Source organism: Olleya sp. YS (assembly GCF_029760915.1).
GTDB lineage: Bacteria > Bacteroidota > Bacteroidia > Flavobacteriales > Flavobacteriaceae > Olleya.
Genome location: NZ_CP121685.1, coordinates 931,371 through 989,041 on the forward strand (window position 1 = coordinate 931,371; position 57,671 = coordinate 989,041).

Annotated in this window: 50 protein-coding genes and 1 tRNA gene (2 of these 51 cut by a window edge); 29 read left to right on the forward strand and 22 right to left on the reverse strand. The window is 31.6% G+C overall.

Translation table 11 applies throughout. The annotated features are described in order from the left end of the window. The 5 genes in view from Ollyesu_RS04345 to Ollyesu_RS04365 are tightly spaced (at most 12 nt apart) and all read left to right on the forward strand, a layout consistent with a single transcriptional unit that may run on beyond the window. On the forward strand, positions 1-610 hold the 3' portion of the coding sequence (locus Ollyesu_RS04345) for a hypothetical protein (RefSeq protein ID WP_279302576.1). The gene continues 584 nt to the left of window position 1, outside the view; 610 of the gene's 1,194 nt are visible here — the last part of the coding sequence; the start codon falls outside the window, past its left edge; its stop codon occupies positions 608-610. Further along, complete coding sequence (locus Ollyesu_RS04350; RefSeq protein ID WP_279302577.1) at positions 607-1,983, forward strand: S41 family peptidase; 1,377 nt, start codon at positions 607-609, stop codon at positions 1,981-1,983. The genes Ollyesu_RS04345 and Ollyesu_RS04350 overlap by 4 nt, the downstream gene beginning before the upstream one ends. Before the next feature lies 1 nt (position 1,984). Continuing rightward, a complete protein-coding gene (locus Ollyesu_RS04355; RefSeq protein ID WP_279302578.1) occupies positions 1,985-3,490 on the forward strand; it encodes an AAA family ATPase in 1,506 nt (501 codons plus the stop codon). Positions 3,491-3,502: 12 nt separating this feature from the next. After that, positions 3,503-3,940: a hypothetical protein gene (locus tag Ollyesu_RS04360; RefSeq protein WP_279302579.1), complete on the forward strand. Its 438-nt coding sequence runs from the start codon at positions 3,503-3,505 to the stop codon at positions 3,938-3,940. Positions 3,941-3,942: 2 nt separating this feature from the next. Next, positions 3,943-5,103: a hypothetical protein gene (locus Ollyesu_RS04365; RefSeq protein WP_279302580.1), complete on the forward strand. Its 1,161-nt coding sequence runs from the start codon at positions 3,943-3,945 to the stop codon at positions 5,101-5,103. A 96-nt stretch (positions 5,104-5,199) separates the two neighbouring features. On the opposite strand, the gene ssb is transcribed toward Ollyesu_RS04365, so the two are convergent. Continuing rightward, complete coding sequence (ssb, locus tag Ollyesu_RS04370; RefSeq protein WP_279302581.1) at positions 5,200-5,532, reverse strand: single-stranded DNA-binding protein; 333 nt, start codon at positions 5,530-5,532, stop codon at positions 5,200-5,202. 174 nt (positions 5,533-5,706) lie between these two features. Between ssb and Ollyesu_RS04375 the strand changes: the two genes are divergently transcribed. The 5 genes from Ollyesu_RS04375 to Ollyesu_RS04395 all read left to right on the forward strand — a co-directional run bounded on the left by Ollyesu_RS04375 (position 5,707) and on the right by Ollyesu_RS04395 (position 8,942). Further along, positions 5,707-6,201, forward strand: coding sequence for a DUF6265 family protein (locus tag Ollyesu_RS04375; RefSeq protein ID WP_279302582.1), 495 nt, complete (start codon positions 5,707-5,709; stop codon positions 6,199-6,201). Beyond that, positions 6,201-6,737, forward strand: a complete 537-nt coding sequence (locus Ollyesu_RS04380) for a GNAT family N-acetyltransferase (protein ID WP_279302583.1) — start codon at positions 6,201-6,203, stop codon at positions 6,735-6,737. The genes Ollyesu_RS04375 and Ollyesu_RS04380 overlap by 1 nt, the downstream gene beginning before the upstream one ends. Further along, the gene (locus Ollyesu_RS04385; RefSeq protein WP_111658652.1) at positions 6,734-7,081 is read left to right on the forward strand and encodes a hypothetical protein; all 348 of its coding nucleotides are present in this window, start codon (positions 6,734-6,736) and stop codon (positions 7,079-7,081) included. Before Ollyesu_RS04380 ends, Ollyesu_RS04385 begins: the two co-directional genes overlap by 4 nt. 4 nt (positions 7,082-7,085) lie before the next feature. Next, the gene (locus Ollyesu_RS04390) at positions 7,086-8,183 is read left to right on the forward strand and encodes a DUF2891 domain-containing protein (protein ID WP_279302584.1); all 1,098 of its coding nucleotides are present in this window, start codon (positions 7,086-7,088) and stop codon (positions 8,181-8,183) included. A gap of 66 nt (positions 8,184-8,249) precedes the next feature. Next, positions 8,250-8,942: a hypothetical protein gene (locus Ollyesu_RS04395; RefSeq protein WP_279302585.1), complete on the forward strand. Its 693-nt coding sequence runs from the start codon at positions 8,250-8,252 to the stop codon at positions 8,940-8,942. Here the strand turns inward: Ollyesu_RS04395 and Ollyesu_RS04400 are convergent, their stop codons facing one another. Beyond that, a complete protein-coding gene (locus Ollyesu_RS04400) occupies positions 8,943-9,410 on the reverse strand; it encodes a CBS domain-containing protein (RefSeq protein ID WP_279302586.1) in 468 nt (155 codons plus the stop codon). A gap of 110 nt (positions 9,411-9,520) precedes the next feature. Between Ollyesu_RS04400 and Ollyesu_RS04405 the strand changes: the two genes are divergently transcribed. Together Ollyesu_RS04405 and Ollyesu_RS04410 are read left to right on the forward strand one after the other, a co-directional pair. Continuing rightward, on the forward strand, positions 9,521-11,821 hold the full coding sequence (locus tag Ollyesu_RS04405; protein WP_279302587.1) for a M28 family peptidase: 2,301 nt from the start codon (positions 9,521-9,523) through the stop codon (positions 11,819-11,821). An 80-nt stretch (positions 11,822-11,901) separates the two neighbouring features. Then, entirely contained in the window at positions 11,902-12,600 is a 699-nt protein-coding gene (locus Ollyesu_RS04410) for a hypothetical protein (RefSeq protein WP_279302588.1), read from the forward strand. A 68-nt stretch (positions 12,601-12,668) separates the two neighbouring features. Here Ollyesu_RS04410 and Ollyesu_RS04415 read toward each other — a convergent pair whose 3' ends face one another. The 4 genes from Ollyesu_RS04415 to Ollyesu_RS04430 all read right to left on the reverse strand — a co-directional run bounded on the left by Ollyesu_RS04415 (position 12,669) and on the right by Ollyesu_RS04430 (position 19,484). Further along, positions 12,669-14,765 (reverse strand): M13 family metallopeptidase, encoded by a 2,097-nt coding sequence (locus tag Ollyesu_RS04415; RefSeq protein ID WP_279302589.1) that lies wholly within the window; start codon positions 14,763-14,765, stop codon positions 12,669-12,671. Positions 14,766-14,865: 100 nt separating this feature from the next. Next, positions 14,866-18,345 (reverse strand): T9SS type A sorting domain-containing protein, encoded by a 3,480-nt coding sequence (locus Ollyesu_RS04420; RefSeq protein WP_279302590.1) that lies wholly within the window; start codon positions 18,343-18,345, stop codon positions 14,866-14,868. Between the two features lie 100 nt (positions 18,346-18,445). Continuing rightward, on the reverse strand, positions 18,446-18,961 hold the full coding sequence (locus tag Ollyesu_RS04425) for a nuclear transport factor 2 family protein (RefSeq protein WP_279302591.1): 516 nt from the start codon (positions 18,959-18,961) through the stop codon (positions 18,446-18,448). Position 18,962: 1 nt separating this feature from the next. Further along, positions 18,963-19,484, reverse strand: coding sequence for a hypothetical protein (locus tag Ollyesu_RS04430; RefSeq protein WP_279302592.1), 522 nt, complete (start codon positions 19,482-19,484; stop codon positions 18,963-18,965). A gap of 159 nt (positions 19,485-19,643) precedes the next feature. On the opposite strand from Ollyesu_RS04430, the gene Ollyesu_RS04435 reads away from it, so the two are divergent. Beyond that, positions 19,644-20,588: an NAD-dependent epimerase/dehydratase family protein gene (locus Ollyesu_RS04435; RefSeq protein ID WP_279302593.1), complete on the forward strand. Its 945-nt coding sequence runs from the start codon at positions 19,644-19,646 to the stop codon at positions 20,586-20,588. A 6-nt stretch (positions 20,589-20,594) separates the two neighbouring features. Here the strand turns inward: Ollyesu_RS04435 and Ollyesu_RS04440 are convergent, their stop codons facing one another. The 3 genes from Ollyesu_RS04440 to rseP form a co-directional block, all read right to left on the reverse strand. After that, positions 20,595-20,933, reverse strand: coding sequence for a TfoX/Sxy family protein (locus tag Ollyesu_RS04440; RefSeq protein ID WP_279302594.1), 339 nt, complete (start codon positions 20,931-20,933; stop codon positions 20,595-20,597). A gap of 101 nt (positions 20,934-21,034) precedes the next feature. Then, positions 21,035-21,108 (reverse strand) — tRNA-Asn (locus Ollyesu_RS04445). A gap of 69 nt (positions 21,109-21,177) precedes the next feature. Next, entirely contained in the window at positions 21,178-22,518 is a 1,341-nt protein-coding gene (gene rseP, locus Ollyesu_RS04450) for an RIP metalloprotease RseP (RefSeq protein ID WP_279302595.1), read from the reverse strand. A gap of 165 nt (positions 22,519-22,683) precedes the next feature. Here rseP and Ollyesu_RS04455 point away from each other — a divergent pair, with 165 nt between their 5' ends. The 9 genes from Ollyesu_RS04455 (at position 22,684) to Ollyesu_RS04500 (ending at position 31,989) form a co-directional block, all read left to right on the forward strand. Next, complete coding sequence (locus tag Ollyesu_RS04455; RefSeq protein WP_279302596.1) at positions 22,684-23,352, forward strand: SCO family protein; 669 nt, start codon at positions 22,684-22,686, stop codon at positions 23,350-23,352. 75 nt (positions 23,353-23,427) lie between these two features. Continuing rightward, positions 23,428-23,661 carry a FeoA family protein gene (locus Ollyesu_RS04460; RefSeq protein ID WP_279302597.1) on the forward strand — a complete coding sequence of 78 codons (234 nt, stop codon included), beginning with the start codon at positions 23,428-23,430 and terminating at the stop codon, positions 23,659-23,661. After that, positions 23,658-25,760: a ferrous iron transport protein B gene (feoB, locus tag Ollyesu_RS04465; protein WP_279302598.1), complete on the forward strand. Its 2,103-nt coding sequence runs from the start codon at positions 23,658-23,660 to the stop codon at positions 25,758-25,760. The genes Ollyesu_RS04460 and feoB overlap by 4 nt, the downstream gene beginning before the upstream one ends. Positions 25,761-26,211: 451 nt before the next feature. Continuing rightward, the gene (locus Ollyesu_RS04475; protein WP_279302600.1) at positions 26,212-26,871 is read left to right on the forward strand and encodes a metal-dependent transcriptional regulator; all 660 of its coding nucleotides are present in this window, start codon (positions 26,212-26,214) and stop codon (positions 26,869-26,871) included. Next, positions 26,858-27,646 (forward strand): transporter, encoded by a 789-nt coding sequence (locus tag Ollyesu_RS04480; RefSeq protein WP_279302601.1) that lies wholly within the window; start codon positions 26,858-26,860, stop codon positions 27,644-27,646. Before Ollyesu_RS04475 ends, Ollyesu_RS04480 begins: the two co-directional genes overlap by 14 nt. Positions 27,647-27,681: 35 nt before the next feature. Beyond that, positions 27,682-28,593 carry a zinc ABC transporter substrate-binding protein gene (locus tag Ollyesu_RS04485; protein WP_279302602.1) on the forward strand — a complete coding sequence of 304 codons (912 nt, stop codon included), beginning with the start codon at positions 27,682-27,684 and terminating at the stop codon, positions 28,591-28,593. Positions 28,594-28,907: 314 nt separating this feature from the next. After that, positions 28,908-29,645 carry a metal ABC transporter ATP-binding protein gene (locus Ollyesu_RS04490; protein WP_279302603.1) on the forward strand — a complete coding sequence of 246 codons (738 nt, stop codon included), beginning with the start codon at positions 28,908-28,910 and terminating at the stop codon, positions 29,643-29,645. Positions 29,646-29,708: 63 nt separating this feature from the next. Next, the gene (locus Ollyesu_RS04495) at positions 29,709-30,836 is read left to right on the forward strand and encodes a metal ABC transporter permease (RefSeq protein ID WP_279302604.1); all 1,128 of its coding nucleotides are present in this window, start codon (positions 29,709-29,711) and stop codon (positions 30,834-30,836) included. Next, positions 30,829-31,989, forward strand: coding sequence for a metal ABC transporter permease (locus Ollyesu_RS04500; protein ID WP_279302605.1), 1,161 nt, complete (start codon positions 30,829-30,831; stop codon positions 31,987-31,989). Before Ollyesu_RS04495 ends, Ollyesu_RS04500 begins: the two co-directional genes overlap by 8 nt. 3 nt (positions 31,990-31,992) lie before the next feature. Here the strand turns inward: Ollyesu_RS04500 and Ollyesu_RS04505 are convergent, their stop codons facing one another. The 3 genes from Ollyesu_RS04505 to Ollyesu_RS04515 all read right to left on the reverse strand — a co-directional run bounded on the left by Ollyesu_RS04505 (position 31,993) and on the right by Ollyesu_RS04515 (position 35,335). Next, the gene (locus tag Ollyesu_RS04505) at positions 31,993-33,831 is read right to left on the reverse strand and encodes an energy transducer TonB (protein WP_279302606.1); all 1,839 of its coding nucleotides are present in this window, start codon (positions 33,829-33,831) and stop codon (positions 31,993-31,995) included. Positions 33,832-33,843: 12 nt separating this feature from the next. Continuing rightward, positions 33,844-34,377 carry a sigma-70 family RNA polymerase sigma factor gene (locus tag Ollyesu_RS04510; protein ID WP_279302607.1) on the reverse strand — a complete coding sequence of 178 codons (534 nt, stop codon included), beginning with the start codon at positions 34,375-34,377 and terminating at the stop codon, positions 33,844-33,846. A 151-nt stretch (positions 34,378-34,528) separates the two neighbouring features. After that, positions 34,529-35,335 carry a molecular chaperone DjiA gene (locus Ollyesu_RS04515; RefSeq protein ID WP_279302608.1) on the reverse strand — a complete coding sequence of 269 codons (807 nt, stop codon included), beginning with the start codon at positions 35,333-35,335 and terminating at the stop codon, positions 34,529-34,531. A gap of 304 nt (positions 35,336-35,639) precedes the next feature. Here Ollyesu_RS04515 and Ollyesu_RS04520 point away from each other — a divergent pair, with 304 nt between their 5' ends. The 3 genes from Ollyesu_RS04520 to Ollyesu_RS04530 all read left to right on the forward strand — a co-directional run bounded on the left by Ollyesu_RS04520 (position 35,640) and on the right by Ollyesu_RS04530 (position 37,515). Further along, on the forward strand, positions 35,640-36,050 hold the full coding sequence (locus tag Ollyesu_RS04520; protein WP_279302609.1) for a BrxA/BrxB family bacilliredoxin: 411 nt from the start codon (positions 35,640-35,642) through the stop codon (positions 36,048-36,050). Between the two features lie 78 nt (positions 36,051-36,128). Further along, a complete protein-coding gene (locus Ollyesu_RS04525) occupies positions 36,129-36,866 on the forward strand; it encodes a lysophospholipid acyltransferase family protein (RefSeq protein WP_279302610.1) in 738 nt (245 codons plus the stop codon). Then, complete coding sequence (locus tag Ollyesu_RS04530; RefSeq protein WP_279302611.1) at positions 36,847-37,515, forward strand: HD domain-containing protein; 669 nt, start codon at positions 36,847-36,849, stop codon at positions 37,513-37,515. The genes Ollyesu_RS04525 and Ollyesu_RS04530 overlap by 20 nt, the downstream gene beginning before the upstream one ends. A gap of 1 nt (position 37,516) precedes the next feature. Here Ollyesu_RS04530 and Ollyesu_RS04535 read toward each other — a convergent pair whose 3' ends face one another. The 9 genes from Ollyesu_RS04535 to hemH form a co-directional block, all read right to left on the reverse strand. After that, entirely contained in the window at positions 37,517-38,590 is a 1,074-nt protein-coding gene (locus Ollyesu_RS04535) for a PA0069 family radical SAM protein (RefSeq protein ID WP_279302612.1), read from the reverse strand. Between the two features lie 124 nt (positions 38,591-38,714). Beyond that, positions 38,715-39,584, reverse strand: a complete 870-nt coding sequence (locus tag Ollyesu_RS04540) for a TraB/GumN family protein (RefSeq protein WP_279302613.1) — start codon at positions 39,582-39,584, stop codon at positions 38,715-38,717. A gap of 178 nt (positions 39,585-39,762) precedes the next feature. Continuing rightward, the gene (locus Ollyesu_RS04545) at positions 39,763-40,176 is read right to left on the reverse strand and encodes a hypothetical protein (RefSeq protein WP_279302614.1); all 414 of its coding nucleotides are present in this window, start codon (positions 40,174-40,176) and stop codon (positions 39,763-39,765) included. Positions 40,177-40,392: 216 nt separating this feature from the next. After that, the gene (locus Ollyesu_RS04550) at positions 40,393-42,102 is read right to left on the reverse strand and encodes an AraC family transcriptional regulator (RefSeq protein WP_279302615.1); all 1,710 of its coding nucleotides are present in this window, start codon (positions 42,100-42,102) and stop codon (positions 40,393-40,395) included. A 37-nt stretch (positions 42,103-42,139) separates the two neighbouring features. Then, positions 42,140-42,922, reverse strand: coding sequence for an enoyl-CoA hydratase-related protein (locus Ollyesu_RS04555; protein WP_279302616.1), 783 nt, complete (start codon positions 42,920-42,922; stop codon positions 42,140-42,142). A 51-nt stretch (positions 42,923-42,973) separates the two neighbouring features. Further along, a complete protein-coding gene (locus Ollyesu_RS04560) occupies positions 42,974-44,425 on the reverse strand; it encodes a HAMP domain-containing sensor histidine kinase (RefSeq protein ID WP_279302617.1) in 1,452 nt (483 codons plus the stop codon). 48 nt (positions 44,426-44,473) lie between these two features. Then, entirely contained in the window at positions 44,474-45,022 is a 549-nt protein-coding gene (locus Ollyesu_RS04565) for a CopD family protein (protein ID WP_279302618.1), read from the reverse strand. Beyond that, positions 45,022-48,111 (reverse strand): glycosyl hydrolase, encoded by a 3,090-nt coding sequence (locus Ollyesu_RS04570; protein ID WP_279302619.1) that lies wholly within the window; start codon positions 48,109-48,111, stop codon positions 45,022-45,024. Before Ollyesu_RS04570 ends, Ollyesu_RS04565 begins: the two co-directional genes overlap by 1 nt. Before the next feature lie 83 nt (positions 48,112-48,194). Then, positions 48,195-49,238, reverse strand: a complete 1,044-nt coding sequence (hemH, locus tag Ollyesu_RS04575; RefSeq protein ID WP_279302620.1) for a ferrochelatase — start codon at positions 49,236-49,238, stop codon at positions 48,195-48,197. Positions 49,239-49,393: 155 nt separating this feature from the next. On the opposite strand from hemH, the gene Ollyesu_RS04580 reads away from it, so the two are divergent. Further along, positions 49,394-52,879: a TraB/GumN family protein gene (locus Ollyesu_RS04580; RefSeq protein ID WP_279302621.1), complete on the forward strand. Its 3,486-nt coding sequence runs from the start codon at positions 49,394-49,396 to the stop codon at positions 52,877-52,879. Between the two features lie 36 nt (positions 52,880-52,915). Here the strand turns inward: Ollyesu_RS04580 and Ollyesu_RS04585 are convergent, their stop codons facing one another. Then, on the reverse strand, positions 52,916-53,809 hold the full coding sequence (locus Ollyesu_RS04585) for a helix-turn-helix transcriptional regulator (RefSeq protein ID WP_279302622.1): 894 nt from the start codon (positions 53,807-53,809) through the stop codon (positions 52,916-52,918). Between the two features lie 195 nt (positions 53,810-54,004). Between Ollyesu_RS04585 and hemA the strand changes: the two genes are divergently transcribed. The 3 genes from hemA to hemE form a co-directional block, all read left to right on the forward strand. Next, positions 54,005-55,267 carry a glutamyl-tRNA reductase gene (gene hemA / locus Ollyesu_RS04590; RefSeq protein WP_279302623.1) on the forward strand — a complete coding sequence of 421 codons (1,263 nt, stop codon included), beginning with the start codon at positions 54,005-54,007 and terminating at the stop codon, positions 55,265-55,267. Then, entirely contained in the window at positions 55,260-56,840 is a 1,581-nt protein-coding gene (gene hemC, locus Ollyesu_RS04595) for a hydroxymethylbilane synthase (protein WP_279302624.1), read from the forward strand. Before hemA ends, hemC begins: the two co-directional genes overlap by 8 nt. Positions 56,841-56,954: 114 nt before the next feature. Next, positions 56,955-57,671 carry the 5' portion of a uroporphyrinogen decarboxylase gene (gene hemE / locus Ollyesu_RS04600; protein ID WP_279302625.1) on the forward strand. The gene runs 309 nt beyond the window's last position, so the window shows 717 of its 1,026 coding nt (coding positions 1-717); its start codon is at positions 56,955-56,957; its stop codon lies beyond the right edge, outside the window.

Consider the following 57,671-nt stretch of genomic DNA (forward strand, 5'->3'; position numbering starts at 1 on the left):
AAACGAAAACAAGAATTTATTAAAAATAAATTTTTTAAACAATCATATATACGCTAGACAAGGTATCGCATTTCTTTCATATTTATCAAAAGCACCTCTTGCAACAGCTATTACAAAAAGAGATCAAGATTTAAATAACTATATATCTATAAAGCCTGTCAATACAAAAAGCTTAATAGAAAAAAACACTAGGAATGATTTTATAAATATAGTTACCAAAAAATTATATAGCGAATTGGAAGTCCTTTTAAATAAGCATCCAGAACAATGGGAAGGTTGGTTTTACATAGATAAATTTTTTCAACAAGAAAATACTGTAACTGAAGAAGCTGAACATGTTACAAGTTTTAAACCTAATAAAATAACAACATTAGCTGTAAATCAATTTGTGCACTTGATAAAACATAGTGAAGATAAAATGTTCTTAGTCAGCAAGAAAGATTACAAAATTATGAAAATAACAGACTTCTTGTTTAATGTGTTGTCCTATTTTAAAATTCCAAAAACAATTGATCCAGGAAAAATTTTAAAGATAGGTAACAATGAAGTTAACTGGAATGTATTAGAGGAACTTGTTGAGATGAAATTTTTAAAACCAATTACTAAATGAGACATTATCTTAAATATTTAATGATACTTTTTGTTTTTACTGGTAGTGCAAAAGCACAAGACAATGAACAAATTTGGGAAAGCGAATTTAATTTTGGTGGAAATTTTGTGCTCACAACTTTTTTAAAAGTAAACCAATCTCAAAACCAATTTACAATCACTTCTCCAGAAAATGCAGATAAGAGAATGTTTGGAAATTTTAAATCCAAATTAGGAAGAGCTACCGGTAAATTACCAAAAAAAGGAATATTTATAACCATCAATGGTACAATTGAAGGTAATGATCTAGTTGGAGTAGTAAATACACCATTGCTAGGTGATTTAACATTTGAAGGTGTTCTTGAAAAGGACCTGCTTACAGGAAACCTTTTAAAAAATGATACTTTAGTTATAGGTAACTTAAAAGCTATAAAAAGTAAAAAAAATCAAATTAGCTACAAGCATTTACATGCAAAACTAATAGATCTAACAGAATCAAACATCTATTCTAAAGATGTTTTAAAAACTAAATCTTGGAAAAAATTTAATAAGTCATTAAAACGAATTTTAAATAAAGCTGAGGATGATATAGAACTATTTGTCGGTTTTAATATGATTAGCCAAAATCTAGGTTTTAGTCATTATAATTTAATGTTATCTGGAGAAAACACAACAATACCTGAGGAGGAAGATAATGATACCACGCAATCTAAAGAAGTAACGTTTGAAGAAAAAAACGCTACTACTGCTTACTTGAAAATTGACAACTTTAGTTCAACACAAGAAGAGTTGGCTAAAGTATTACCAAAAGTAGTTGAGAATAAAAATTATGAAAACCTAATAATTGATTTAAGAAATAATGGAGGTGGTGGTATAGAGGCAGCTTTTGAACTGGCGCAGCATTTAATAAGTCAATCTACCAATGTAGGGTATTTTATTACCAAAAATTTAGAATACTCTGGATTTGATAAAAAACTGTTTGAAAACCTTAACGAGATTAATCCAAGCACCACAGACCAATTTATAGAATATCTAAAAAATAATACAGGAGCCAAGTTGGTATTTCATGAGACTGACACGTCTGTCTTTAAAGGGAATTTATACGTCCTAACAAATAATAATACAGCAAGCACATGCGAACCAATAGTTTACATTTTAAAAAACAATTTAGGAGCAACAATTATTGGAGAACAAACAGCTGGCGCCATGCTAAGCGCTGCACCTTTTGATATTGAAGAAAAATATAAATTAATACTTCCTATTGCAGACTTTTATACTTCTGATGGCGTCAGGCTAGATCAAAATGGAGTACTCCCAAATGTAGTAATAGAATCAGAAAAAGCACTTGATAAAGCGCTAGAAATAATAAACAATAACACTATAAAAAACTATTAAAATGGATTTATTAAAAGGAGGAGCTGTACTAGCAGTTATAGTAGGTTTTTGGGATAAAATTAAAACATTTTTATGGATGGGTTTATCTACTTTTATTCAAAAAGCAGAAATTAAAACAGAGGATATTCATAATGAAGTAATAGGTCACTTAATAAAAAATAATAAAAAATTTAAAGGCTATGACAAGGTTTTTGCTTCTCAATATGAATCCTTCAGAAATGGAAAATACGGTTTAGTACCATATGAGAAGTTTGGAGATTCTTTAATGATTTTCTTAACTCAAAAAAAATATTTTTTTAAACTTTTTAGAATTCCCTTTGTATTTACTACAAATAGTGAGTCCTCAACAAAAAAGGAAGGTAATAACGAGCAAAACGTAAAGGCTAAAAGTTTTTCATTTATAATCTCGTTACGTGGTACAATAGATGTTGCAAAAATAGTAGAAGAAGCTACAATAAGAAGAAACCAAATAAGTTGGGATATTGAAGAAGCAGAAGAAAAAACAAACAGATTTGACATCTACTATTTTCCTGAAAGAGATCAAGATGATAATTCTAAAAAAAATTATGGTTTTGGTTATTCATGGTTTATGCAAAGCCAATATAAACTTATAGGAGTTAACCATAACGATTTAGGAAGAGAACTAAAAAATAAAGGTAACGCTTTAGATAATTTATTTTTCCCAAAAGAAATAGAAAAGCTAATCAATATAATTAGCCTATGGGTTAAAAGTAAAGATTGGTATAATCAAAAAAATATCCCTTGGAAAAGAGGATGGCTTTTGTACGGTATTCCTGGTACTGGAAAAACAGCTTTGGCAAGAGCTTTTGCAGAGGATTTAGACTTACCCATTTATTTTTTCTCGCTTGCTCAAATGTCAAATGACGAACTGATTAAAGCCTGGCAAAGTATGCAACTAAATGTGCCTTGTATAGCTTTAATAGAAGACATTGACAACGTTTTTGATAAAAGAAAAAATATTGCTCAAATTTCTCCATTTCAATTTGGACATCAATTTAATCAGAATAATAATGGAGGCTCAGAATCTAAAAATCGAGTTCAGACGCCTTTAACCTTTGACACTCTATTAAATTGTATTGATGGTGTAGATAAAACAGATGGTGTTTTTACAATTATTACAACCAATGATATTAGTAAAATTGACGAAGCAATTGGGCAGCCAAGAATATTAGAAGATGGTACTCAAGAGTTTGTTTCTACTAGACCAGGTAGAATAGACAGAGCAATAGAGCTTAGCTATATGAGCAATGAAAACAAGATTAAGATGGCAGAAAAAATATTGTTTGAATTCCCTAACAAAATTGAAGACATCAAATTACACATCCTTAAAAATTTAAAAGAAACGCCTGCACAATTTCAAGAATATTGTTCTCAAATAGCTTTGGAAGAATACTGGAATAAAACAGGAAAGCAAATACCGTTAAATAATAACAAAAATAATATCGAATACGATATTGTTTCTAAAAATGGAACATACGATTTTTAAAACTTAAAAGACATGAAAAATTTACTTTACACTTTAATTATAACACTGTTTATACCTTATCATTCGTTTTCTCAAGAAACTAATGATCCAGTAGATGTTAACGCTAACTGGAGTGGTAGAGGTTGCAGAGGAACTAATGGGTTATGTAATATTGATATTACAAACAATAACATGACCAATGCTAGAATACATTATGATAGTTACGATTTAATTCTTGTAATAGATAGATCAAAACTAACTCAAGAAGACGAGTCTAATTTAGTAAGCGTAAGATTAAATAAAGACTCTAATGAGAGTGAACTTATTTTTATAATGGATGATGACTTTGAATTAGAAGCAGAAACTAAAACCATATTAAATATACCTGAAAATTTAAGCACTATTACTAAAGGTGAATATCCTCTGGAAGTTACTTCAGACTCCATAATTATAACTCTTAAAATAGAATAGTTATGAAAACATTTATATACATAATTGTATTTAGTATTATAAGTTTTCCCTTTAAGGGTTATGCTAATACAAACAATCCAAATATCGAAATAGAAACTATTTTGTATGAGTTAATTATCGAAACTAATACTATTTTAGACACTTATAGAAGTAAGAATAACAAGTTGTATCAAAAGCTTAAAAAATTAAAAATAAAGCTAAGTAATACTAATATCTCAAAAGAACAAATTCAACTTTTAATAAAAAAAGAAGAAGTAAAAGAAAAGCTACTCTATAATTCTATGTCTGAAGCTAGTGAGATTAGTAAAGTGCGTTATTTAAAGGGTCTTCAGATTATTAAAATTTTATACGAAAAAACATTAAGCTTAGATCATCATTTTGCAACTGTGGCTACTTTTAATGAAATTAACAACCTTAGTAATCCAAATAATTACCCAGAATTTATCAAATTAAAAGACAATATTTCCTCTTCAAAAGATAAAAAATCAGGATTCAGTTTGTCAGGAATTTTAGGTGAAAATATATATACTTCAGTAGTGTATTCTATAGTATCATTGTTTACTAATTCAAATACAAGTCGATTAGAAAAGGAGGAAAACATAAAAGACGTAGAGTGTATTTTAGACTTTACCTTACGTATGCACAATGATTTAAATACTATTTATTTTGAAACAGCTTTCCTACAAAAAAGTAATGATAATGTCATTAAAGAATTAGAACAACTTTTTGTAGATTTTACCAAACCCATTAAGTACAAGATTTCTATAAAAGATTGTAGAAATTCTGATGATTGGGATACGGTTAGAGAAAACTTAAATAAGTATATAGAAGAATTAAAAAAATCAATAGAAGACGATTCTAAACGTTATAAAGCACATAAAATGCAAATAGATTTAGAATTTCCAATAGATCGTCTTTTACAATTTATAACTCTATACAATTCGCATATAGACCAAGGTGCTAAATTTTATGAAAAATTTGGAATCATGCTTGGTAGCTACGAAAACGAAGCTCAATGTGCAACCAAAATTCCATTAGAGTATTCTAATTTAAAAGACAACATAAATACCAGCATTGATAAATTTAATACGGCTTACAAACCTGTAGAAATAAACGGTAGCAAGATGAAGCAAGTTTTGTATGGTATTAACGAATATGACTAATTCATATATATCAGGAATTATTGATTCCTTTAAATTGATTAATAGCAAAAAAGGCTCGCAAATGCGAGCCTTTTTTTAACAAACTAACAATTAATGTTATTTCCCTAGCATTAATAACTCGTTACAAACTACTTCTGTAATGTAACGTTTCATTCCATCTTTATCTTCCCACGTTCTGGTTGTCAGCTTCCCTTCTACTGCAACCTCTTTTCCTTTAATAACATACTTTTCAATAATGTCTGCAGTCTTACCCCAAGCCACTATATTATGCCAGTCCGTTTTGGTTTGTTTTGTACCATTAGCATCTTTATAACTCTCGTTAGTTGCTAAAGAAAATTTTGCCAATTTTTTTCCTGATTCTAAATTGATGATTTCTGGATCTTGTCCTAAGTTTCCAATCAACTGTACTTTGTTTCTAAGTGTGTTCATAATTTTAAATTTTTAATGTTAAACAGTTAATGCAATCGAGTTGTTATGTTTCGACACTGCAAAGATGAAGCAGCTCACAAATTTTATTCGGTAGTTACACATTTAATGTCGGTTGTAAACGTTTGTTGTCGTTTGTAAACGAATAATTTGTATCTTAGCTTCAAATCACAAATCATGAAAAACCTAGTAATCATAGTCTTCTTAATAGCTTTAACAAGTTGTAAAGCACAAACCAACACGATACAATTTAAAGAAGGTATGACCTCACCAAAAGCCGATTTATCTCAAGTCGCTTGGATACAAGGTCACTGGAAAGGGGAAGCTTTTGGCGGAATTACAGAAGAAATTTGGAGTCCTCCATTAGGCGATTCTATGATGTTTAGTTTTAAATTGGTAAGCAATGGGCAAGTTGTTTTTTACGAACTTGGAGGTATAAGACAAGTAGATGACACACTTCTTTTTCAGTTAAAACATTTTGGAAATGACTTTAAAGGTTGGGAAGACAAAGACGAAACTGTTGATGCTAAATTGGTCAAAATTGAAAATAATCGAGTCTATTTTGATCAATTCACTTTTGAAAAAATAAGTGATTCTGAAATCAATATCTATGTCGTCATTGAAGATAACGGTGAAACCGAAGAAGTTGCATTTAATTACAAAAAACAATAATGACCTTTCATATTGAAACCAAAAGATTACTACTACGCGAGCTTAGAGATAGTGATTTAGATGGTATGTTTGAGTTAGATTCTAACCCAAACGTACACAGATACTTAGGTAATAAACCAATAAAAACAAAAGCTGAAGCACAAAAAATATTAGATAGCGTAAAACAACAATATCAAGAACATGGTATTGGCAGATTTGCTGTTATAGAAAAAGACAGTGGTGACTTTATTGGATGGTCTGGTTTAAGATTAAACACAGAGTACAACATGAATGGTTTTACCAAATATTACGATGTTGGTTATAGATTAATTGAACGTTTTTGGGGAAAAGGATATGCTACAGAATCTGGTAAAGCTGCTGTAGATTATGCTTTTAATGTTATGAATCTTGCAGAATTATATGCAACTACAGAGGTTGGCAACCAAGCATCACATAACGCACTTTTAAAAATTGGATTACATTATGTTAACGATTTTTATTTTGAAGAAGAAAAACTAGACCTAAGATGGTACACAATAAAAAACCCGAACTTATGACTAAAACTTGTCCAGAATGTGGCGATAAAATAGTAGGTAGAATTGATAAAAAATTCTGTAGCGATGGATGCAGAAATGCCTACAACAATAAAGTAAATAAAGATGGTAAAAACCTTATCCGTAACATTAATAACCGCTTACGTAAAAATTGGCGCATCTTAGAAAGTTTAAATCCTGACCAAAAAACAAAAACCACTAAAACAAAATTAGAAGCCAAAGGGTTCGATTTTAATTATTTTACTAGTATTTACACCACCAAAGCTGGTACAGTGTATTACTTTGTTTACGACCAAGGATATTTACCTTTAGACAACGATTTTTATGCACTTGTAAAACGCCAATAATGTTATGAAATACTTATACCTAATACTTATACTATTCTGCTTAGGTTGTAACAATACAACAGAGACGACCAAAGTTTCCAAAACGGTTGAGGATAACGTTACTCCTATTCCGCTTGACGGAAAAAAAGCTAACTATTTGTATCATTTTGCTTTTGACTGTGTGGACCAAGAATATCCCAATAAATTAGGTCAAGTTTTAGGAGATGCTACGTATTTAAAAACACCACAAGAATTGCATCCTGCGTTTTATGGGTGTTTTGATTGGCACAGTTCTGTACATGGACATTGGACCTTAGTAAACTTACTAAAAGATTTTCCCAATTTTGAGCATCGTGAAGCCATTTTAGCAAAGCTAAAATTAACCTTAACTAAAGACAATATTTTAAAGGAAGTTGCATATTTTGACGATGTCTATAACAATACGTTTGAACGTACTTACGGTTGGGCTTGGTTATTAAAATTAGCCGAAAGTTTAAACGAATGGAATACACCAGAAGGTCAAGAGTTTTCTAAAAATCTTGCTCCTTTAACCCAACTTATTGAGGAAAAATGTATTGAGTTTTTTAACAAGTTAAACTATCCAATCCGAGTTGGAGAACATCCAAACACAGCTTTTGGGATGAGTTTTGCTTTAGATTATGCCAAAAAATATAGTCCAGAATTAGAGCAGGTCATTATTGAAAAAGCAAAAATGTTTTACTTAAATGATGAAGACTGTCCATTAACTTGGGAACCTGGAGGATTTGACTTTTTATCACCTTGTTTACAAGAAGCCTCTTTAATGGCTAAAGTACTACCAAAAGAAGACTATACTAAATGGTTAGACCTCTTTTTACCTGACTTTAAAAATAATCCATCTAAGTATATTAGTACTGTGGAAGTCGTCGATAAATCGGACGGAAAAATGGCGCATTTAGATGGTTTAAATTTTAGTCGTGCGTGGTGTTTGTTTGAAATAGGATACATTTTAAATAATCAAAACATGATAGCTTTAGCTAATACACATTTTGAAGCTAGTTATAGTAAAATGGATACTGGAGAATATGCAGGAGCACATTGGTTAGCGTCTTTTGCGTTGTATGCGTTAAAAGCTGAAGAATAATAATTGTAACAAGTCTTATGGTTTTAATACTTATTAGTATCAACCTATTTAATTAACCTTTACATAATGACCAAACCAATTATAATTGCACTTATTGTTTTAACCATAGTAGTGTTTGCTTTTTTGATCTATTTTTTTAGTCCCAAAACCATCATTTTAAGACGTTTAAAACAATTACCTTACAGTAGAATTGGTAGTCTGCAAAATAACAAATTTTCAAAAATTGAAGGGACTGCTCTAAATATTGAAAACCCTTTAATAGCGCCTTTAAGTCAACGCAAGTGTGTGTTTTATAAAATGAAAATTCAAAAAAAAGTGAGTACTGGAAAAAGCTCGCATTGGAAAACTATTGTTAATGAGGAAGTGATTCAGGATTTTTTTGTAGAGCAAACTGGTGAACGTGTTATAGTTTTTCCAACTAAATCTCCAAAAAACTATTACGATTATTTAGTAACTGATGGTAAAACTAGCTCTGGAACGTTTAAAGACCCAACTCCAGAATTTAAAAAATTATTAAACCATTATAATATTGAAACCGAAGGGTTATTTGGGTTTAACAAACAACTACGTTACACCGAAGCAATAGTAGAAGTTGGAGAACGCATTACCATAGCTGGCTACGTTAAATGGATGAAATTAGAAAACCCTGTTGCAGATTATAGCTACTCTAGTATAGCATCAATTACCGCTAGAGGAAAACATAAAATATTAATTACAGACCATCCAGATGCTTTAAGACCAAAACATGGACGTGTCTAGTTACTTCCAATTCTGACTTTTTAAATCTATTGTTGCTTTTAAAATATCTTTCTGACTGATTTGACCCACTAATTTTCCATCTTCTACTATAGGAAAACGTCTACGCTTAGACTCTAAAAATTTATTTGCTGCGTCAAAAATATTTAAGTTGCCATCAATGGTTTCTACATTTTTTACCATGTGTCGTTCAACACTATTATTTTGTGCTGGCGAGTTATAATATCTACTCTCACTGATTTGTTTAATACAATCCCCTTCAGATATAATTCCAATTAGCTCATTTTTATCATTAACTACTGGTCCACCAGAAATTTTCTTTTTTATCAAGGTGTCAATAACTTCTTCTACACTTTGTGATGCTTTAAAAGTTATTAAATCTCTAGTCATATAATCACTAACCTTTAACGATTGATTATGTACTACCTGCTGTTGTCCTTTACGTGGACCTTCAAAACTTTTAATTCCCATTGCTATTAATTTTAGTGTACTTAAAGTTACTGATTTTTAATTAGTTATCCTAAATCATTAGTGCAAGTAATAATTTACTACATTTATATCAATCAATAAACCATCCTGACATGTTAAAAAAAGCAATTGCTATCCTTACGCTGTGTCTTTCTATATACTTAAGTTTTAATGCTTTATTACCTAACAAAATTTCAGATTTAGAGACGCCTTTAGAGCAATTTTCCACAGATCGTGCTTTACTACAACTTGCTGAAATTTCAAAAAAACCACATTATACTGGTAGCGAAGAAAACACAAGGGTTAGACATTATATCATTTCAGAATTAGAAAAACTTGGGCTTAAAACACAAATTCAGGAAGGATATACTATTAGTAAATGGGGAAATATAGCTAAACCTATTAATATTTTGGCTAGAATTAAAGGGACTGCAAACACCAAAGCATTAATGCTTTTAACGCATTATGATAGTAATCCGCATAGCGCAATTGGTGCAAGTGATGCAGGTTCTGGAGTGGTTACTATTTTGGAAGGATTACGTGCTTTTCTAGCAGCTGGTCATCCACCAAAAAACGACATTATTATTGGTATTACAGATGCTGAAGAATTAGGATTAAATGGTGCGGATCTATTTGTCAATAAACACGAATGGTCAAAAGATGTAGGATTGGTCTTAAATTTTGAAGCACGAGGTAGTGGTGGACCAAGTTATATGCTTATTGAAACAAATGGTGGTAATGCTAATTTAATGAAAGAGTTTGTGGCTGCTAATCCGCAATTTCCAGTTGCTAATTCGTTAGCTTATAGTATCTATAAAATGCTTCCAAATGATACTGATTTAACGGTCTTTAGACGCGATGGAGATATTGAAGGCTTCAATTTTGCATTTATAGATGACCATTTTGATTACCATACTGTGATGGATAATTATGCTCGACTAGACAGAAATACTTTAGAGCATCAAGGCAGTTATATTATGCCATTATTACATCATTTTAGTCAAGCTAATTTAGCTAATATTAAAAGTACAGAAGATTATATTTATTTTAATATTCCGATTTTTAAAACTGTTATTTATCCTTTTGGTTGGGTACTTCCTATGCTACTAATTGCCATATTTATATTTATTGGATTACTTGTTTATGGATTTAGAAATAAAATCTTAAACTTTAAAGCTATTGGTAACGGGTTTGTAGCTTTTATTTTTAGCTTATTAAGTTGCGGACTATTAGGCTTTTTTGGATGGGAATTTTTAAACATTTTGTATCCAAAATATGGTGAGATGCTTCATGGATTTACCTATAATGGTCATACTTATATTTGGTTATTTGCATTACTAAGTTTAGGTCTTAGTTTTTTATTATACAGTAAAGTATATAAAGCAAATAATACTGCTAGTTTACTGGTGGCTCCTCTAACCTTTTGGTTAATTATTTGTACAGTAATTGCTTTACAATTAAAAGGCGCTAGCTTTTTTATTATACCTGTTTATTTCGGGCTTATTGCATTATTTGTCTTGCTAAGACAGAAGCAACCTAACTTAATTTTAATGGCTGTTTTATGCATTCCTGCGTTATTTATTTTGTCACCTTTAGTCAAAATGTTTCCTGTTGGATTGGGACTAAAATTACTAGTTGTAAGTACTGTTTTTGTGGTGTTGATTTTTGGATTATGTTTACCTGTCTTAGGGTTTTTAAAACATAAAAGACGCTGGAGTTATTTGTTTTTTTTCTTAGGAATTATTGCCTTTTTTATAGCACATTTACATTCTGATTTTAAACCAGACACACCAAAACCTAACAGTTTAGTCTATACTTTAAACGCAGATAAAAACTCAGCGCTTTGGGCAACCTACGATAATGTATTAGATACTTACACTAAAAACTTTCTAGGAGAATCGCCAAGCGAAGCTTCAGCATTAAACAAAAATACTTTTGGTAGTAAATATGCTTCAGGATTTACTTATGCTTCTAATGCACCTATAAAGGATATTCCATTACCAAAAATTGAAATTTCTAATGACACTATTATTGGAGAGACCAGACATTTTAATATTTGTGTGATACCTCAACGTGAGGTACAACGCATAGAAGTGTTTTCGGACTCGACAAACCACTTCAAATCATTTAAAATTAATGGTGTTGACGCCTACCGTAAAAAAGGAGACAGTCTCGTGTTTGTAAATCGTTGGAAAAACAGATTATTTAGTTTTTTTGTTAGTAAAAACGACCTGTTAGACCTTCAAATTAGTGTACCAAAAAACCAAAAAACAAGTCTACAACTATTTGAAGCTTCGTTTGATTTACTAGACAATAAACTGTTTAGCATTCCTCCTAGAGAAAGACATATGATACCTAAACCGTTTGTTTTAAATGATGCAGTTTTGGTTAATAAAACTATTATTATTGAATAATATATAAACTATTAATTAGTACTATTTTAAGACTTTAAGTCAATAATTTTTATAGTTTTGGCGCAATTAAAATTATAAAAATGAAAAATCTACTTTACTTAATTATTTTTTGTTTCAGCTTTAGTAGTGTTGCACAAAATAATGATGCTTTGATTAAACATTACGAAGCATTTTACAAACAAATGAAAGCCCAAGGAGATATCCAAGGAGTTATTAATGCATTAACGCATCTTAATGTGTTAAAACCATCTCAAGCAAGAAAAGACACCTTAGCGTATGTGTATTTAAATGATGGTAAGTACACCCAAGCTTTAAATACTATTGGTATAGATTATAAAGCAACAGATTCTGATTTAGCTTTAGAAGTTAAAGCAGTTGCATTAAAGTCTCTTGGAGAATTAGAACGCTCTTTACCATTTTTTGAAGCAATTTTTAATACCTCTAAAAATGCTCAAGTTGCCTATGAGTTGGCAGAGATTAATTTAAATTTAAATAAATTAACAGAAGCAAAGAAGTATATTGATTTAGGGATGGCTCAAGTTAAAGATACACAAGGTAAAAGCTTTTATGAAACGCAACAACCTTATACAGTGCCTCTAAAAGCTGCTTTTTACTATTTAGATGCTTTAGTTAAATTTAATGAGAATAAAGAGACTAATAAAGCAGCTGCAATTGTATTATTAGATAAAGCTTTAGCTTTAGAACCACAATTTAATATGGCGTTAATTGCTAAAAACGCATTGTCACCAAAAGCAACATCAACAGAAACAAAAAACTAAGACGTATTATTATATTATAAAAAAAGCCTTCCAGAATATGGAAGGCTTTTTTATTTACTATTTGGTAATTACCAAATTCTAACTCTATCTTCTGGAGCAATATACATTTTGTCTCCTTCTTTAATATCAAACGCTTCGTAGAACGCATCAATATTTAATAAAGGTTGTACCGCTCTTGTCATTCCTGGAGAATGTGGATCCGTTTTAATTCTAGTTTTTAAAGCATCATCACGCATTTTTGTTCTCCATACCGTTGCCCAACTCATAAAAAAGCGTTGCTCTGGTGTAAAACCATCAATATTTTCTGGTCTACCGTTTTCTTCAAAGCTTAATTGCAACGCATCATAAGCTGCTAAAACACCTCCTAAATCTCCAATGTTTTCTCCTAAGGTAAATTTACCATTGATATTAGTTTCTGGTAAAACTTCAATTGCAGAATATTGGTCAGCTAACGCAGCACCTAAAGCTTCAAATTGTTTTAAATCTTCGTCTGTCCACCAGTTGTTTAAGTTACCATCTTTGTCATATCGTGCACCAGAATCGTCAAAACTGTGAGAAATCTCATGTCCAATAACAGCTCCTATTCCTCCATAATTTACAGCATCATCTGCATTAAAATTATAGAATGGTGGTTGTAAAATAGCTGCTGGGAAAACAATTTCGTTATAAGCTGGGTTAAAGTAAGCATTCACAATTTGTGGAGCCATGTACCATTCTGACTTGTCTACTGGTTTTCCTAACTTATCAATATCGTCTTTAAAATTCCATGCTTGAGCATTTAAAGCATTTTGTAAATAAGACCCTCCATCTTCAACACTAGCTATTTCTAATTCGGAATAATCTTTCCACTTATCTGGATAAGCTATTTTTACTTTGGTCGCTCTTAATTTTTCAATAGCTTTTTGTTTAGTTTCTGGACTCATCCAATCCAGTTTATTAATTCTGTTTTCGAAAGCTAAAATGACATTTTTAATCATTTTTTCAGCTTTTATCTTAGCTTCTGGTGGAAACTTTTTATCTACATATAATTTACCTAACGCTTCACCAATGGTTCTATTTAAAGATCCTAAAGCACGCTCGTCTCTTGGACGTTGTGCTTTAGCCCCATTAAGTTCTTTACCGTAAAACTCCCAGTTTGCAGTTTCGATATCTGTGCTTAAATACCTTGCAGCGCCATTAAAAGTATTCCATTTTAAATACGCTTTCCAATCATCTACATTTCCATCTGCTAAAACGTCTTGTAATCTTTTGAAGTAACCTAAATCACCAATTATTACAGTATCTAGTTTTTTGACACCAATCCCAGATAAGTAGTTTCTCCAATTAATAGCTGGCACCATTTTTTGAACATCTTCAATGGATCTAGGATTGTAACGTTTACGTGCGTCACGACGGTCTACTTTGTCCATTTTCGCCTCTTCTAATCTAGTTTCGAACGCTAAAATTTGTTCTGCTTGTGCTTTAGCTTCTGCTTCACTATCACCCAAACGCTGAAGCATTGATGTAATGAAAGCTACATATTTTGCTCTTTTTTCTTTAGAATCTGCATCATCTTTTACATAGTAATCTCTGTCAGGTAAACCTGTACTTCCACCTCCTAAGTAAGCAACATTACGGTTACTGTCCTTCGGGTCTGCTCCAACTCCAAAACCATATAAACCTCCACCACCTTTTGGCTCCATTTCTATCATATAAGCTTGTAAGTCGTCTAAGTTTTCTATTGCTTCTATTTTTGCTAGATACGGTTTAACAGGGTCTATACCTAATTTATTACGTCCAACAGTGTCCATAATAGTTTGGTAATAGTGGACCGCTTTTTCTTGATCAGAACCTGGAAGTACTTGAATGTTTTCAAGATCTTTATTGTCTGACATGGCAGCTTTTAAAATTCCTAAAGCATCTGCATCAGTTTTTTTACGTAATTCTTGGAAACTTCCCCAAGTGGACTGGTCATCTGGAATCTCGTTAGTATCTATCCATTTACCATTGACATATCTAAAGAAATCGTCTTTTGGCTCAGTAGTTTTATCCATATAATCAAGATTGATTCCTGGAACTACTTCTAATTGTGCAGTTGATTTGGCTGGCTTGTCATCTTTACATCCAAGAATAGTCAAGCATCCAACTATACCAATTACAGTTGTTTTTTTTAAGTTGAGTTTCATATTAAAAGTGTTTATATAAGCTAGTTAATAATGGTTCAAGATATAAAAAAAGCGCCTTTCAAGTGATGAAGAGGCGCTTTTTTTAAGTTTAAATTAACTATTATTTAACAATTAACTTTTTAGCTATTTTATTGCTACTAGATTCTAAATTTAGAAAGTAAACTCCTGTAGAATAATTACTTAGGTCTAATTGATAAATTGTATTAGTTGTTTTTACATCTAATTGCGTGTAGATTATTTTTCCTGTAATGTCATAAACACTTAAGTTGAATGTTTGATTTCTGTTAGTCTTGATGTTAAATACGCCTTTAGACGGATTAGGATACACTGAGAAACTGTTGGTGTTAAAATCTTCAACACTCAACACTGGGTTGCTAGCAACTACTAGGTTATCTACAATAACACCTTCCTCTACTACAGATTGATCTGAATGAAAAACAAATCTAAACATGATACTTGTTTCTGAATTTAATGGAGTTAAATCATAACTATACTCTGTTAAATTAGCATACTGTGGATCTTTTCCTGTCCACTGTGCTCCAGGACAATTATAACAGGTGTTGTTTTCTCCTTGGGTTGTGTCACTATTATACCAATTAGCATCTGTTGTAGATCCTAATATACTCCAAGATACACCTTGATCTATTGAGTATTCCATGTAAACAATATCCCAATCTTGTTCAAGCTCAAATGCCATATCAAATTTTAGCTCTGGATTTGCTAAAGTAGATAAATCAAAACATTGAGAAATTAGATAACTTTTTGTGTTATTGGCATGGTCTCCAGCAAGATTAGTCCCATAAACTTGATTTGACAAGTTGTTATTAGGGTTATTTAAAACTGCTCCTGTTGGAATACCTCTTTGCCAGTATTGCGATGACGCACTTTCGTCAAGTACCAACAATTCTTCTTGAGGTGTTTCAAAGGTATTAACTACATCTTCAGTACCACTTTCGTTTGCATATATTGTTTTTGGTTCTGAGCTATTATTAAAACTATAAGCATCATTGGCAATCGTAGAACTAACTTCAAAAGTATGTTGTCCCTTAGGCAATGAAAATTGAGGTAAAGTAACCGTTGTAATAGCTTCAGATACCAAGTTACCAGTCCAAGTAAAAGTGTTTGGCACACCATCTATTAGATAAGTGAAGTCTACTGAAGTAATGGTATTGACTCCATTGTTTTCAATATCTATTAGTGCTGAAATATTCGTGTTGCAATCTATTGCATTACTAATTCCGTTGACTGCAAGTAGTCTAACATCAGAAGGTTCTAGCTCAGTCGGAATCTCTGATTGCCATATACCTCTTCCATACGTTGCAGCAGTAATTTTATCATCAAATAAATTAATTTCTACATCTCTAACCGATACGTTTGGTAATCCGTTATTAAATAATTCCCAAGTAAGGGTATCATCATCATATCTATATACTCCTAGACTAGTTCCTAAATATAAAGGGTTTTTAGAGTGTAGTGCTTGATGCTTAATGCTATTTTTAGTTACACTTGGTAAACCACTTGAAATGTTAGTAAAAGTAATTCCACCATCTACAGATTTGTAAACACTTCCACTCAATCCAGCTGTAGTCACATAAATTATATTATTATTAGTATTATTTACTTCTATAGAAGTTATATTAGAGCCATTTCCATTAGAATAAGTAAACGATTCAGTGATTGTAAAAGACGTTCCGCCATTAGTACTTTTTCTTAAATTAGAATTTGTAGCAACATAAATATTATTAGGATTGATTTCATCAATTTCTAGAACATCAATATTAGTCCCAAAAGAGGATGATACTGGTGACCAACTATTATTTTGTAGTTTATATAATCTTGAATAACCTGCGTAAAGTTCACTGTTGCTATTCATGATTAGTGGAGTAATCCAATTACCACTCTCTCCAGAAGGTTGACTAATACTCGCAGAAGAACTAGCACCTGCAGTGCTAGAATAATATAATCCTCCACCATTTTGAATAAATCCGTAATAGGCATTTGAGTTAGCAGGATCTATTGCAGTATCCATACCATCTGCTCCATAATAATTTTGCCACTGTCCATTGCTGTAACCGTGTCCACCATTATCTTGTAGACCACCAACCATTTTGTTAGATGTTTGTTTGGATACAGATATACGATAAAATTGGCTAATTTGCATACCTGCTGTCAAATCTGTAAAGCTGGTTCCTCCATTTGAAGATTTATAAAATCCTCCATCTGTTCCTGCATATAATTCGCCATTAAAAAATCTTAAATAATGAATATCTGCATGAGAATAAGACGAAGAAAATGGAGCACTCCAACTATTTAATTTTGTAAATATTGATTGATTTCCACTAACAGTACCCTTCCAAATGTTTAATACACCTGTGTATATTTCGTTTTCATTAGTATCTGATACTGCAAAAGCTAGATCATACCATGACTGGGTAGACTCGAAAATATCACCATTATTAGCTAAAGACGCTACTTGTGTAAATGTTAAACCTGAATTTGTAGATTTAAAAACACCTGCAAATCCATAAGAATTATTAGAAGCTAAAACATAAACTACATTAGGATTAGCTGGTGTAACATCAATGACATATCTAGATATTCCGCTTGTAGGTAATCCTGTTCCTGCTAACGTGAAAGATTCTCCACCATTAGTAGATCTGTAAAAGCGATTACTTGAAACAGCATATAATGTATTAGGATTATTGGGTTTAATTTTTATATCTCTAATGTTTAACCCTACTGTACCATTTGATCCGCCTGAAACGTTTTGATTAGACCAATTTACACCAGCATTAGAGGTTTTATATACACCATTGTTTGTCGCAACCCATAATATATTTGAGTTAGTAGGATGGATGTAAATATCATTCATTGAATCTGGCGAATTATTCGGATTTAGACCAGTCGTATTCCAAGTTACACCACCATCTGTAGACTTCATAACTCCAACACTGTAAGAGTCTCCAGCATCATCATCACCAGTTGCAATGTATATTGTATTTGAGTTGTTGTTGTCTATTGCTATTCCAGATACACCTATTTGAGGTAAGTTATCTGTAGTGGTTATCCAATTAGCTCCAGAGTCTGTTGACTTCCACAATCCACCAGCTGGAGCACCAGCATAAATGGTTGAAGCGTTATTAGGGTCTTGAACAACAACATTTACTCGACCTTGACCAGAAGACCATGACCCTGTATTACTATGTGTAAAAGGTCCAACTGGAATCCAATTACTTTCATCAATCATACTATTACTACTTCTAGAATTAGTTTTTTTATCAACTACTTCTAGGTATGTGTTCCACAACTCTAATGCGGTTGGAAGTGTTCCGTCTTGATTCACAAAATTGGACCAATAGGCTTCCCATCTTTTAAACGGTTTATATCCACTACCTTTTACATTAGGATCTTTAGTTTCCCAATAGGTATTAAATGCATTGACTATGTCTTGAAATTTAACAGGATTTGAAGTTGTTCTTGATTCTAGATTTAATTGCTTCATCCAAGGTGCGTCTTGATTGAACTGAGCTAAAGCTAATGTACTAAACAGTACAAAAACTAAAAGAAGTATTTTTTTCATTTATAGCGTTTTTTTGAAAATCAAAAATAGAATTTTTTTGCATAACTCATGACGAATTAACAAAAACATCGACGAAATGCATGTTAGAAACTACTGTATTTTAGTGCTTTAACATTTTTGATTTTAATATACTGTCGTTTTTTTTCTTTAAGCTTACAACCTCTTTTACATTATCATTAGGTATTGCTATGGATAACACATAATGTTTAACCTTCCAGTCTCCATCAACTTTTTTAATAACTCCAGAGCCTCTACAAATTTCCATTTGCGTATCCAACAACTCATCAAACCATGCTATTTTCTGGTCATGGTACACATAAATATTGCGCTCTAAAGCTGTAAAACTCCACGCTTTCCCTTTGTCAAAATAAGGTTTTGAAAAGGACTTGAAGTCTTCTAACTGCCAATTTTCGGTAGCATCTGTACCTAAAAAAACACCATCTTTTGTCATCAAGTTAAAGTAGGCTTTAAAATCGGCATTTGATGCAGCCTTGTGCCAATCGTCTAGACTTGTATTTATGTTGTTTTTAATAGTTGTAATGTCTAATTTCTCTTCTTTTTTTTCACAAGAAAAAAGAACCACAATGAAAATAACACATACTTTTAGATATTTCATTTTAATAAGGTTTTATAATGGTTTGGTTATCTTTTTCTATTTTTTTATTGATTTGTAAGTTTAAATTAGAAAGCGCAACGAATACTTGTTGAATGGCTAAAAGCTTCTCTTGTTTAGTGCTTGTTTGTAAAGATTCTATCTCCTGAAATTTATACAACATAGTTTTTAAAACTAATACTCTAGCTCTTACAGGCTCTGTGTTTATGTCTTCAGGAATAGTTTCCTCAAAATCTTTTACAGAAGAGTTAAACAAATCTACATCTGCATTAAAAAAAGTAAAATCAGGCGTTTTAATTTTTTCTACACCATTTACGATGTTTAAATAAGCTTGCCAGTTGGAAATTATAGGATTGGTATTTACGTCCAAACCAATGTCTTTGTAATTTACTAATGAAATATCTTTTTTGGTTAATTTTAAAGAGTCTGTTACACTGATATTTTCCTCAGGTTGTATTTGTACCTCTTCTTTTTTACAAGCGGTAAATAATAATGCTATAATTACTAAATAGTTAAAAAACTTCATAATGTATTCTAAATCTTTGATTCACAAATATATTAGATTAAAGAGTTAAATTTTATTAAATATAAAATTGTTTTTTACCACCATTTTATAAAAATATTATTAATAAATCTTTAAAATGTTATTACTTTTGATAGACTATTTTATGCATAATTCAAAAAAATGAGCGAAAAAATATTAATTATTGGTGCTGCAGGTCAAATAGGTTCTGAATTAACCTACAAGTTAAGATCAATCCACGGAGACTCTAATGTCATAGCTAGTGATTTAAATTACAATAATTTAGAATTAGTAAATTCTGGTACGTTTGAAATTATTGATGCAATGGATTATGCGTCCATCAAGATATGTTGCGAAAAGCATAATATTGATACTATTTATTTAATGGCTGCCATATTAAGTGCAACTGGAGAAAAATATCCAATGAAAGCTTGGGATTTAAACATGCAGTCTTTATTTCATGTTTTAAATTTAGCTAAAGCTAAAGCTATAAAAAAAGTATTCTGGCCATCAAGTATTGCAGTTTTTGGACCTACAACTCCTAAAGAAAGCACACCTCAACACACCATAATGGAACCAACTACAGTGTACGGAATTACAAAACAAGTTGGTGAGCGATGGTGCCAATATTATCATGAAAAATATGATGTAGATGTTAGAAGTCTACGTTATCCAGGAATAATCAGCTGGAAAACATTACCAGGTGGTGGAACTACAGATTATGCAGTAGAAATCTACCACGAAGCCTTAAAACATAAAAAATACACGTGTTTTTTAAGTGAAAACACTGCACTTCCAATGATGTATATGGAAGACGCTATTAATGCGACTGTAAAATTAATGTCTGCTGATGCAGATAAAATAAAGATAAGATCGTCTTATAATTTATCAGGAATTAGCTTTACACCAAAAGAAGTAGCAGCTTCAATCAAAAAGCAAATTCCAGATTTTGAAATCACCTATAATCCAGATTTTAGACAACACATTGCCGATTCTTGGCCAAGTAGTATTAATGATAATGAAGCTAGACAAGATTGGAATTGGAAGCACCAATTTGATTTAGATCAAATTACAAAGGATATGCTTAAAAATTTAAGCACTAAATGATTGTTTTTATAACTTTCTATTAAAGTCTAAAGCTTTTTCTATCCAAAAATCCAAATCTTTATCAGAATCAAACCCATCTGGTGTAATAAATAAAAAGCCTCTCATGACTTTTCCCGTAAAGTCCATAACTGTACTTCCTTTTTTAAAAATAAGTAGGTCATGAGCTGCTTTGCCCACTCTTACCATTAATCTATCTTGGTTAGTTGCTTTATTAATATCTATTCCAATACACATTTTATTATTAACCATAAAGATTAATCCACCCATCATTTTTTTCTCTTCAATAGTATTTACTTTATTAAGTCTATGTCTAACACGCTCTGCTAAATAGTCGTTATAAGCCATGATTTTGATTATTTAGCTTACAAAGTATTGATATTTAGGTAGATTTTATAAAAAAACGCAAAAAAAATCCGACACACATAATGTATCGGATTTATAACTTGCTCCTCCTCTTAGGCTCGAACTAAGGACCCTCTGATTAACAGTCAGATGCTCTAACCAACTGAGCTAAGGAGGAGTGTTTTTCGCTGTTGCGAGCGCAAATATAAATTGTTTTTTATTTTCTACAAAACAATAATTAATTTTTTTAATTAAAAATTGCTTTAAAAATATCGTTTCCGTTGGCAAACAACACTAAAGCTATTAGTAGAAAGAAACCAACAATCTGTGCCTTTTCTAAAAAGTTTTCGCTTGGCTTACGTCCAGATATCATTTCATATAACAAAAACATAACGTGTCCACCATCTAATGCTGGTATTGGTAATAAGTTAAGCACTCCTAACATAATAGATAAAAAGGCTGTTAAGCTCCAAAAACGCTCCCAACTCCAATTGCTAGGGAAAATATCGTAAATAGCTTTAAAACCACCTACACCTTTGTAAGCTCCTGTACTTGGATTAAAGATTGCTTTAAGTTGTCCAAAGTATGAACTTATAGTGCCTGTAAATTTGTTTGCACCAACACCAAAACTTTCAATAAAACCATACTCTTTAGTGACTATATCTAAAAAACCTAGTTTTTCAAATTCGTTAAGACTTGTTTCAGAATGGATACCTAGTTTTCCATTCTTGTCAATCACTAAATTTCTTTCAATAGTTTGATTGCCTCTTATAAAAGTTGTAGTAATAGTTTGTCCTTTTAAGCTATCTAAAATTGGAGTAATTTGATCATAATACGTAGCTGGCAAACCATTAATGGTATTAAATACATCACCTTGCTTTAATTCAACACCTTTATTTAAGGACGTATCTGCCACTTTTTCGACTACAAATGGTTGGCGTAATCCAAATAAGCTTCTCTTTTTACTTGAAGATAATTGACCTAAAAAGTCTACTGGTAATTCTATGGTTTTAACTTCTCCATTTCTTTGGATAGTCACACTATTTGCACCAATAATATGTTGTCTAATATCAGATTCGTTAACAATTTTAGTGTCATCGACTTTTAAAATTTGATCACCTGTTTTAAATCCAATATCTTGTAACAATGGATTATCTATTAAAAACCCTCCTTTTATACTAGATACAGTAATGTCAGTATCTCCATAAGCAAATGCAGCTAAAATGTAGATGACTAAAGCCAAAACAAAATTAACAAAAACACCACCTAACATAATTATTAAACGTTGCCAAGCTGGCTTAGATCTAAACTCCCAAGGTTGTGGTGGTTGTGCCATTTGTTCCTTATCCATGCTCTCATCTATCATTCCAGAGATTTTTACGTAACCTCCTAAGGGTAACCAACCAATACCATAAACGGTTTCGCCAATTTTCTTTTTAAATAATGAAAACTTTACATCAAAAAATAAATAGAATTTTTCAACTCGTGTTTTAAACGCTTTTGCAGGAATAAAATGTCCTAACTCGTGTAAAACTATTAATAATGACAGACTTAGTAAAAACTGTCCAATTTTTATAACAAACTCCATGTAGTGTTTCTATTCTTTTTAATAATCGCCAAAAGTAAGTATTTAGACTTAGTTTAAAAAGCAATAGCTGTAATGCTTTTAAGAATTAACAAATTTTATGAGTCATGTCATAAGACTAGCTAAAGTTTTCATCGTATTTTTGTATTTAAATTTAAATGTTCTAAAATGCTTTCTTTTTTTAAAGATTATAAATGGTTTGCTATCGTTTTTGGCATCATTTCTATAATTATAATTTTTATTTTTTATAACATTTTAAATGTTGAAAAACCTTTACCTGTTTTGCAGCCTGCCAACTTTGAACCTAAATTGGTAGATAGTACAATTCAACACGTCAAAAAATACCATACTGTTGCTAATTTTAAGTTAGTTAACCAAAATGGAGATACCATCACAGAAAAAAATTATGAAGACAAAATCTATATCGCAGATTTCTTCTTTACCACGTGTCAAACCATTTGTCCTGTAATGACAGATAATATGGTCAGAATTCAAAATACTATTTTAAATGATGATGACGTCCTTTTATTGTCCCACTCAGTAACACCAGAAATTGATAGCGTTGCACAACTTAAACGCTATGCAATCAAAAAAAAGGTGAATGATGATAAATGGAATTTAGTTACAGGAGATCGCAAACAAATTTACGATTTAGCACGTAAATCTTATTTGGTAGTTGAAGATGATGGAAGTGTTGATTACGGAATGATACATACCGAAAATTTTGCATTAATAGACAAAAAAAAACAAATTAGAGGTGTATATAACGGAATAAGTAAAGCAGGAATAGACTCACTTTTGCACGATCTAAAAACGTTAAAAAAAGAATACGAGTAATACTTTTAGACGGAGCATTTTTTTAGCCTAATTATTTCTCTTATTTTTGCTTCTTTAAAATCAATCTAAATAAGCTTGAGCCAAACACTTAACACTTTAAAACGAGGAGAACGAGCAATAATAATTGACGTTTCTTCGGAAGAAATTCCGCTAAAACTACTAGAAATGGGTTGTTTACCTGGTAATAGTGTCGAGTTGGTACAAGTTGCACCTTTTGCAGACCCAATGTATCTTAACATTAACGGTAGTCACTTAGCTATTAGAAAAGAAACTGCTATTCATATAATTATTGAAAAAGACATTATATGAGTAAACAAATAAATATTGCCTTAATAGGTAATCCAAATACCGGAAAAACCTCAGTTTTTAATGCGCTTACTGGTTTAAACCAAAAAGTTGGTAATTATCCAGGAATTACTGTCGAAAAAAAAGAAGGGATTTGCAAGCTACCTAGAGGAGTTAAAGCTCACATCATTGATTTACCTGGTACGTACAGTCTTAATGCGTCTTCTTTAGATGAAAATGTGGTTATTGAGTTATTACTTAATAAAAACGATAAAGATTTTCCCGATGTTGCAGTGGTCGTTAGTGATGTTGAAAATTTGAAACGAAACTTACTTCTATTTACACAAATAAAAGACTTAGAAATCCCAACCATTCTAGTTATTAATATGGCAGACAGAATGAAATATAAAGGGATTTCATTAGATATTGATTTTTTAGAACAAGAATTAAAAACCAAAATTGCTGTTGTTAGTACTAGGAAAAAAGAAGGTATAGATAATTTAAAACACTTAATATCTAATTATAAAGACATCTCTACTGCACCTTGCTTAAATGCTTCTGCTATAGATAATGACTATTTTGATAAGCTAAGAAAAGCCTTCCCAAATCAGTTACTTTATAAACTTTGGTTAGTGATTACTCAAGATGTTAATTTTGGTAAAACAGACAGAAACCAGATTGAAGCTATAGCCAGTTTTAAAACAAAATCTAAAAGTGATTTAAAGCGTCTGCAACAAAAAGAAACTATTAAACGTTACCAATTTATCAATAATACGCTTAAAAAAGGTCAAACTATTGATGTGTCTCAAGCTAAGGATTTGCGCACTAAATTTGACCGAATATTAACCCATAAGGTTTGGGGTTACCTTATATTCTTTTTGATATTATTGACAATTTTCCAAGCTATTTATGATTGGTCTACGGTACCAATGGATTTTATTGATGGCATCTTTGCTGATTTAAGTAATTGGGTAAAAGCAACCTTTCCAGAAGGTGGAAAAGTAACTAATTTAGTTGCAGAAGGTATTATTTCTGGATTAGGAGGAATCGTTATTTTCATCCCTCAAATTGCCTTCCTATTCTTATTTATAGCCATCTTAGAAGAAAGTGGCTACATGAGTCGCGTAGTGTTCTTAATGGACCGTATTATGCGTCGTTTTGGTTTGAGCGGTAAAAGTATTGTGCCACTAATTTCTGGTACTGCTTGTGCTATTCCAGCTATTATGGCTACTCGTAATATTGAGAGTTGGAAAGAGCGTTTAATAACTATTTTAGTGACTCCTTTTACAACCTGTTCGGCAAGATTACCTGTGTATTTAATTATTATTGCCTTAGTTATTCCAGAAGGTCGTTTTTTAGGCTTAAGTTATCAAGCATTAACTTTAATGTTATTGTATTTAATCGGGTTTGGAGCTGCAGTTATATCTGCATATATTTTAAATAAAGTCCTAAAAATAAAAAGTAAGACCTTTTTTGTGGTTGAAATGCCAAACTATAAACTGCCATTATTTAAAAACGTAATATTAACAGTTATAGAAAAAACAAAATCCTTTGTTTTTGGTGCTGGTAAAATAATATTAGCCATTTCCATTGTGCTTTGGTTTTTGGCATCTTATGGTCCAGGTCAACAGTTTAATAATGCAGAAAATATTGTAAAAAATGAGTATGCTTCACAGAATTTAGACGTAGATCAACTCAACCAAAAAATAGCGTCACATAAACTAGAACATTCGTTTATTGGTATAGCTGGTCATGCAATAGAACCTGTGATTAGACCTTTAGGTTATGACTGGAAAATTGGTATTGCAATTGTTAGTTCTTTCGCAGCACGTGAAGTTTTTGTTGGGACCTTAGCTACTATTTATAGTGTTGGTAGCGATGATGAAGACACCATTAAAAATAGGATGGCTGGTGAAGTTAATCCTATTTTAGGTGGACCATTATTTAATTTTGCTTCAGGGATAAGTTTACTCCTGTTTTATGCTTTTGCGATGCAATGCATGAGTACTCTTGCTATTGTAAAAAAAGAAACTAATAGTTGGAAATGGCCAATTCTGCAATTAGTGATTATGACAGCAATTGCGTATATTACAGCTTTGATTGCCTTTCAATTTTTAAAATAAATATGAATCCAATTCTCCAAAATATTATCGTTTTTAGCATCTTAGGCTTTGCTTTGTTTTTTCTATGGAAAAAGTATTTTTTTAAGAAAAAATCTAAGAAAGCTTGTGGAACAGATGATTGTGGTTGTCACTGATCATGGCAGCAATATTTATTATAATAGCATTTTATCTTGATTATAAGTCGCAAAAACAGGCTTTTAAAAACGACTTGTTAGGAGGTCTCTTCATTTTTTCCGTATTTATTATCGTAGGAATTTTACAATTGTCTTTATTTAACTTTCATATTCTAACCATTATTTTTTCTTTAGGTATAGAAATTATTCTAATTTTTAGTTTCAAAGCCTTAATCAATAAAAAATAAGCTTTATTAAAATTGTTTTGATTAAAGTTTTTTAATTACTTTTGATTAAATATTTAAGCTTACTTAAATATTTATTAAAGTTATATAAAAATGTCAGTAGCAACAGAAAATTTTGTAAAAGCCATTTACAAAAGTAAAGTAAACGATGTCACCAATACTAAGCCTGGAAACATTGCCAAATTATTAGGCGTCTCTAATGCTGCTGCAACAGATATGGCTAAAAACTTAGCTGCCAAAAATTTAATAAATTACGAAAAGTATAAAGCTTTAGAATTAACTTCTGAAGGTGAGAAGTTAGCTTTAAAAGTAATTCGTAAGCATAGACTCTGGGAAGCATTTTTACATAAAACCTTTGACATGTCACTTCATGAAATACATCGTGAAGCAGAACTTTTAGAGCATGAAACTTCAGATTTTTTAGCTAATAAAATTAGTGCGTATTTAGGTAATCCTAAATTTGATCCGCATGGTGACCCAATACCAAACGGTAATGGTGAAATAACAACTCAAGACACCTCAATTGCCTTATCAAAAACTAAAGAGGATTGCACTTACATCATATCTAGATTGATGAGTGATGACAAAGAGTTTTTTGATTTTTGCGCTTCAAATTATATTAAATACGGAAACGAAATAAAAGTCATCAAACAATTTCAAAAAAACAAGATGACACAAATACAAATCAATAGTAATACTATTCTTTTAAACGAAGAATTTTCAAAAATTATTTACGTCAATGAAGCCAATTAAACATTTTCTAGCAGTAGCTGCAACATTTACTTTTGGTTTGCTAACTGCTCAAGAAACCCAAAACCTAGGTCCTTTGGTAACCGATCGACCAGATGCAACAGAAGCACCTAGCGTAGTGCCTAAAAATTATATTCAAGTAGAAACTGGTGCGTTTTACGAAAGTTTTGAAGACAACAACTTGAAAACTGAAGACTTTACTTATAACACCACCTTAATCAGATATGGATTATTAGATAATCTAGAATTAAGATTAGGTTGGAATCTAACCGATAGTAAAGCCTTTTTAAACAATACAGAAACAAGTCAAATTTCTAGTTTTTCGCCTTTATTATTAGGTGTAAAAATTGCAATTACCCAAGAAGATGGATTACTTCCAGAAATTGGCTTTATCGGACATTTAAATCTACCTTTTTCTGTAAAAGAAGCTATTAGACCACAAACCACAGGTGTTGATTTTAGATTTTCTTTTGCCCACACCCTTAGTGAGCGTTCCAGTTTTTCTTATAATTTGGGTGCTGCTTGGGGAGGAGATTCACCAGAAGCTAATTATTTATATACCATGGCTTATGGTTATAGTATCACAGAAAAATTTGGTGCATATGCAGAATTATATGGTGACTTCCCAGAAAACAGTAAAGCCAATCACCTTTGGGATGCTGGTCTAACCTATTTGCTATCAAACAATGTACAATTAGACGCAACTGTTGGTTCTAGGATTACTAAGGGTCAAGATATTTTACTAAGTGCAGGAATTAGCTTCAGATTACCTAATTAAAACTATGTCGCTTTCGCGGAAATAAAATAATTAAAATGAAAAAAAACAGCTTAATCTTAATAGCAATTTTAGTCTTAATAGGTTGTAAAAATAATAATCAAGCAGACGGAAAACTAAACATCGTAACAACCACAACCATGATTACTGATTTAGTAAAACATATTGGTGGTGATCGTGTTAATATTAACGGATTAATGGGTAGTGGTGTAGATCCGCATTTATACAAAGCTAGTGAAGGAGATGTCACTAAACTAGTTAACGCAGACATCATTTTTTATAATGGTTTACACCTTGAAGGGAAATTGGTAGAAGTTTTTGAAAAAATGGGAAGCAAAACTAAAACACCAATAGCTTTAGGTGAAGTCCTAGATAAATCCACTTTAATTGGGTCAGATTATTTTGCCTCAAATTACGATCCGCATGTCTGGTTTAATATTGAGTATTTTAAACAATTTGCTCAAAAAGTAACTTCAGTTTTAGCAGAAAAAGATATCGAAAATACAGCATATTATAAAGCAAACGAAGCAGCCTATCTAGCAAAGCTTGACGTCCTTCAAAATACAATTAATGCTAAAATTGAGACGCTTCCAAAAGACAAACGAATTTTAGTTACAGCACATGATGCGTTTAATTACTTCGGAAAAAATTACGGTTTTGAAGTGGTAGGTTTACAAGGCTTATCCACTGCAACCGAAGCTGGTGTAAAAGATGTACAAAATTTAGCTAATTTTATTATCCAGAAGCAAGTCAAAGCCATTTTTGTGGAGAGTTCAGTCCCAAAACGCACCATTGAAGCATTGCAAGAAGCAGTAAAATCTAAAGGATTTGATGTACAAATTGGTGGTACATTATACTCTGATGCATTGGGTAGTGCAGACACTATCGAAGGTACTTATACTGGCATGTTTGAGTATAATGTAAACACGATTGTTAATGCGTTAAAATAAATTGACAATGTTCAGTTACAGTTGACAATCGTTACTCAATTGTAAAAAAAATAAATATGAAATCCAAAATACTAATCAAACTTGGAATTCCGACACAGTCGGAAACATCAAAATTCAGAAATAATGAGTGAAGGAATGTAGATGCTAAGCGAAGCTTTAAGCACGAAATTCCGATAACGATTGATGCTTTAGCAAATGCGAAGCATTCACGAATACATTATTATAAAAATTAAAATAAATGAGTAACTCCTAATTTTGATATGATTTTTTGGTTCGTTTTGTATCAAGACAAAATGAACATAAATAAACATAAAATGAAACAAAAAATAGCAGTAAAAGTAGACGACCTTACAGTTGCGTACAACTACAAACCAGTACTTTGGGATATCGATCTAGAGATACCTGAAGGTGTGCTTATGGCTATTGTTGGACCAAATGGCGCAGGAAAATCGACATTAATTAAAGCCATTTTAGGGATTTTAAAACCTATAGCAGGTAGTGTTTCTATTTATGATAAACCATATGACAAACAACGTCAATTAGTTGCATACGTACCACAAAAGGGAAGTGTCGATTGGGATTTTCCAACTACAGCATTAGATGTGGTTACTATGGGAACTTATGGTAGTTTAGGTTGGATTAAACGTCCAGGACAGAAACAAAAAAAAGCTGCTTTAGAAGCTTTAGAAAAAGTAGGCATGTTGGCTTTTAAAGGTCGACAAATTAGTCAGTTGTCTGGAGGACAACAACAACGTATTTTTTTAGCACGTGCTTTAGTGCAAAATGCGTCTATCTATTTTATGGACGAACCCTTCCAAGGTGTAGATGCTACTACAGAAATTGCCATTATTAATATTTTAAAAGAATTACGTAAAGCAGGTAAAACAGTAATTGTAGTTCACCACGATTTACAAACTGTTCCCGAGTATTTTGATTGGGTCACCTTTTTAAACGTAAAGAAAATTGCAACTGGTCCAGTCAAAGATATTTTTAATGATGATAATTTAACTAAAACCTACGGAATTAATTATAAAGTAAGTATACAGGAATAGTGATAAGTGAGTTAAAAAACTAAAGCAATAAATTAGATTCCTCCTTTCGCTGGAATAACAAATATGGATATAGCAGAATATTTTAGACTAGTCTTTACAGACTATACGTTAAGAACCATCACGCTTGGTACTGCCATTTTAGGAGCAGTCACTGGTATGTTAGGTAGTTTTGCTGTACTAAGAAAACAAAGTCTACTAGGTGATGCTATATCTCATGCAGCATTACCAGGTATTGCAATAGCCTTTTTAATTACTGGAGCAAAAGACAGCAACACATTACTTTTAGGTGCTTTAATTAGCGGATTGATTGGCACCTTTTGGATTAGAGGTATCGTTAAAAAAACACACCTAAAAAGCGATACTGCTTTAGGGTTAATCTTGTCCTTATTCTTTGGATTTGGGATGTTATTGCTCACTTTTATCCAAAAACAACCCAATGCTAATCAAGCTGGATTGGATAAATATTTATTTGGTCAAGCTGCTACTTTAGTAGAAAGTGATGTGTGGTTAATGGCTATAATCACAGGATTATGTTTATTTGTTTTACTACTATTTTGGAAAGAGTTTAAAATCTTATTATTTGATGCAGATTACACCAAAACATTAGGATTTAATACCAAAACCATCGATATTTTAATTACTAGTTTTATAGTATTAGCTATTGTTTTAGGATTACAAACCGTTGGTGTTGTTTTAATGAGTGCTATGTTATTGGCTCCTGCAGCTGCTGCAAGACAATGGACTAATAGTTTATCTAAAATGGTGTTTTTAGCAGCTATTTTTGGTGCTTTTTCTGGTGTATTTGGTACAGCAATTAGTGCTAGCCAAACTAACCTATCAACAGGTCCAGTCATTGTTTTAGTGGCTGCTGTATTTGTAATCATTTCTTTTGTGTTTTCCCCAAGTCGAGGTTTGTTATTTAAACAAATTAGATTTATAAAAAACAGACGTGATTTAGAGCTTCATAAAACCTTAGCGTTAATGCATCATATTGCAGAAACGCATGACGATATTTCGCATCCACATGCTATTAAATTACTCAACAATTTTCAAGGGTTTACCCGTAAAACCCTTCAGAAGTTAGTCGAAAAAAACTACGTGACATTGGAAGGTAATATGTGGAGTTTAACCAAAACTGGTTTTGAAACCGCAAAAAATTTATATACTAAACAAACCACTGAGGATGAATAGTGCACAAATAGAAATACAACTTATTGCAAGTTTAGTTGCTATTGCATGCGCTATTCCAGGCACCTTTCTGGTGCTTCGCAAAATGGCCATGATAAGTGATGCTATTAGTCATTCTATCCTACCAGGAATAGTGATTGGATTTTTCATAACACAAGATTTAAATTCGCCTTTACTAATTGTATTAGCTGCTTTTACAGGAATTATTACTGTGGTTTTAGTAGAATATATTCAAAAAACAGGTTTGGTAAAAGAAGATACAGCAATTGGCTTAGTCTTTCCTGCTTTGTTTAGTATTGGTGTTATTTTAATTGCAAAAAACGCAAACGATGTCCATTTAGATGTCGATGCAGTTTTGGTTGGTGAACTCGCTTTGGCACCTTTTGACCGACTACTAATTTCTGGAGTAGATGTTGGCCCAAAATCGATGTGGATTATTGGTGTTATTTTGCTAACAACCATCACTTTGCTAGTTGCCTTTTTCAAAGAACTTAAAATAAGTACGTTTGACAAAGGTTTAGCAGCTTCGTTAGGGTTTTCTCCAGCCATTATTCATTATGGATTAATGACTGTGTCGTCAGTAACAACAGTTGGCGCATTTGATGCTGTAGGTGCTATTTTAGTCGTCGCCTTGATGATTGCACCAGCTGCTACTGCATATTTATTGACCACAGATTTAAAAAAGATGCTGGGCTTATCTGTGTTTTTTGGTGTATTTAGTGCTATTTCTGGCTATTGGTTAGCACATGTTTTAGATGCCTCAATTGCTGGATCTATCACAACCGTTTTAGGTCTAGTCTTCTTATTGGTCTATTTATTTGCTCCAAGCAAAGGTGTAATAGCAGTTATGTATCGCGAAAAACAACAACGTACAGAAGTCAGTTTATTAACTTTTTTACTACATTTAAAAAACCATAACGAGGTTGAAGAAAGACATGTTAATCATTTACGAGAGCATATAAATTGGCAAAAAGTAAGAGCTAAAACTGTTTTAGAATTAGCTCAAAAAAACAATATGATTGTTATTGATAATAATGTGGTGTCATTAACCGAAAAAGGAGACACCTTTACCTCTAAAGCTATTGATTATATTATTACTAACGAAGATGCACAGATTGAAGACATGAAGGATGATTTCTTTTTGTTTAGAGGATAATAGCTAATCAAAATTAGGGTTCAATTTTTGTAATTCAGATTTTAATTCGTCTAAACTCACTTCTTTATAATCAAATTGAAGCTCTGATATTTGTTTAGTTGTAGCATTTTTAACACCTAAAAACAATTTGTCATCAATCATCTTTATGGCTACTAAAATAACTTCTTCATTTACAGCTACAGTACCAAAATCGTAGTTATCATTATTTCTTTTACTTGGCAGAATAGAGTTATAGGATTTAAATACCATTTTGACATCTGCTCCATTTGCATCCTTAATTTTTAGCTTAAATTTTATTGCATTTGTATTGCTTCTAATAAATCGATCGCAATTAATCCAACCTAATTTAGAGCCATAAAACACATACCTAGAAACCGATTTGGCAGTAATAACATTTGTTGAAGTACTATTTACAGAGTCTCTATTTTTTAATTGTGCTTCAAATTTTTTCTCAAAAGATGTTTTATCTTTTACAGTAATAAGACTTGGATTATTTTTTGTGCTTCCTGCTACAGTAAAATTAATAGGTAACCAATAAGGAACAATAACTGCTTTACCTCTTTGTATTCCTGGTTTTAGTTTTGGTATTAATTTTAAAACTCTAATGGCTTCATTGGCTAACTCAGTATTAGCAGCTCTAGCTTGAATATCTACTACGTCTCCATTTGTATCAATTTTAAATGAGGCTCTAATTTTATGTTTTCCTGTTAAATTTAAGTCTTCAGCTAAACTAGTATTAAAGTTTTTCAAGATTAGTTTTGAAAGGGCTTTATCAAAACATTGCTTTTTTTCTGTATTTGTACCTGTATCACAACCAGGAAATACAGGTACTTCTTCTATAATGTTTATTGGTACTTCTACAATCTCTTCTTCTACGAACCTTACCTCGTGGACTTCTGTAGTTGTAGTTGTTGGCTCTACTTGTTTATCTAAAGTCCAGTTAACTCTATCTTTATTTTCCTCACCTAAAAAAAGCTGCATATCTCTTTTTTTACTGTTATTGGAAGAGAATTTGTAACGGATTGAATTACCAGATTTTAACCTTAATTCTTTACCTTTTTTATTAGCTTTTACAAACAACATGCCTCCAGTTTCCAATTGTTTATCATCAGACATAGTAGTTAAATTAGCTAATAACATATCTGATAGTTGATAATATTCTGTAACTTCTATATTAATATTCCCTCTAGCTAATTTACCATTTGTGTCTATAAAACATTTTGCAGGTATGTTTAAAACTGTTCCTTCTTTAAACGTTATTGTTGTTTCTTTTTCGTTATTAATCGTTTTGATTACTGGTTGTTTTTTTACTGAATTGTAAAATGATTTTAAATCTTGTCCTGAAATAATATTTTTATCTTCAACTTGTTTTACAACTGATGATTTTTCTTGAAATTCTTCTTTTTTATCTTCTCTATTATTAATAATTTTTGGTCTTAAACTATCTTTTATTACGATTCTTTTTTTTGTTATTTTTTGTTTGTCATTGTTTATTAAATCAATATTCGTTTCAATTAAATTTTGATTTTTATGTTCTAAATTTGGAGTTGTTTCTGTTTTTAAAAGCAAGTTATAAGTTAAGATTGAAACTAAAACAACAACACTTATTAAACCAATAATTTTAATCCATTTTAATTGAATATAACTAATTTTTGCAGACGTAATTTCAGCTTTAAGCTGTGTGCGTTTTATTCCTTCTAAGATTATTAAATGCTCTTGGTAAACAGTATTAAATTCTGCATCAGTTTTAAGCTTGTTTTCAAAAACTAAAACCTCTGTTTTTGATAATTCTTTATTTAAATATTGATTAATTAAGTCTATATGTTGTGTGTGATTGTCCATGTCTGTCCCGAATTAAGATTGATAATTTTGATGAAAGATGTCTTTTGCTTTTTTCAAGCATTTATACTTCTGGTTTTTAGCAATTTTTTCAGATTTAAATTGCATTGTAACTGCTATCTCTTTAAAAGAAATTCTTTTTAAATAAAATAGCTGAAGTAATTGTTGGCATCGTTCTCCTAATTCGCGAAAGGCGTTTTCGGCAAACCGATATTTTTTTTCTTCTAAAACATGATGAAAATTTGAGACCTCATCATCTTTTAAATCATGAAGCTCTTGGGTAGAAAATTTGTTTTGCATATCCTTCCAAACAAATCTTGATACAGAATATAAATAGGTGTAAAATGAAGCAGTTAACTTAAAGTCTGACTTTTCTAAATTTCGGTTTAAGATAATTAATGCTTCCTGAAATACATCTTGTGCATCAGAAGGTTTTCCTCCTTTAGATAAAACTAATTTCTCTATTCTTGGATATAATCTATAAAGCGCTTTAAAAGCTTTTTGACGTTGTCCTATTTTAAAGAATTCTAATATTTTTTTGTCATTCATAAAATATCTTTATTCTTTAATGGTCAAAACATTAAAAGGTCTCCTCTATTTTTTTGATATTAATTTGACTAATTGTGGATTCCTGCTTTCGCAGGAATGACAAACGTATTAAACGCATTCGATTAAGTGCTGATTACTTAGTATTACTAATTTAAAACCCTCTCTCCTTTTGCAAATACTCGTATGCTTTTTGGACTTGCTTAAATTTATCTTCTGCACCTTTTTTATGCTCGTCTCCTAAATGCTCTACACGATCTGGATGGTATTTTTTAGCCATAGTTCGGTAAGCCTTTTTTATTTGATCTACAGTTGCAGTTTTATTAATTTCTAAAATCTTATACGCATTGTCACTACTGTTATAAAACATAGCTTTAATACTAGTATAATCACGACTACTAATGCCTAAATAATTAGAAATACGGTTAATCTCTGCTTCTTCATCGTCTGTCACCATTTGGTCTGCTTTTGCAATACCAAATAAAAAGTGAAGTAATTGTAAACGCGCTGCATGATCCATCATTTGTTGGATTTGTCTACAAACATCTCTAGTAGATATAGTTTGTTTACTAACACTTTTAAAGAGTTTAAACGCTTTGTTGGCTCTGTCTTTACCATATAATTCTACAAACTTATTACGAACAAAATCCAGCTCGCGTTGGTCTTGACTTCCGTCTGCTTTTATAACTACAGATGCTAAGATTAATAAACTAACTTCAAAGTCTCCAGAAGTGGTTTGAGCACGACGTTGTTGTTGGGTTCTGTAGTTTGGTCTGGTTCTATAATTAGGTTGTCTACGTTGTTGTCTTTGCTGGTTTTTAGGGTTTCCATCACCTAACAAAAAACCGCCTTTACTTGACATGGCATCACCTAAGCTACCTATTGCTAATCCAATAATTGCACCTATTGGTCCACCTAAAGACCAACCTAAAGTGGCACCAATCCATTTTAATCCGCTCATAAATTTTAATCTTATTTTAAAAAGTAAATATACTACTTTGTTAGTACACTTTAAATGGGTTTTGTTACTACTGTTGGTGGATTAGTGCGTTAAGGATTACTCATACATGTTATTTTGAAAGAAATAGTAAGTGCTGCGCAATTGTAACGACATCCTTTTTTGTGCGCGCTTATACGCAAAAAAGATATAGTGAATAGTCTGACCTTATGGCACCATAGTGACATAAGGTAATGTTAAAATATAAATTGCATGGTTTTTGATTATCTTTGCACGAGATAGATTTATAAACATAAAATTACAATATATGTATCCAGCAGAATTAGTAAAACCAATGCGTGAAGACTTAACTAACGTAGGTTTTGAAGAATTACATACAGCAGAAGCAGTAAACGAAGCAATAGCAAAAGAAGGCACGACATTAGTGGTTGTAAACTCGGTTTGTGGTTGTGCAGCAGCTAATGCAAGACCAGGAGCTAGAATGAGTTTGCAAAATGACAAAAAACCATCAAATATTGTGACGGTTTTTGCAGGTGTAGATAAAGAAGCAACAGACCAAGCTAGAGCACACATGGTACCATTTCCTCCAAGCTCACCAAGTATGGCTTTATTTAAAAACGGAGAATTAGTACACATGTTAGAGCGTCATCATATTGAAGGTCGTCCAGCAGAACTAATTGCTGAAAATCTAATTGATGCTTACAACGAGCATTGCTAGAAGACACTAAAAAGTATTTAATTTAAACCACGATTTTTATCGTGGTTTTTTTATTTTTGAATACTATTAATCTTAACCATGAGAAAGCTTTTAGCTTATCCTTTAACTTGTATATATTACCTTTTTTTTGGGTTAAGCTTGCTTGTATTTCATCCCATACAATGGATTTGTTTTAACGTATTTGGTTACCAAGCTCATAAAAAAAGTGTGGATTATTTAAACTTTTGTTTGACACGTTGTTTGCATATTTTAGGGATTAGATTTAGCTTTAAAGTCCCAAAAGACTTGCCTAAAAATGTTCCTATTATCTTAGTTGCAAATCATCAAAGTATGAACGACATACCACCAATAATTTGGTTTATGCGTCGTTTTCATGTAAAATTTGTAAGTAAAAAAGAATTAGGTAAAGGTATACCAAGCGTGTCTTATAATTTACGTCATGGTGGCTCTGTTTTAATAGATAGAAAAAATCCTAAACAAGCTGTTGAGAAAATAAAAGAGATGGCTTATTATATTGAAACCCATAATAGAGGTGTTGTTATTTTCCCAGAAGGTACACGTAGTCGTGATGGTCATCCAAAGCCTTTTCAAACACGTGGTTTAGCAACTTTAATTGAAGCTGCTCCAAATGCTTACATCATCCCATTAACGATTAATAATTCTTGGAAAACGTTGATGTACGGAAAATTCCCAATGGGAATTGGAGCGCATCTAAAATTTAAAGTTCACCAACCCTTAAAAGTGAGTGATTTTGAAACTAAACCCTTGATAGAATTGGTTGAAACTACTATAAAAAATGACATCATCGTTGGATAACAATATACTTATAGAGCATACAAAGCAATTTGTAAAAGACACTTTAAAGGATGCTGAAGGTGGACACGATTGGTTTCACACCCTAAGAGTGTTTAACAATAGCTTACTTATCTCTAAGTATGAGGATGTTGATCTATTAGTGGTTAAACTTGGCGCTTTATTGCATGATATTGCAGATAGCAAATTCCATGATGGAGATAATACTATTGGCCCTAAATTAGCTGGCGAATTTTTGTTGAAACAAAATGTGGACTCAGCAACCATAAACCATGTGATTAAGATTATTGAAAACATCTCATATAGTTCTAATATTGGAAATGCTCAAGCTTTTAAATCTAAAGAACTTGATGTGGTTCAAGATGCTGACCGATTAGATGCTTTGGGTGCTATTGGAATTGCACGTACCTTTAACTATGGTGGATTTAAAAACAGAGCACTTTATAATCCAGAGATTAAACCCAACTTAAAAATGAGTCAGGCTGAATATAAAGGGTCGACTGCGCCAACCATTAATCATTTTTACGAAAAACTACTGCTTTTAAAAGATACAATGAATACCAAAACGGGTAAAAAAATTGCGGAAAAACGTCATGATTATATGGTTGCGTTTTTAAAGCAATTTTTTTCTGAGTGGGACGGTGAAAAATAGTTTAAAATAGCTTTAATTGATTGTCTTTATAGACTTCATGTAAAGATGTATTTAATTTTGGCATGGCTTTATCTTTAAAGTATTTATGTCTTGCCAATTTGACTAAATCATTAATCTGTTTTGCTATTTGACCTTCGCCACGCATACGTGTTCCATAACGAGAATCGTTTAGGTGTCCTCCATGACAATTTTCTATTTGATGTAATACTTTGTCTGCACGATCAGGTAATGTTTTTTTAATCCAATCTGTAAAAATCTCGCCTATTGCGCCATTTAATCTTACGATAGTATGTGCAATACTCAATGCACCTGCTTCACTAACTGCTTTTGCCAATGGTAATACCTCATGACTATTAATGGCTGGTATTAAAGGTGCCAACATTACGTTTACTGGAATGTTATTATCGCTTAACACTTTTACAGTTTCTAACCGTTTTTTTATGGTTGCTGTTCTAGGTTCTAAAATACGTCTTGTGGTTTCTGACAATGACGTGATAGAGATATTGACACTAATTAAATGGTCTTTTGCCAAAGCTTTTAAAAGGTCTAAATCCCTAAGAATTAAACTATTTTTAGTGATGATAGCAACTGGATGTTTATACTTCAAAAACACTTTTAAACATTGTCTAGTAATTTTAAAGTGTTGTTCTGCTGGTTGATAACAATCGGTATTGCCTGACATGACAATGGGTTGTGCTTTCCAACTTTTCTTTTTTAAAAATTGCTCTAATAATTCTGGTGCTTTCTTTTTTACTAAAATACGTCGTTCAAAATCTAATCCTGCACTATAACCCCAAAACTCGTGACTATTCCTTGCGTAACAATAGATGCAACCATGCTCGCATCCTTGATACATATTCATGCAATACGCCATACCAACATCTGGACTGGTCACTTTATTGACAATTGTTTTTGGAAAGACTTCTAGATATTGAGTCTTATTTTTATCTGCTTGCTCACCTTCTTTTTCGCAGTATTCTAAAAAATCATCACGCTGTTCGTGAGTCAATTCAAAAAAACGATTATGCGTATTAAGCTGCGCACCTCTTCCTTTTATCTTTGAATTATTTAACATATTTGTGAATTTTTGTAAAATTACAAATAATACTTATCAAAAATTAAATTATAATTTTGTGTTATTAACAAAAAAAGCTTCAATGTATAATTGAAGCTTTTATAATTGGTTGGTATAATTTTTACTACTCTAACACAGGAGTTACTGTATAACCAGCTTTTTTTAGTAGATTAATAACGCCTTGTTCTCCTCCTAAATGTCCTGCTCCTACTGCATAAAAAACAGCGTCTTCTTTTGAATATTCTGCAAATTTAGGTATCCAGTTATTGTTTCTGTCATCTAAAAATAATTTCATTGCTTCAATATCTCCATCCATATAATCATCCATATAATCATACATACCATCAACATCTTCTGCTAAATATAAGTCCAATAACTTTTGGTAAGTATCTGCATTTTTCTCTGGATCTTCAATCATTTCAATAAATTTATCTAGTTGCTCATCGTATGGCTCAGCTTCAAAAATATTGACTTGATCTGCAAATGTTTCTAATCCTTCCATATCTTTTTCAGCTTGCTTTGTCATTTCTATAAATGTCATTTCGTAGCTAGCTACTTCTTCTTCTATAGATGCAGTCATTATTACAGACATTAACATAAAAGGTTTAAACTTATTATAATTAGCCATACCAACTCCTGTTTTTTCTTTTAGATAGTTGTCTAGAATAACATACTCGTCATCATCCAAATATGACTTTAGCTCTTCACCTTCTTTTAAAAAGGCATTTTTCATGACATCTGCACTAAAACTTGGATCTGCCATATCAATCTCTAAAGCTACTTTATCACATTTATCAAAAGCATTCTTTACTTTATTTGAAATTTTAAAGTCCTTTTTTGGTAATAAATGAATAGTCCCAAAAAGATATGAGGTTTTAATACTATCTCCTTCTATCTTCCAAAGATTAGTATTTGGATTGTCCTGTGCATTTAAATTAAATATAGCTACAACAGCTAAAAATAATGTTACTATTAATTGTTTTAAATTTTTCATAATTATATGGTTTAAAGTATTAGTGTTTATATTAAAATGTTTGTTACAAATTCTACTAGTAATTTTGTTATTGTTATCATTATTTTAGATTTAGAAATATATTTCTTGTATTAGATATATTGCAATTCCAGCTACTAAGCCTATACAGAATTTAATTATCTGAATTCGATTTGAGTTTTTAATTTTCATTTTTACTATTATTAGTGTTATTTATAGATACTGACTTGCGTTGACCTTTGTCAATAAAGTCTAAAGTTATCAGGTTAAAATCTTTTATTCCTTTGACTTTGCTTTGCAAAAGTTTGTCAATACGTTTTACTTCATTGTTAAAATCAAGATAAGTGCAGTCTGTTAATTGGTATTCTGCTTTTTCAGTAGAAAATCCATCATTCCAACTATATTGTAATCCTAAACTGTATAATGATTGTGTTACTTCTTTACAATCACAATTTTCATTTAATACGGTTAAAATGTCTTCTGCTACTTTACTTCCCTTTTTTTGGTTATCGTAAAATCCTTTTATGATTGATACTGTTAGTATTGAAATGAAAATTGATATAAAAAATGTTTTCTTGTGTTTTAATGCTTCCATAATTTTGTGTGTTAATTGGTTGTTATTTCTGAAGTCAAAGTACCTTCAAAAAAAACCATAAAACAAGAGAAGCTTCCCTAGTTTTAGAAAAATAGGGTTGTAAAAAATAATTATAACTAATTGATAAACAGTTGTTTAAAATGAATTCTCAAAAATTACTTACTACAAAGAATAGCAAGCCCTAAATTTATAAATTTAGGGTAAAATCAGAGTGATTTAAGCTAAAGCTTTAAGCTGTTTGATATAAAAAGAAGGGTTTAAATCGGTATGCTGCTTAAAGTATTTTGTAAACGAATCTGCACTTTTATAACCTAATTCTTCTGCTATAGATTGAATAGAAAAAGAACGAAATCTACTATCTTCTTTTAACCTAATTATTGCATAATTAATACGCAGATCGTTTATGTAAGTATTAAAATTTTTCTGGTAATGCGCATTTATAACTTTAGATAAATACGAGGTGTTTGTCTTAATTTTTTTAGCCACATTATAAGAGTTGCACTCTTTTTTTAAAAAGTATTCTTGCTCTTCAAGTTTTAGTAAACCTTCTAAAATTTGCTGTTTTACTTCTTCATTTACTTCTGTAGAAGTACTTTCGTCTAAAACCTCATCTTTAGTATCGACTATTTTAGTATTGCTATCTGAAGTATTGAATTTACTTAGTAATTCCTGAAATTTAATTTCGTTTTGCTTTTTATTTCTGTAGAATTTTAAAAGAAAAAACAATAACGCTAAGATGACTATTGATGCCACTAAAGCCAAGTATTTTAGATAGTTTCCTTTTTTATTGCTTTCAGATTTAATAGCATCTAATTCTGCTTTAAATGATTTTAATTCTTCATTTTTAAAAGAAGAAATTACTGTGTCTTGAATTTTACTAAACTCTTCAGTTGTATGGATGTATTTTTCAAAATAGAAGTTTGATTTTTCAATATTACCAGTATGCTTATATGCTTTAGCTAACAGTTTGTAATGATCATCCATAAATCCTTCTTCCTCCTGTCTTACGCCATAATCATGCGCTCCTTTTTCTAAAACAGAAATTGCTTTATCATACTGCTTAAGACCCATGTAAGCACGTCCATAACATCCAGAATACAACAAACTATCGCCTTTACTAAGTGGTAAACAATAGGTTTTTGAAATTTCGAAATTTGATATTGCTTGTTTAAAATTATTATACAACAAATCAACTTCTCCTTTTGTTCTATAAAATGCTTTAGACAAACAACTGTCTTTTACTAATTCATTAATATTTATTGCTTCATCAATATAGGCTTTGGCAGAATCCTTTTGTTTAGAGTTAATGTAAGAACGACTAATAAAATATAAAGATGAAATCTCTGCGCTTAATCTTCTATCTTCATTATTTGAGTCTCCTATTTGTGTTTGTCCTCTATTTAATTTTAAAGCTTCCTTTTGATATGATAATGCTTTTTCATGATCGCCAATTACAGACTTTACATATCCTAACTGCGTTAAAATTATGCTTTGAAACTTATAGTTATTAATTGATTTTGCAATATTTAAAGCTTTAGTATACTTCTCTATAGATTTACCCCAAATACCCTGAAAAAAATATGTGTTAGCTAACACATAAAAGTTTTGTAATACATGGTCTTGTAAATCATATTTTGCAGCAAGCTCAAGTATCCTTTCCTCTTCTGTTTTAAAATCTCCAAAATTTCTATCTAAAATATTAGCATGAATATATTTAGCTAAACCAGATATTTCTTCTTTTGGATTAGCTTCTTTTTTTGCTTTGCTTATATAGTAAAGCGTAACTTCTTTTGCTAAATCAGCATCAGTTTGAAAAGTTTTATTTATTAAGTCTGATAGCTCTTCATAACTCTTTAATGAAAGAGAATCTGTCTCTTGAGCAGAAAGCGTAGTAATAAAAAAAAGAAATAAAAAGGTAAACCTCATTAATTAAAGGATTGTCAATAATTATATAACATTGAAATTATTTTCCAGGAAAATCCGCCTTTCGTTTTTCTAAAAATGCAGTAGTCCCTTCTTTAAAATCTTCGGTTCCAAAGCAGTCTCCAAATTGATCGATTTCTACTTTAAAGCCATCCACTCCATCTTTATAATTAGCATTTATAGCTTTTATTGCTTTGCTAATGGCTACTGAAGAATTACGCATAATTTTACCAGCTATTTTTTCTGCTAATGGTAATAATTCGTCTTGTGCTACAACATGATTAACTAAACCATAGTTTAAAGCTGTTTGTGCATCTATCATACCTGCTGTCATTACTAGTTCCATAGCACGACCTTTACCTACTAATTGTGGTAGACGTTGTGTACCTCCATATCCAGGTATGACTCCTAAACTAACTTCTGGTAAACCCATTTTTGCGTTGTCACTTGCCACTCTAAAATGACAAGCCATAGCCAATTCTAATCCACCACCAAGTGCAAAACCATTAACTGCTGCAATAACTGGAGTGCTTAAATTTTCGACAAAATCAAACAATAGTTCTTGACCTTTTGCTGCTAGTTTTCCGCCATTTTCCACACTAAAATTAGCAAACTCGCTTATATCTGCTCCTGCTACAAATGCTTTTTCGCCACTACCAGTTACGATTATTACTTTGGTGTTTTTATCTTTATTAGCAGTATCAAATGCGCTGTGTAATTCTTCAATAGTAGCTTTATTTAAAGCATTTAATTTTGAAGGTCTATTAATAGTAATGGTTGTTATTCCATTTTGGGATGCTGTAAGTATGTTTTCGTAATTCATTGAGTTTGTATTTTATAAAAACGTATCATTTATTCTTGCCTACGCAAGACATTATTGCTTAGGAAAAGTAACTGTAAACGTTGTGCCTTGTCCTTCTTCAGACACAAAGGTAATTGTTCCTTGGTAAGTTTCCACAATATTTTTAACCATTGCTAACCCAAGACCCATTCCGCTTGATTTAGTTGTAAATTTAGGTTCAAAGACTTTGGGTTTATTTTCGTCAGTAATCCCTTTTCCATTATCTGAAATAGTTATAATTACATCATTATCTTTTTCTGAAACGGTCACGACTAAATTAGGCGTTTTATCTTCAGGTATGGCTTGAATCCCGTTTTTAACCAAATTAGTTACCACTCTAATTAATTGTGTTCTATCAAACTTGGCAATAATCTCTTCTTTTTCTGGCTGAAATATGATATAATCTTCATTAAAAATATCTAGCGCTAAATCTATAATTTTAACCACATTAAGGGTTTCGTTTTGTTGTGCTGGCATTTTAGCAAAGTTGGAAAACGCACTTGCTATAGAGCTCATGGTATCTATTTGCTGTATTAACGTTTTACTGTATTCATCTAACTTCTGAACAATATTTGGGTCTTGTGGATCAAACTTACGCTGAAAACTCTGCACAGTTAATCGCATTGGTGTTAATGGATTTTTAATCTCGTGTGCCACTTGTTTTGCCATTTCTCTCCATGCTTGTTCACGCTCGCTTTTGGCTAATTTTACAGCACTTTCTTCTAATTGGTCAATCATACTGTTGTACGATTTTACTAATGTAGAAATTTCTTCAGTAGTACTTTCTATTTCAATTTTTTGATTGCGTTTTTCTAAACGCGTTTGATTCATTTTATCACTAATTGTTTTTAGAGTTCGAGTGATATATTTTGATAAAAAATAGGCTAATGCAATTGCTGTTACAAGCATTAAAATATAAGTATAGCCTAAACGTTCAAAAAACTCGTTAAGCTCTCTAGACAGGAAATCGTCATTTTCTAAATAAGGTAAATTTAAAATAGCCAGAGGTTTAAACTTAGGGTCTGTTATGTATGTATAAGATGATCTAAAGTTTTCACCTTTTTCTTCACGTAATTCAACAAATTTATGCCCAGATGTATTAGATAACTTATTTAATATTTCAGCTTTAATACAAGTTTCAACAGTGTCTTGTGGCAAACTTGCTTTAGAGGAGATTAATAGTGTTCCTTCTAAATCGTATAGGTTAACTTTAAGACCATGGATATCTGCTATTTTATAAATTTCGTCTTTAAAAATTAATGGTAATTTTTCAGGAATCACTTCAAACGTTGTCTCTCTAATAACAAAATCTAGGTGACGTTTGATGTTTTTTTCTTTACGCTCTAATCGCTGTTGATGGTAGTCTTGGGTTTCTTCACTGTATTGATAAGCTGCCACTAAAGCAATTAAAATGGAGGCTAACAGCACCAAAAAAATCATAGCAAAAAAGATGCGAAGTCGTAAAGAGAGTTTTGTTATTTTCATTGCTTAAATATAGCAATAATCAAACCAAAATATAAAGCAAATAGGGTTTTAAGCATTTGGGTTTTTATCGCGAATGCGTTTATATAATTTAAACCCTAACATTAAAAGCAATCCTAAAACTAAAATACCCACTACACCAAACACCCAATTGATAGCACTTTTAAGTATGACTAAAAAAACAACTGCAAACAGTATAAATGTAGCACCTTCGTTATATAAACGCATAAAATTAGAGGTTTTCTTAACTACATCGTTTTGTAATTGTTTAAAAAATATATGAGTTTGATACTGATAAATAAAGAGCAACAACACAAATCCTAATTTTACATGCATCCAAGGTTGTTGTAACCAAAAGGGTTGTAAAATTAATAACCAAACCGCGAAGATAGTTGCTAAAATGGCACTTGGCCAAGTAATAATATACCACAAGCGTTTGGTCATAAGTTTAAGTTGATGTCCTAGAATGTCTTTATCTGGTAAGGGTTTATGAAACGCTTCTATTTGATATACAAATAGCCTAGGAATATAGAACAAACCTGCAAACCAAGTGACTACAAATATTAGGTGTAACGCTTTTATGTAATTGTAATATTCCATTAGTCTTCTATAAATAAGTAGTTTAATTGCTTAGCGTTAAATGCTGAGTTAAAAGCACTAATTTCATCACTAATAATTTTATTGAACACCTCTAATTGCTCGTTGATTTTTAAAGTCAATTCGTTTTTAACAGCTATATCTTGCTCTGTTGGTGCAAAATCACCCATTCTTACTAATGAGTTTAAATGTCCTAATTTATTAGTTAACCTAATCGGAAAATTTAAAGGATCCTGACCACTTCTGTTTTTAGTTTGGTATAAGGCTTCTTCTATTTTGGTGAATTGCTCTTTCAAACTTTTCGCTTTGTCTACTAAGTCTTTCAAATTATCGTCGTCTTTGTATTGGGCTTCAAAAGCAGATAATTGCTCGCTTACACGCCTCATTTTTTTAATGGCTTTATGTGCATTATCAATAGTTTGGTTTATATCTTTAATAAACATAAACTGTTGCTCCATATCGCTTTGCGTACTCTCTGCATTAGGGTTAGCAACAATTGTAAAAGGTTGTGCAGTACTAGTTCCATTAATATTTAAAGCGACTTTATAAGTCCCAGGAATTGCTCTTGGACCATCTAAACTTGCCCACCACAATATCATTCCATCTAATTTTTCTGCTCCTTCATACGTCATATCCCAAATAAATTGGTTAAGTCCTTTTTTTACTTCTAATTTATCTTTCTTTTTGTTTGTAGTCGAAACGGTTTTTATGGTGTCTCCCTTAGAATCAAAATAAGTTAGAGATACTTCATCTTCTGGTTTGTAATTTTTTAAATTGAAATAGGTTATCACACCATTTGGATGGTTAGTTCCTTTAGTATTACTGTTTTTAGAAAAACCGCCTCGCATCCTGTACGTTGGTTTTGGTTGAAACAATTTAACATCAGAAGAATTAGATTTTGATAGCTGATGAATCACTGATAAATCATCTAATATCCACAAGCTACGACCTTGAGTAGCAACTATTAAATTATTATCCTTTATAGTTAAATCGGTTATTGGAACAATTGGTAAATTTAGCTGAAGTGATTGCCAGTTTTTACCATCATTAAAAGACACATACATACCTGTTTCTGTTCCTGCATATAATAACCCTTTCTGTTTTGGGTCTTCACGAAGCACTCGTGTAAAATGTTCATTTTGAATACCATTAGTTATCTTTTTCCAGCTTTTACCATAGTCTGTTGTCTTATATAAATAAGGTGTGAAATCGCCAGTTTTATATTTTGTTCCTGCAACATAGCAGGTTCCAGCATCAAAAGCACTAGGCTCAATACTGTTAATCATCATCCAATCTGGCATTCCTCTTGGTGTGACGTTCTCCCAGTTGTTTCCTCCATCTTTAGTAACATGGATTAGTCCATCATCACTTCCTACCCAAAGTAAACCTTCGGTTATTGGTGATTCTTGCGCTGCAAAAATGGTACAATAATACTCTACAGACGTATTATCTTGAGTAATTGGACCACCAGAAGATTTTAATTTTTCTGGATCGTTTCTTGTTAAATCTGGACTAATAATATTCCAAGATTGTCCTTCATTTTCAGTAACATGAACATGCTGAGAAAAGGTGTATAATCGATTTGGATTATGCTTAGAAAATATAATAGGAAAATTCCATTGAAAACGATATTTCATCCCTTCTGCACCATGACCCATTGGGTTATCTGGCCAAACATTAATGGCTCTAACGGTTCCTGTTCTGTGATTTTTTCTAGTTAAAAATCCATCATAACTTCCTCCATACACAATGTCATTATCTTCTGGGTCTATCGCGATGTGAGCAGATTCTCCTCCAGCTGTAGGTTCCCAATCGTCTTCAGAAATTGACCAGCCTTCTGTACGATGCGGAATTCTGATTGTAGAATTATCCTGTTGCGCTGCATAAATACGATATGGAAAGTGATTGTCTGTAGTTACTCTATAAAACTGAGACGTTGGCTGGTTATGATATGTGCTCCAAGTGTCTCCTCCATCATAGGTGACTTGTGCACCACCATCATCTCCAATAATCATTCTATTTGGGTCTTCTGGTGCAATCCATAAATCATGATGATCTCCGTGAGGTGCATTGTAGGTTTCAAAAGATTTTCCACCATCTGTACTTTTATGATAGCGCACATTTAAAACATAAACCACATCGACATCTTTTGTATCTGCATATACACGAGTATAATACCATGCACGCTGACGTAATTTGCGCTCGCTATTAACTTGCTTCCAAGTTGTTCCTCCATCATCACTTCTGTACAAACCACCTTTGTCTTTGTTTTCAATAATGGCCCAAACACGTTGATTGTTTAATGGCGAAACTGTTACACCAATAATACCCAAAGTACCTTCAGGAAATCCTTCATTATTAGAAATTTCAGTCCAAGTTTCACCTTTATCAGTACTTTTCCACAACGCAGAACCTTCTCCTCCTGAACTTAAACTGTATGGTGTACGTTGCACACGCCAAGTTGATGCGTATAAAATTCTAGGATTTGTTGGGTCTATTATTAAATCTACAACACCTGCTTGATTATTTACAAATAGTGTTTGTTTCCAAGTTTTTCCTCCATCAGTACTTTTATAAATACCTCGTTCTTGAGTTGGTTTGTAAATATTACCTAAAACACCTGCATAAACGGTATTAAAATCAGTTGGGTCAATAGCAATTCTTGGAATATGTCTTGAGTTTTTTAATCCAACAGATTCCCAAGATTGTCCAGCATCTACACTTTTAAAAACACCATATCCAGAGGATACATTACCACGAACTGTTTTTTCTCCTCCTCCAACATACATGACATTTGGATCGCTTTTTGCTACTGCTATTGCACCAATGCTTCCTCCAAAAAACCCGTCAGAGATATTGTCCCAACTGCGTCCACCATCTAAGGTTTTCCAGATGCCTCCACCTGTAGATCCAAAATAATATAGGTTTGGTTGATTGGGTACACCAGTTACTGCTGCACTTCTTCCTCCTCGAAATGGACCAAGTAATCTGTATTCTAAACCAGAATAATCAGATTCTGTAACGGTTTGTGCAATGGATACTGATGAAATTCCTATTAAAAAAAGAAAAAATAGCGATTGGAAAGTTTTCATTATAAGCTTGAATTAGATTGCAAAAAGTAAAAATACGGATTAAACCTTATGCTTAAAAACCTAATGTATACTTAAATGAAAAATTATACTTCTACTGTGTTTTTTGACCATTCATTAATACGATTAGCTAAAAACGCCACCCAATTATCATCAGTATTTAAGCATGGAATAGTTGTAAATTCTTTCCCACCTACTTCGTGGAAAATTTCTTCGCCTTCCATAGCAATTTCTTCTAGGGTTTCTAAACAATCACTAACAAAAGCTGGAGTTACAATTGCCATATTTTTGATTCCGCTTTTTCCTAGTCGCTCAATAGTGCGATCTGTGTAGGGTTGTAACCATGGATCAAACCCTAATCTTGATTGGAATGAGGTTGAATAGGTGTTGTCTTCTAAATTAAGATACTCTGCAACCAAGCGTGTCACTTCTTTGCATTGGTGTTTATAACAAAACTCATGAGCTATACTTGGTGTTTTACAACACACACAATCTATTTTATCACTTGGTTTACAATGTGAATTTGTTATGTCGCTTTTTCTAATATGACGCTCTGGAACACCATGATATGAGAACAATAAATGCTCATAAGTCTTACCTGCTAATGATTTTTTAATAGATTCTGACAGTGCTTTTATGTACTCTGGATTATTGTAAAACGCTGGTAAGCTTTCAATATTAAGATTCGGAAAATGTTCTTGACGTACTTCTTCTGCTAGTACCAAAATAGTTTCTGTAGTTGCCATAGCAAATTGTGGATATAACGGAATTAAAAACACCTCTTCAACTCCTTTATCTACCAATTCCTGTAAACCTTTTTTAATAGTCATACTACCATAACGCATGGCTAATGCAACTGGATAGTCTACTTTTTCTTGAACTTTGTCTTGCAATTGTTCGCTTAAAATAATTAGAGGAGAACCCTCTTCCCACCAAATTTTTTTATAAGCCTCTGCGCTTTGCTTTGGTCGTGTATTTAATATAATACCTTTAACTAGTAATGTTCTTGCCCAAAACGGAACATCGATAACTCGAGGATCCATTAAAAATTCTCCTAAATATTTTTTTACATCTTTAGGTTCTGGACTGTCTGGTGAACCCAAGTTAACTAGTAATACGCCTTTTTTCATATTTTTTCCTTTTCAAAAAGCAAAAATACAACTCTAAATTATAATATGTAAGAAACTTAAAAGTTTGATTATACTTATAGTCTATTATTAGATAATCAAAACCTTTCAGTTAAAATTAAGTTTAATATATTTACAAATAGATACTTAAACATTTTATGAAAAATTACATCCTTGCACTATTCTGTGCAATTTCTTTTGCCTCAATATCTCAAACTCAAAACAAAAAACAAAGTTTACTTTGGGAGATTTCTGGTAACAACCTTGACAAACCATCATACATTTATGGAACTATGCATGTTAGTGCAAAAGTTGCCTTTAGACTAGACGATGTGTTTTTTAAAGCGTTAGACAATAGTGAAAGTGTTGCTTTAGAGTCTGATCCATCTACTTGGTTAGCCTTTAATTACAAAACAACAACATTAACACCTCAAAATTACTCGCAGAGCTACGATAAAAATTTTTATTCTAGTTTATTTGGGTTAGAGCATCCAGAAGAAGTAGCTATTAGAGGAAGCATAAGATCTGATAACAGAATGATTAATGGTTATTTATATAGAAAAGATGGTTACGCAGATAATTTTGAAGAGGAAACTTATTTAGACATGTTTATTTACCAAGCAGGTAAAAAGAAAAACAAAACAATATATAGTTTAGAGGATATTGAAGAATCGCGCTACTTAGTTTCTAAAGCACAACGTAATGCTAGAAAAAATAAAATAGATCCATGGTTAACTAAATTATACGAAAAAGAAAATCCTTATTTGGTTCAAGAAAACACCTATCGTGATCGAAACTTAGCTTTATTAGACTCGATTGGAGCAGCTTCTAATACAGAGTTTTTTAGAGAACATATGTTGTACAAGCGTAACGAAAACATGGTACATGTACTAGATTCTCTAATGCAATATCAAACTGTTTTTGCTGGTGTTGGAGCTGCGCATTTACCAGGTAATAAGGGTATGCTTAAAATGCTGGAAGATAAAGGGTATACTGTAAAACCATTAGTGTCTGAGCAAACCAGTGTTGCACAAACCAAAAAAGAACAAATTGAAGACTATATCTCGCCACCAACTATTAAAACACAAACCACTCCAGATGGATTTTTATCTATAAAAACATTTACAGAGTTATATGAGTTTTATTACAGTGGTCAAAAATATTACATCTCTCCAGACATGACTAATGGTGCTTATTTAACCATTAGCAGATTTAATACTTACGATTATTTACCTAATGAAAAAGAAATCTCTTTAGAGCGATTAGACAACTTTTTGTTTGAAGATATTCCTGGAGATATCATTAAAAAAGAAGCCTTAACAACTCCATATCCTGGAATTAGTATTTTAAATAAAACCAAAAAAGGAGACTATCAAAAGTATCATATTTACAAAACACCATTTGAAGTTATCCTAATTAAATTTGCTGGTCAAAAGGAGTATGTTTTAAAAAATGAGGCGCCTATTTTTAACTCGATACAATTTAAAACACCAAGTTCAAATTTTAATACATTCACTTCTACTTACAATAAATACGAAGTTAATTTTCCAGAATATCATACCACAGATAATGTGCAGAATGCTGGACAAAAACTAATTCAAGGAAAAGCAAATGATGATTACTACTTCTTAAAAGAAATCGCTTATAACGACGTCTATTACATTGAAGAAGATAAATTTGAAGCTAAATTTATTGTCACCAACTTTTTAAAAGATTTTGAAATCGAAGACTCTGAAGGCGATTTTAAAAACGATACGTATTATAGTTACGAAGGGTTTGCTAAAAAAGACTCGACATCAACAGAAAACATTCACCTTAAAAGTATAGTTAAAGACGGAAGCTACTTTTTATTAGGTTATGTTGGTGAAACTGAACAAAAAGCAAAAGACTTTTTTAAATCGTTTACATTTAAAAATGTCACTCAAGACGGTTTTGAAAAAGTAGTTGATACCTCGCTACACTTTTCGGTAATTACAAATACTAAAGCATCACCTCCTTACGATTATTACAGCTATAGTAAACCAAAAGATTACGAAGAAAAAACTAAACGTACCACTTACTACTCTAAAGCTAATGAGCAAGTTTTTATTACCAGATTAAAGTTTCATGACTTGCAGATGTATAAAAACGTGGACAGTTTATGGAATGAAATTGATAGCGAATTGAAATCCATGGAAGATATTGATGGATTTAAAAAATATAAAGTCGCCAATAAAAAGAAATACAAAAAAGACGATCAATATTTTTATGAATATACATTAAAAGATTCCTTAAGTGCCAAAGCTATTATAGTCAAAAACATCTTAAAAAAAGGAGCTCTTTTTGAAATTAAAAGCTTAACAGATACTATATCTAAGCCTTCAACTTTTATTACTAATTTTTACGACACTTTTGAGCCCTTAGACACGCTTTTAGGTGAGTCTGTTTTTAGCGATAAGACAGAACGGTTCTTCAAAGCACTTCGTGATAACGATAGTATTGTGTTTAAAGCAAAATCAAAGATAAAGTTTAATAAATCTAACGCTAGCACGATGATAGATTTAATTAAAAACTTTGAATTTCCAGAAAACAAAGAAGATTTTAAAACCTTTTTAATCTCAGAATTGGCTGAGCTTGAAGATCCAAGAACAGACGCCTTTTTAAACAAATTGTATGAAGAATCGTATTCTAAACCAGACATCCAAAACACTATTTTAAGATCCTTATTAAATAAGCCTACTAAAAAATCGTACAATACCTTTTTAACGCTTTTAAATAAAGATTTACCATTAAGTGGATCAATAGGTTCTATGTTTTATAACTACAAAGACTCACTAGAACTTAAAAAAACACTGTTCCCAGATTTAATGGAGTTTACAACTATTGAAGAGTATAAAGAGCCTATTTACGAGCTATTAGCACGTTTAATAGACAGCAGTGTTATTAAACCAAAAGCGTATAAAAAGTTTAAAAAGCAATTAATTAAAGACGGTAAGATAGAGGTTAAACGCAGTTTAGGATCAAAATCTAGTTACAGTTACAGGTCATACAGTAGCTCACTTTATGCGTTTGTAAAACTTATTTTCCCGTTTAGAAAAGAAACCGAAGCCAAAAACTTTTTTGATAAGCTATTAGATAGCGATAATGTCTCTGCGTTAAGCACCTATTATGTGTTGCTTGAAGAAGCTGGAGAACCTATTCCAGAAAAACTAAAAGAAAAAACAATTGACGACTATAAAAATCAAGCTGCATTAGTAGATAAAATGTACAAGAAAAAGTTATTTAAACCCTATTTAGCTGAAAAAATTAGTCAAGAAATGTATGCTAAGTCAACTTTGTTTGGTAGAAAAACTATTGAAAAAGAACGTGATTCTATTCACTTCTTAGGAAAAAAAGCCTTCAAAACAGATGATGATAAAGAAGGTGACATGTACTTTTATATGCTAGTTAGCAAAGAAGATAAAGATGAAAACAAGCGTTTTTATTACGCAGGTTTTTTAAAACCAGAAAAGCAAGGTAGACTGCAAACCGAAGTGTATTATGACTCAGGTTACAGTGGAGATTATATTGATGAAAATGAAGAGGAAGATAAGTTAATGAAAGATGTCTTAGACTTAGTAATACATAAAAATCGAAGACGTTTAGATGATGGTGGAGGCTATTAAAACATTAAAAAAGCGCTTAAAATTAAGCGCTTTTTTTTATATGGACTGCACATACTTTTTAGGTGTAATCCCATACTTCTTTTTAAAGGCTGCTATAAAATGACTAGATGTACTATAACCTACTTTTAAACCAACTTCGTTAACATTATTATTTCCTGTTTCAAGTAGTTTTCTAGCCACTTCCATTTTGTAATCAAATAAAAAACTAAATACAGAATCGCCATAAATTTGCTTAAACCCTTCTTTTAATTTTTTAAGTGGTAAGTTAATTTCTTCTGACAACTCTTGCAAAGTTGGTGGTTCAGACAACCTAGCAATAATAATATCTTTTGCTTTTTTAATTTTAGCCACATTAGTTTCGTCAACCAAAAAAGGGCATTGTTCAATATTAGCATCTTCACCTCTATTAAAATAGAGACTCAACAACTCGTATGCTTTACCTTTAAAATACAACGTTTTTATTGAAGAGTTAAGATTATAATTTAATATCTGATTTAAAGCAATAGCCATAGATGGCGAAATTTTTCCGTCTTTATAATATTTTTTATCCTTATTATCTTCACTTAAAAACGTAATATAATCTGCTTCTTGAGAGAATAATCCATGAAACTTTTTAATGGAAATCAATACAGAAACCAACCAACAATCTGGTGCAACTTCTAAATGTATTGGCAAATCGCGTTGCGGATTATATAATAGCAAAGACGTTTCTTCTGCAATGTTTAAAGTATAAGTTCCATTGTTAAAAATAAAGTCACTTTTACCCTTTAAACAAAAATGAAACTGTATAAAACTACTATCAATATAACGTTCAACTACCTGTTTTTCAGAGCTTTCATTTTGATAAATTAACACAAAAACATCTTGATCAACTTGTGTTTCGTTAAAAGAACCTGTAGCGACATTTTTTAATGAAGAAGATAACGACATATTTATATTTTATTTAGATTGATTCTAAACAACTAAGCTTAAAACCATTGGTTTCACTGCAAAAATATGACAATTATCATAGTTTTGTAAATTTTAGAGCTAAAAAACCCGAAACGTTATTAAAAGTTCTTTCAGCGTTACTTTTTAAATATAATACAACATAAATTTGCTTAAAATAAAGTCCCAGTCAGGTAAATGGAGCACTATCACATGTCAACAGGCACATACTTTTATGCTTTAGGTTTAAGCTACAAAAAAGCAGATGCAGAAATTAGAGGTCATTTTAGCTTAGATGAATCCTCTAAATTGGCACTTTTAAATCAAGCTAAAACTAATGGCATCACTAGCTTAATAGTTACCTCAACCTGTAATCGTACAGAAATTTATGGGTTTGCAGAACATCCTTATCAACTCATTCAATTATTGTGTGATAATACCAAAGGAACCGTTGAAGAGTTTCAAAAATATGCTTACATCTATAAAGGTAAAGAAGCTATTTCGCACTTATTTAAAGTAGGTTCTGGTTTAGATAGTCAGATTTTAGGTGACTTTGAAATTATCGGTCAACTTAAAAAAAGCACATACATTTCTAAAGAATATGGATTATTAAATCCATTTATCGAGCGTTTAGTCAACTCGGTTATCCAAGCAAGTAAACGTATAAAAACAGAAACTGAAATTTCTTCAGGCGCAACCAGTGTATCGTTTGCATCAGTTCAATATATTTTAAATACCATTGACAATGTTACCGATAAAAACATTTTGTTATTCGGAACTGGTAAAATAGGACGTAACACTTGTGAAAACTTAGTAAAACACACAAAAAACGAACACATTACCTTAATAAACAGGACTAAAGATAAAGCTGAAGCTATTGCAGGAAAATTTAATTTATTGGTCAAAGATTATGCTAATCTGCAAGAAGAAATTAATGAAGCAGATATCTTAATTGTAGCAACTGGAGCACAAAATCCAACAATTGACAAACAACTGATTCAGACTAAAAAGGAGTTGTTAATTTTAGATTTATCCATACCTAAAAATGTGGATGAAAATGTTACCGACTTACCAAACGTAAAACGCATTCACCTTGATGATTTATCACAAATTACAGATGAAACTTTAGAACGTAGAAAGTTGCACATTCCTCTAGCCGAAACTATTATTGAAGAGATAAAAGCAGACTTTATAAGCTGGTTAGAAACCAGAAAGTTTGCACCAACCATTAAAGCTTTAAAGTATAAATTAAAAGATTTTGCGACTACCGAATTAGATACACAACGTAAAAAAATGGCTAATTTTAATGAGGAACAAGCCGAAATTATTAGCAATAAAATTATTCAAAAAATAACCAATCATTTCGCTCATCACCTTAAGGATGATGCTTTCTCTACTGACGAAAGTTTGGATCTTATAAAAAAAGTGTTTCAGTTAGAAAACACCTCAAAGCATGTCTAAAACTATTAGAATTGGGACTCGTGATAGCGAGTTAGCCTTATACCAAGCCAAAGCAGTACAAAATCAACTTGAACATTTAGGTCATAAAACCACTTTAGTTCCTGTAAAATCTACAGGAGATTTAGTGTTAGATAAACCCTTATACGAACTTGGTATTACAGGAATTTTCACTCGAACATTAGACATTGCTATGTTAAATGGTGATATCGATATTGCTGTACATTCTTTAAAAGATGTACCAACCGTTCTTCCTAAAGGCATTGTTCAAGCTGCAGTTTTAAAACGCGGAAACGTTAGAGACACTCTAGTGTTTAAAAACAACGAAGAGTTTTTATCTTCAAAAGAAGCAACCATCGCAACCGGAAGTTTACGTAGACGTGCACAATGGTTAAATCGTTATCCAACACATGCAGTGGTGGACTTAAGAGGTAATGTAAACACCAGATTACAAAAACTAGAAGATAGTGATTGGAATGGAGCTATTTTTGCTGCTGCTGGAATTGGTCGTTTAGACTTAAGACCTGTAGATGCTGTTAATTTAGAGTGGATGATTCCTGCTCCAGCACAAGGTGCTATTATGATAGCTGCTTTAGAAGACGATGAAGACATTAGAGCTATTTTAACAGAAATTAATCATGAAGAAACCCAAATCTGTACCTCTATTGAACGTGAGTTTTTAAACCGTTTAGAAGGTGGTTGTACTGCTCCAATAGGAGGTTTAGCGTTTATTAAAAATGAAGAAATAACTTTTGAAGGTATTCTTTTAAGTAAAGATGGTACAAAAAAAATACATGTCAAACGTGTCAAAGCTTTAGGCGAACATCATGATTTAGCAGAATGGTGTGCTAACTATATTTTAGATCGTGGTGGTAACCGTTTGATGGATCAACTTAAAGAATCCTACAAAAAAACTAATGTTTATTCTACAAAATCATTAACTGAAGATCAACGCTTTTTGTTTAACGAAAAAGTCAAAGTAGACAGCTCAGATTTTATAAAAATTAGTTTAAATAGAATTCATCCACGATTCATTAAAAACGAAATTGAAAACGTCATCATCACAAGTAAAAATGCTGTAGAAGCGTTATTAACCAATTATTCTGCGGTTGAGCTTCAATTTAAAAACATTTATTGTGTTGGGCGACGCACCAAAAAAATGATTGAAAAACGCATTGGAAACGTATTACATTCAGAAAAAAACGCCAAAGCATTGGCAAACTATTTAGTCGAATTTATGGATGGTACAGAAGTCACATATTTTTGTAGTGATATTAGATTGGATGAGTTGCCAACCATTTTAGCAGAAAACAATATAAAAGTAAATGAAGTTGAAGCGTATCAAACCAAGTTAGATAGTATTAAACTTCCAGAGTCCGTTGAAGGCGTTATGTTTTATAGTCCATCAACAGTTCAAAGTTTTAAAAAAGAAAATAATGTTGAAGACAATATGATTGCATTTTGTATTGGCGAAACCACAGCTAAAGAAGCAAGTAAACATTTTAAAGATGTGCGCATAGCTAAAGTACCTACTGTGGAAAGTGTTATCGAGTTGGTAAATGAACACTACGTTTAAAACCTCTCGACCGTGTTTGAATAGACAAAATTCTGTCTGGTTGAGCGCAGTCGAGACCTATTTAAATAAAATTAAGTTGAATTAAAAAGATTTCCGCTTTAGCGGAAAGTAAGTATGATAAAAAACGATTTATTTTTAAAAGCATTAAAAGGAGAAACCGTAGAACGTCCACCAGTATGGATGATGCGTCAAGCAGGTCGTTATCTACCAGAATTTATGGAGATAAAAGCTAAATACGACTTTTTTACACGTTGTCAAACTCCAGAATTAGCAAGCGAAATTACAGTACAACCTATTAGAAGATATGGTATGGATGCTGCGATTTTGTTTTGTGACATTTTGGTAATACCTCAAGCTATGAACATTGAGGTACAAATGAAACCAAATTTTGGTCCTTATTTGCCAAATCCAGTCAGAACACAAAAAGATGTGGATAATGTCATTGTGCCAGACGTAAAAGAAGAGCTAAGCTACGTTTATGATGCCATTAAAATGACTAAAGAAAAACTTAATGACGAGATTCCGTTAATTGGTTTTGCTGGCTCACCATGGACTATTTTATGCTATTGTGTGCAAGGTCAAGGGTCTAAAAACTTTGACAAAGCCAAAGAGTTTTGTTTTACAAATCCTATTGCTGCACATCAATTATTACAAAAAATTACAGATACAACTATTGCATATTTAAAAGAAAAAGTGAAAGCAGGTTGTAATGCTGTGCAAGTGTTTGATAGTTGGGGAGGCATGCTCTCTCCAGTAGATTATCAAGAGTTTTCTTGGCAATACATTCAACAGATAATAAATGCTTTAAAGGACGATGCTCCAGTCATTGCA

Coding starts and splice junctions, on each gene's coding strand:
- Ollyesu_RS04505 (WP_279302606.1), bottom strand. CDS start 33,831: ATGGACAATCACACACAACATATAGACTTAATTAATCAATATTTAAAT.
- Ollyesu_RS04490 (WP_279302603.1), top strand. CDS start 28,908: ATGAAACAAAAAATAGCAGTAAAAGTAGACGACCTTACAGTTGCGTAC.
- Ollyesu_RS04570 (WP_279302619.1), bottom strand. CDS start 48,111: ATGAAAACTTTCCAATCGCTATTTTTTCTTTTTTTAATAGGAATTTCA.
- hemC (WP_279302624.1), top strand. CDS start 55,260: ATGTCTAAAACTATTAGAATTGGGACTCGTGATAGCGAGTTAGCCTTA.
- Ollyesu_RS04510 (WP_279302607.1), bottom strand. CDS start 34,377: ATGAATGACAAAAAAATATTAGAATTCTTTAAAATAGGACAACGTCAA.
- ssb (WP_279302581.1), bottom strand. CDS start 5,532: ATGAACACACTTAGAAACAAAGTACAGTTGATTGGAAACTTAGGACAA.
- Ollyesu_RS04480 (WP_279302601.1), top strand. CDS start 26,858: ATGAAGCCAATTAAACATTTTCTAGCAGTAGCTGCAACATTTACTTTT.
- Ollyesu_RS04530 (WP_279302611.1), top strand. CDS start 36,847: ATGACATCATCGTTGGATAACAATATACTTATAGAGCATACAAAGCAA.
- Ollyesu_RS04410 (WP_279302588.1), top strand. CDS start 11,902: ATGAAAAATCTACTTTACTTAATTATTTTTTGTTTCAGCTTTAGTAGT.
- Ollyesu_RS04540 (WP_279302613.1), bottom strand. CDS start 39,584: ATGAAAAATTTAAAACAATTAATAGTAACATTATTTTTAGCTGTTGTA.
- Ollyesu_RS04405 (WP_279302587.1), top strand. CDS start 9,521: ATGTTAAAAAAAGCAATTGCTATCCTTACGCTGTGTCTTTCTATATAC.
- Ollyesu_RS04350 (WP_279302577.1), top strand. CDS start 607: ATGAGACATTATCTTAAATATTTAATGATACTTTTTGTTTTTACTGGT.
- Ollyesu_RS04415 (WP_279302589.1), bottom strand. CDS start 14,765: ATGAAACTCAACTTAAAAAAAACAACTGTAATTGGTATAGTTGGATGC.
- Ollyesu_RS04560 (WP_279302617.1), bottom strand. CDS start 44,425: ATGAAAATAACAAAACTCTCTTTACGACTTCGCATCTTTTTTGCTATG.
- rseP (WP_279302595.1), bottom strand. CDS start 22,518: ATGGAGTTTGTTATAAAAATTGGACAGTTTTTACTAAGTCTGTCATTA.
- Ollyesu_RS04395 (WP_279302585.1), top strand. CDS start 8,250: ATGACCAAACCAATTATAATTGCACTTATTGTTTTAACCATAGTAGTG.
- Ollyesu_RS04380 (WP_279302583.1), top strand. CDS start 6,201: ATGACCTTTCATATTGAAACCAAAAGATTACTACTACGCGAGCTTAGA.
- Ollyesu_RS04525 (WP_279302610.1), top strand. CDS start 36,129: ATGAGAAAGCTTTTAGCTTATCCTTTAACTTGTATATATTACCTTTTT.
- Ollyesu_RS04535 (WP_279302612.1), bottom strand. CDS start 38,590: ATGTTAAATAATTCAAAGATAAAAGGAAGAGGTGCGCAGCTTAATACG.
- Ollyesu_RS04545 (WP_279302614.1), bottom strand. CDS start 40,176: ATGGAAGCATTAAAACACAAGAAAACATTTTTTATATCAATTTTCATT.
- Ollyesu_RS04420 (WP_279302590.1), bottom strand. CDS start 18,345: ATGAAAAAAATACTTCTTTTAGTTTTTGTACTGTTTAGTACATTAGCT.
- Ollyesu_RS04500 (WP_279302605.1), top strand. CDS start 30,829: ATGAATAGTGCACAAATAGAAATACAACTTATTGCAAGTTTAGTTGCT.
- Ollyesu_RS04430 (WP_279302592.1), bottom strand. CDS start 19,484: ATGAAGTTTTTTAACTATTTAGTAATTATAGCATTATTATTTACCGCT.
- Ollyesu_RS04580 (WP_279302621.1), top strand. CDS start 49,394: ATGAAAAATTACATCCTTGCACTATTCTGTGCAATTTCTTTTGCCTCA.
- Ollyesu_RS04385 (WP_111658652.1), top strand. CDS start 6,734: ATGACTAAAACTTGTCCAGAATGTGGCGATAAAATAGTAGGTAGAATT.
- Ollyesu_RS04555 (WP_279302616.1), bottom strand. CDS start 42,922: ATGAATTACGAAAACATACTTACAGCATCCCAAAATGGAATAACAACC.
- Ollyesu_RS04365 (WP_279302580.1), top strand. CDS start 3,943: ATGAAAACATTTATATACATAATTGTATTTAGTATTATAAGTTTTCCC.
- Ollyesu_RS04495 (WP_279302604.1), top strand. CDS start 29,709: ATGGATATAGCAGAATATTTTAGACTAGTCTTTACAGACTATACGTTA.
- Ollyesu_RS04485 (WP_279302602.1), top strand. CDS start 27,682: ATGAAAAAAAACAGCTTAATCTTAATAGCAATTTTAGTCTTAATAGGT.
- Ollyesu_RS04440 (WP_279302594.1), bottom strand. CDS start 20,933: ATGGCTTATAACGACTATTTAGCAGAGCGTGTTAGACATAGACTTAAT.
- Ollyesu_RS04390 (WP_279302584.1), top strand. CDS start 7,086: ATGAAATACTTATACCTAATACTTATACTATTCTGCTTAGGTTGTAAC.
- Ollyesu_RS04515 (WP_279302608.1), bottom strand. CDS start 35,335: ATGAGCGGATTAAAATGGATTGGTGCCACTTTAGGTTGGTCTTTAGGT.
- Ollyesu_RS04375 (WP_279302582.1), top strand. CDS start 5,707: ATGAAAAACCTAGTAATCATAGTCTTCTTAATAGCTTTAACAAGTTGT.
- Ollyesu_RS04475 (WP_279302600.1), top strand. CDS start 26,212: ATGTCAGTAGCAACAGAAAATTTTGTAAAAGCCATTTACAAAAGTAAA.
- hemA (WP_279302623.1), top strand. CDS start 54,005: ATGGAGCACTATCACATGTCAACAGGCACATACTTTTATGCTTTAGGT.
- Ollyesu_RS04520 (WP_279302609.1), top strand. CDS start 35,640: ATGTATCCAGCAGAATTAGTAAAACCAATGCGTGAAGACTTAACTAAC.
- Ollyesu_RS04435 (WP_279302593.1), top strand. CDS start 19,644: ATGAGCGAAAAAATATTAATTATTGGTGCTGCAGGTCAAATAGGTTCT.
- Ollyesu_RS04360 (WP_279302579.1), top strand. CDS start 3,503: ATGAAAAATTTACTTTACACTTTAATTATAACACTGTTTATACCTTAT.
- Ollyesu_RS04550 (WP_279302615.1), bottom strand. CDS start 42,102: ATGAGGTTTACCTTTTTATTTCTTTTTTTTATTACTACGCTTTCTGCT.
- hemH (WP_279302620.1), bottom strand. CDS start 49,238: ATGAAAAAAGGCGTATTACTAGTTAACTTGGGTTCACCAGACAGTCCA.
- Ollyesu_RS04565 (WP_279302618.1), bottom strand. CDS start 45,022: ATGGAATATTACAATTACATAAAAGCGTTACACCTAATATTTGTAGTC.
- Ollyesu_RS04400 (WP_279302586.1), bottom strand. CDS start 9,410: ATGGGAATTAAAAGTTTTGAAGGTCCACGTAAAGGACAACAGCAGGTA.
- Ollyesu_RS04585 (WP_279302622.1), bottom strand. CDS start 53,809: ATGTCGTTATCTTCTTCATTAAAAAATGTCGCTACAGGTTCTTTTAAC.
- Ollyesu_RS04425 (WP_279302591.1), bottom strand. CDS start 18,961: ATGAAATATCTAAAAGTATGTGTTATTTTCATTGTGGTTCTTTTTTCT.
- feoB (WP_279302598.1), top strand. CDS start 23,658: ATGAGTAAACAAATAAATATTGCCTTAATAGGTAATCCAAATACCGGA.
- Ollyesu_RS04455 (WP_279302596.1), top strand. CDS start 22,684: ATGCTTTCTTTTTTTAAAGATTATAAATGGTTTGCTATCGTTTTTGGC.
- Ollyesu_RS04355 (WP_279302578.1), top strand. CDS start 1,985: ATGGATTTATTAAAAGGAGGAGCTGTACTAGCAGTTATAGTAGGTTTT.